The sequence below is a fragment of the Herbaspirillum rhizosphaerae genome (assembly GCF_001189965.1).
GTDB lineage: Bacteria > Pseudomonadota > Gammaproteobacteria > Burkholderiales > Burkholderiaceae_D > Herbaspirillum > Herbaspirillum rhizosphaerae.
Genome location: NZ_LFLU01000016.1, coordinates 56616 through 114286, shown reverse-complemented (window position 1 = coordinate 114286; position 57671 = coordinate 56616). Strand labels below are relative to the sequence as shown.

Genomic DNA, 57671 nt, shown 5'->3' with positions numbered 1-57671 from the left:
CCTGCTCTATTCTGCGCTCTGGTGGATAGGCCTGCCGTTCGTGCTGCTGCGACTGTGGCGCCGCGGCCGCAAGGAACCCGGCTATCGGCAGCATATCGGCGAGCGTCTCGGCTTCTATCGTCAGTTCAGTCAGCGCGCCTTGCCGCCGCTCCTGTGGGTGCATGCGGTTTCCGTCGGCGAGACGCGGGCTGCGCAACCGCTGATCGATGCCTTGCTGGCGGCTTATCCTGAACACACGATACTGCTCACGCACATGACTGCAACCGGACGCGCGACCGGCCAGCAATTGTTTGCGCATCACGGCGAACGCGTCGTGCAGAGCTTCTTTCCATATGACACCGCCTGGATGTGCGCGCGCTTCCTGCGCCATTTCAAACCGAAGATCAGCATCCTGATGGAAACCGAAGTCTGGCCGAACATGGTGCGGCAGTGCAGGCGCCATGGCGTGCCCGTGGTGCTAGCCAACGCGCGCCTGTCGGAGCGCTCGCTGCGGCGCGGACAGCGTTTCGGCTCCATCCTGCTGGAAGCCGCCGCTGCTATCGACTGCGTGGCAGCCCAGTCCGAAGCGGATGCAGCGCGGCTGCGTTTGTTCGGCGCGCGCAACGTGCATGTGACAGGCAGTATCAAGTTCGATGTTGAAGCGCCGGCGGCAATGATTGCGATGGGACGGCAGTGGCGTACTTTCTTTGGCGAACGCCCGGTGCTGTTATGCGCCAGTACCCGCGAAGGTGAAGAGCAGTTGATTCTGGATGCGCTAGCTCAAGTCGGGCCGCGGGCATTTCTGACCGTCATCGTGCCGCGTCATCCTCAGCGATTCGACGAAGTGGCTGAATGGGTCATGGCGCGCGGATTTTCCTTGCAGCGTCGTTCGGCGCTGAACGACGCCAATAGATTGCATGGTTCTACGGACGTGCTGTTGGGCGATTCGATGGGAGAAATGTTTGCCTACTATGCTGCGTGTGATCTTGCGTTTATCGGCGGCAGTTTGCTACCCCTCGGTGGGCAGAATCTGATTGAAGCATGTCTGTTGGCCAAGCCGGTACTGATCGGATCGCATACCTTCAATTTTCAGCTGATCAGCGACGAGGCCGTGAAGGCAGACGCTGCGTTGCGGGTCAACGATGCTGCTACCATGCTGAACACGGCAAGATCGTTGTTCGACAATCGCAGTCGCATGGCAACGCTGTCCGAAAACGCGTTGCGTTTCGCTCAGCAGCATCAGGGAGCGACCCGGCGAACGATGGCCCTGGTTTCCGGACTCATCAATTGAAACTGCTGGAATCGGTTTCTGAACCATGGCGCGGCTGGATATAATGCATCAAAAACAGGGGATAAGCATGCTCAGAAAGATCAAGAAAGCCATCAGATACGTGATGAATGCGTTGTTGTTGCTTGTCGCATTCGTCTGGTACGGCGTGTCCAAAAAGATGCCCTCCTGGACCGGTCGCGCACATATCATGACTTTTTGCCTGACAGCCGGACGCAGCAACGACTGGATGAGCAAGATGCTCTCTTTCGTTTTCCCTCCCCGGAAAATCGATATCGAGACCCAGGTATTTTCCCCGTTGTCGGATGAGCAGTTGCGTCAGGTCACGGATGATCTGGATCAGAACGGTTACGTCATCTTGAACCAGCGCTTGCCTGAACAGCTGTGCGAGCGGCTGATGCAGTTCGCGCTGACGCAGGAAGCAGTATTGCGCCAGACCGACGGGCAGTCGTCCCATCGCCAGACTGGCGTGTACGACGCCGATAATCCACGTGCCGTTATCTATGATTTTGAAAAGGCATCCATCCTCGCCAATCCGGAGGTTCAGGCTTTGCTGATGGATCCGACCTTGTTGTCGATCGCGCAGTCGTATTTCAGAAGCGAGCCGGTCGCCGATCTGTTGTCGATGTGGTGGAGCACGGCGTATAAGGGGACCGCCGACGGCGAGGCCGCGCAGCTTTATCACTTCGACATGGACAGAGTCAAATGGCTGAAGGTTTTTGTATACCTGACGGATGTCGGCAAAGACAACGGCCCGCATTATTTTGTTTCAGGATCTCATCGCAGCGGCGGCATTCCCCGGGAATTGCTTGCTCGCGGCTATGCGCGTCTTGAAGACGAAGATATCAGTCGTCACTATGCGCCGCATAAGGTCGTTGAGTTTGCCGCCCCGAAAGGCACGATTATCATTGAAGATACACGTGGCCTCCACAAGGGACAGCACATCAAAGAGGGGCATCGCCTGATATTGCAATTCCAGATCAGCAATAGCCGTTTCGGTGCAGAGATTCCGCCGGCGCCTATTGCCACCAGCGAGGATTCGGTATTGGCGCGAGCAGTGCGCCGTCATCCGCGCATGTTTTCCGGATACACGCTGAACACCTGATCCGGGATCCTCTCATCCGGACTGTCGACAACAATACAGGCAGCGGTCCCGACGGGCGGCTGCATGACCTCATCGGGAAGTGCTGCAACCGTGCTGTTTAATTCCTACGAATTCGTACTTCTTTTTCTTCCGATTACTTTTTTTGGATTTTTCCTGCTGGCTAAAATCGGCCGCAATATTGCGGCAAGCTGGCTGGTGTTGGCGTCGTTGTTTTTTTACGGATGGTGGAATCCAAAATTTACACTGTTGCTGCTGGCATCGATCAGTTTCAACTATCTCCTGGGCTATGCCCTGTCTCGCCAGCGTCCGCGAGGCCGAGCGCTGCTGACGTTTGCAATCGCGGCGAATCTGCTGTTGCTTGCCGTATTCAAATACAGCAATTTTTTTATCGCGACTGCAAGTGCCTTGACGGGGCAGCCGATGGCGTTGACCGACATCGTCCTGCCACTCGGGATTTCTTTTTACACCTTCACTCAGATCGCTTTTCTGGTCGACACGTGGCGCGGCGTCGCACGTGAATACAATCCTCTTCATTATTTGTTGTTCGTCACGTATTTCCCTCATCTGATCGCCGGCCCGGTATTGCATCACAAGCAGATGATGCCGCAGTTTGCTTCATCCGCGATTTACAAGATCAATGTCGACGATGTCGCTGCCGGGCTATCCATCTTCACCATCGGGCTCGCAAAAAAAGTCCTTTTGGCGGATAGTTTTTCCCAATTTTCCACGCCTGTTTTTGCCGCTGCGGACCACGGGATTCATCTGCATTTCTTTGCAGCCTGGATGGGAGCCGTGGCCTATACGATGCAGTTATATTTTGATTTTTCGGGCTATTCCGACATGGCTATCGGGCTGTCGCTGTTATTCGGCGTGCGTTTGCCAATCAACTTCAACTCTCCTTATAAATCGGCCAGCATTATCGATTTCTGGCGGCGCTGGCATATGACGCTGTCGCAATTCCTGAAAGACTATTTGTATATTCCGTTGGGCGGCAGCCGGCATGGAAAATTCCGCACTTATCTGAACCTGATGGCGACGATGGTGCTGGGTGGATTGTGGCATGGCGCAAACTGGACTTTTGTTTGCTGGGGAGCATTGCATGGTATTTATCTGCTGATCAATCATGCATGGAGAGCCATTGGGGGAAAAATGGGTTTCTCCTCCTCGCCGCGCTTTCGTCCATTCGGCGTCTTCTTGACATTTCTTGCTGTCGTCGTCGCATGGGTAGTGTTTCGGTCGACGACGATACATTCTGCCGTTCTCATGTTGGGCGACATGTTGCATTGGCCTGGCGGATATTTCTTTGATTTGGCAGAAATCAAGAAAAACGCAATTGGGTCCAAGGAGTTTTTTGCAGACAGGGATCTTGGGATGAAGCATTTCCTGGCATTGACGGCATCTGCCGCTTGCCTGCTCTGGCTATTGCCGAATACTCAGGAATACATGAATGGATCGCATCGCTTGAGATGGCGTCCTACCAAGCTTAATGCGCTGTTTTGGGGAATGGTCTTTGCACTCTGTCTTACCAAGATGGCGAGTGTGTCAGAGTTTTTGTATTTTCAATTTTAAGGCGCATCGTGGTTGTCTCGTATCTGCGAATTTTTCTTCTTATCGGGTTGTTGCCGGTCGCATTGCTGTCCGTGCTTAATCTCGTCGTCGACCCCTATGACGTGTTTCAGACAAACTTCTTTGCAGAGAAGGGCGCCACGCAAGAACGTTATCTTAAAATTGAGATGATGAAAAAGAACAAGAGTTTCGATACTTTCTTGTTTGGCGGGTCTCGCATGGGGACAACCGTTCCGGAAGATATTGAGACCATTCTTCCTGGAACGCACATTTACAACTTCTATGTGTCCTCAGGCAATCAGACGGACAATCTGGTCCATGGACGATGGTTGTTGAAAACCCAGCCGCAGTTAAAAACCTTTTATATTCAAGTCGATTGGCCGGAAAGTATCGGCCTCACGAAAGCCAACTATCAATATTGGACTCATCCGGAAGTAAAGGGAGAGAACGCCGCGGGATTTCTCGCGCAATATCTTTTCCTGTTTTCGTACAATACGCTGGAGTTCAAGATCCTCAACAACGGCAGCAGGAAAGGTGAAATAGTACGGTCAATGGAGCGTGGCTATTATGATTATCCAAAGCGGGATCAACAGCTTGCTTCGGATTGCAAGGCATACGTAGCCAAAGAGCCTTCATTCACGGCGCCGATAACAGCGGATGCGCCAACGTCGGAACAGCGAAAGCTGATTGACATGAGCCTCTCTGATCTTCGGAAACTGGTGCACGAGGCCAATGACAAAGGAGTGCAGGTCCGGTTATATGTCACTCCGCATCATCATAAATTCCTCGATCGTCTGAACCTTGATGAGTACAGCTATTTCCTGACGAAACTGGCTCAGATTGCGCCGTTCTGGAATTTCGGCATTTATTCAGACGTCACATTGAATGATTGTAATTATTACGAACCGTCTCACTATATTCGCAGCATTGCTCCCTTGCTCTTCAAGGTCATGTCAGGCAAGGATAGCAATTCCGGTCTAGCACATTATGTTACTGCGGACACGGTTGCGTCGGAGGTATCCTTCGTCCGCTCGAATTTCGTGCAGCACCGCCACTAATCGCCATTGTCTTTTTTCTGAGATTTGCAAGTCGTCGACATGACAATGCTGAACGCCGGAATATGAATGTATTTCAGAGCGCAAAAAAAGCGGGCCGAGGCCCGCTTTTTTTACGATCGTCAAACTGGGTTACTTGCCGGCAGCCGGCGGTACCGCTACTGCCACCGTCGTCTCATTCAACCCGCCCCCCAACGCACGATACAAATCAATCGCATTGTTCAGACGCAACTGACGCGCCTGAATCAAGGATTGCTGTGCCGAGAACAGATCGCGTTGCGCATCCAGCTGATCCAGCGAAGAGGCGATGCCGTTCTTATAGCGCAGGTCGGTCAGGTTCAGACGTTCCTGCTGCGCCTTGAGGAAGGCTTCCTGGGCTTCGATCTGTTCGTCCAGCGTGCCGCGCGCCACCAGTGCGTCGGCGACTTCGCGGAAGGCCGTTTGTATGGTCTTCTCGTAGGTCACGATCGCCTGGTTCTTGCGTACTTCCGCCAGATCCAGGTTGGCGCTGTTGCGGCCGAAGTCGAAGATCGGCAGGCTCAGTTGCGGGCCGTAGGACCACGCGCCCGAACCGGAGTCGAACAAGCCTCCCAGCGAGCTGCTGGCGCTGCCGAAGGAACCGGTCAGGCTGATCTTCGGGAAGAAGGCAGCACGGGCGGCGCCGATGTTGGCGTTGGCGGCCAGCAGCTTCTGTTCCGCCGAGCGGATGTCCGGACGACGGGACAGCAGATCCGACGGCACGCCGGCAGGGATGTCGGTGACGATGTTTTGCAGCGACAGATCCTGTCCGGCCGGCAGATCCTTGACGTTGGCGCCGACCAGCAGCGTCAGGGCGTTTTCAGCCTGGGCGCGTTGGCGCAGCAGCGTCGCCACCGAAGTGCGGGCCGATTGCACCAGCGTGTCGGACAGGCGCAGGTCGAGCGCCGACGAGGCGCCGACGTCGAAACGTTTCTGCGCCAGGCTGAGGTTGGACTGACGGCTTTCCAGCGTTTGCTGCGCCAGCTTCAGTTGCTCGGCGTAGGAACGTTCGGTCAGGTAAGCCTGGGCCACTTGCGACACCAGGCTGATCTGCACCGATTGCTTGGCTTCTTCAGTCGACAGGTAAGTCGACAGTGCAGCGTCCTTCAGACTGCGGACGCGGCCGAAAAAGTCCAGTTCGTAGGCCGGAACGGCCAGGCCGACCTGATAGCTCTTGGTGATCATCGGCGCGCCGGTGGTCGACTGGCTGGCCGCCAAACGGGTGCGGGATTCGCTGCCGGTGGCGTTCAGCGTCGGCAGCAGATCGGCGCGGGTGATCTGGTACTGCGCGCGCGCTTCCTCAATGTTCAGGGCGGCAGTGCGCAGGTCGCGGTTGTTTTCCAGTGCCGCCGCGATCAGCGCCTGCAGGCGCTGGTCAGGGAAGAACTGGCGCCAGCCCAGGGTGGCGGCGTCGTACGCCGCCTGGCCCTTGGCGTCGGCCGGGTAGGTGCCCTCGACCGGCGCTTGCGGGCGCTGGTAGGTCGGCGCCAGCGTGCAGCCGGACAGGACGCCGACCACCAGCAATGCTGCGCTGAGGTGAGTCAGTTTGCCTGTCGAGCGCAGGGTTGAAAACTTAAACATTCTTATCCTCCACATCGATATTGTGATGGGCAGCGTCCGGCTTGGCCTTGCTGCCTTTGAAGATCTTGCGCACGACGACGAAGAAGACCGGAACCAGGAACACGGCCAGCACGGTCGCCGTGATCATCCCGCCCATCACGCCGGTACCGATGGCGCGTTGGCTGGCGGAACCTGCGCCGCTGGCGATGACCAGCGGCAGCACGCCGAGGATGAACGCCAGCGAGGTCATGATGATCGGACGGAAACGCAGGTGAACCGCTTCCAGCGTCGCTTCGATCAGGCCCATGCCTTGCGCCTGCAGGTCTTTGGCGAACTCGATGATCAGAATCGCGTTCTTCGCCGACAGACCCACCACCGCAATCATCCCGACCTTGAAGTACACGTCGTTAGGCATGCCGCGAATGGTCACGCCCAGCAGCGCGCCGAGAATACCCAGCGGCACCACCAGCATCACCGCCAGCGGGATCGAGGTGCTTTCGTACAGCGCAGCCAGCACCAGGAACACGGCGATCAGCGACAGCGCATACAGTGCAGGTGCTTGCGAGCCGGAGGTCTTTTCTTCCAGCGACTGGCCGGTCCATTCGAAACCGAAGCCGGGCGGCAGCTTGGCGACGAAGCCTTCCATTTCCGACATCGCTTCACCGGTACTGCGGCCAGGTGCGGCGCCGCCGGCGATCTTCATTGCCGGGTAGCCGTTGTAGCGAATCAGCTGCACCGGGCCGTTGATCCACTTCGAGGTCGTGAAGGCCGAGAACGGCACCATGGTTCCGCCGCTGTTGCGGGCATACAGGCCGGCCAGATCTTCCGGTTGCAGACGACGCTTGGCGTCGGCCTGGACGATCACACGCTGTTGACGACCCTGATTCGGGAAGTCGTTGACGTAGGACGAACCCAATGCCGTCGACAGCACGCTGTTGATGGTCGAGAACGGTACGCCCAGCGCATTGGCCTTGTCGCGGTCGATGTCCAGTTGCAGCTGCGGCGCATCTTCCAGACCTTCAGGACGCACGCCTGCCAGCACCTTGCTTTGCGAAGCCATGCCGAGGATCTGATTACGCGCCTGCACCAGCGCAGCGTGTCCCAGACCGGCGCGGTCCTGCAGACGGAAGGTGAAGCCGGTGGCGTTACCCAGTTCAGGGATAGGCGGCGGGTTCAGCGGGAACACGATCGCATCCTTGATCTGCGAGAAGGCGCCGAACGCACGGCCGGCAACAGCATCAGCCGATTGCGTCTTGTCGCGTTCGCTCCAGTCCTTCAGCGGGGTGAACACCAGACCGGCATTCTGACCGTTACCCGAGAAGCTGAAACCGGCAATCGCCACGACGTGTTCGACCGCAGGCTGCTTGAGGTAATAGTTCTCGATGGTCTTGATCACTTCCAGCGTACGGCCGGTGCTGGCGCCTGGCGGCAACTGCACGTTGGTGATGATGTAGCCCTGATCTTCGTTCGGCAGGAACGAAGCCGGCAGGCGTACATACAGCAAGCCCACGCAGCCGAGGATGAGGGCGTACACGATCATGTAACGCCCGGCCTTGGTCAGCATCTTGCCGATGAAACCCTGGTAACCGGAGGCAGTCTTGTTGAAGCGGCGATTGAACCAGCCGAAGAAGCCGCTCTTTTCGTGATGATGGCCCTTTTCAACCGGCAGCAGGATGGTTGCGCACAATGCCGGCGTCAGCGTGAACGCCATCAGCACCGAGAACACCATCGAGGCCACCATCGCCAGCGAGAACTGGCGATAAATCGCGCCAACCGCGCCGCCGAAGAATGCCATCGGGATGAACACCGCGATCAGCACCAGCGTGATACCGATCAGCGCGCCGGTGATCTGGCCCATCGCCTTGCGGGTTGCTTCCTTGGGCGACAAACCTTCTTCGCTCATGATGCGTTCGACGTTTTCCACCACCACGATCGCATCATCGACCAGGATACCGATCGCCAGCACCATGCCGAACATGGTCAGCACGTTGATCGAGAATCCAAAGACGAACAAGGTTGCAAAGGTGCCCATCAGCGCCACCGGCACGACGATGGTCGGGATGATGGTGTAGCGGATGTTTTGCAGGAACAGGAACATCACCAGGAACACCAGCACGATCGCTTCGATCAGGGTCTTGACCACTTCTTCGATTGAGATCTTGACGAACTTGGAGGTGTCGTAAGGGATGGTGTACTTCACGCCGGCCGGGAAATACTTGGACAGCTCTTCCATCTTCTTGTGCACGGCGGTTGCGGTGCCCAGCGCGTTCGCGGTCGGCGACAACTGCACGCCGATGAACGAGCTTGGCTTGCCGTCGAGGCGGCCGGAAGTGTCATACGACTGTCCGCCCACTTCGATGCGGGCGACGTCGCGCATGCGCACCGACGAACCATCCGCATTGGCGCGCAGGATGATGTTGCCGAACTGTTCCGGGCTGGTCAGCTGGCCGTTCACCACCACGGTCGCAGAAATCTGCTGCGAGGTCGGGCTCGGCAAGGCGCCCAGCGTACCGCCGGCGACCAGCGCATTTTGTGCGGTGATGGCTGCGGTGACGTCGGCTGGCGTCAGGCTCAGGCCGATCAGCTTGTTCGGATCGATCCAGATGCGCATCGCGCGTTCGGTGCCGAACAACTGCGCCTGGCCGACGCCGGGAACGCGTTTGACTTCGTTGAGCACGTTACGCGACAGATAGTCGCCCAGCGCCACCGGATCGAGTTTGCCGTCGGTCGACGACAAGCCGATGAACAGCAGGAAGTTGCTGCGCGACTTGGTGACTTGCACACCTTGTTGCGTCACGGCCGCCGGCAGACGCGCTTCCACGCGCTTGAGGCGGTTCTGCACGTCCACCGCAGCCAGGTCGGCGTTGGTGTCCGGCGAGAAGGTCACCGTGATTTGCACCTGGCCGTTGGCCTGGCTTTGCGACTCCATGTATTGCAAGCCGTCGGCGCCGTTCATTTCCTGTTCGATCAGGCTGGTCACCGAATCGTCGAGGGTTTGCGCGGTCGCGCCAGGATACGTCGCCGTGACCACGATGGTCGGCGGCGCAATGCTCGGATACTGGGAGACGGGCAGGCCGGTAATGGCCAGCGCGCCCGCCAGTATGATGAAGATTGCTAACACCCACGCAAAAACGGGGCGATCAATAAAGAACTTTCCCATCTGACAGCCTCTTAGTTAGCTTTGGTTGCGGCATCCTGCTTGGCTGGCGCCGGAGCGGCAGCACCTGCGGCCGGCGCTGCTGTTGCTGCATCGCTGACCGGACCCTTCCATGGGACCGGCTTCACCGGTGCGCCCGGCTTGGTCTTCTGGACGCCTTCGACGATCACGCGGTCGCCGCTTTTCAGGCCCTCGGTCACAACCCAGTTGTTACCCTGTGCCGCGCCGGTCTTGACCGGACGCACGGCGACCTTGTTGTCGTCGCCGACCACAAACACGGTCGAACCGTTCAGGTCGCGCATGACGGCCTGTTGCGGCACGATGATGGCTTGCTCGTCGATCGCCTGTTCCAGCTTGGCGCGCACGTACATGCCCGGCAGCAGGGTGCGGTTCGGGTTAGGGAATTCCGCACGGATGGTGACGGCGCCGGTTGTCGCATCGACGCTGACGTCAGAGAACAGCAGCTTGCCCGATTGCGGGTAAGTGCGGCCGTCTTCGGTCACCAGCGTCACCTTGGCCTTGTCCTTGCCGACGGTCTTCAATTGGCCGGCGGACATGGCTTGCTGCAACTTGAGCAGGTCGGTGCTCGATTGCGTCAGGTTGACGTAGATCGGATCGAGTTGCTGCACGACGGCCAGTTGCGTGGCGTCGCTCTGGCCGACCAGTGCGCCTTCGGTCACCAGCGCGCGGCCGATGCGGCCCGAGATCGGCGACGTCACGGTCGCGTAACCCAGGCTCAGGCCGGCGGTCTGGACCGCTGCCTTGCCGGCGGCGACGTCGGCTTCCGCTTGTTTCTGTGCGGCGACGGCGTCGTCATATTCCTGCTTGCTGACGGCGTTGACTTCGACCAGCGGCTTGTAGCGTTGCGCCTTCAGCGAGGCCTGGGTCAGCGAAGCCTGGCTCTTTGCCAGCGTGGCTTGCGCGCTGTCGTAGTTGGCTTTGAAGGTGGCCGGATCGATGCGGTAGAGCACTTCGCCTGCTTTGACTTCGCTGCCTTCGCGGAAGGTGCGCTTGAGAATGATGCCGGCGACGCGGGCGCGCACTTCAGCGATACGGGTCGCTTCCAGACGGCCGGGCAGCTCATTGCTGATGGTGATTTGTTCAGGCGCGATGGTGACCACGGAGACTTCGCCAGGCGGCATGCCTGCTCCAGGCTGGGCATTCGGTTTTTGACCACAGCCTGCAAAGGCGGCCATCACGGCAACGGTCAGGGTAAGGCGCGTGAAACGACTAACTGAGCTCATAAATATCTCGCACGGTAAGTAAAGTTGAAGCTGCTACAGCAGCGGGTGATTCGAATACGGTCACGAATATTGTCGATACAGCTGGCAATACAGCGGATAACACCGCAGGCAATACAGGGGTACAACAGGGTAAAGCAGAAAGAAAATCGAAAGACAGCGACAGAAAGACAGAAACAAGAAGATAACGCAAAAATTGTTGCAGTGCAGAAAAGACAGCGGGTAGGGTAAAACCAACAGCGGCTATTGAAATCCGGTGCTATTATACATACATTCTTGTATGTATGTATTGCGGTGATGTATCGTAATATTTCTAACTACATACAAAACAATGCAGAAACATGCAGACTTTCGTGAAACAGACTCCTTGTCAAAGGAATTTGCGATAGTTTGTCTTTATTGCACAACGACGGTGCACGGAGATTGTAATGACGCCAACTATTCGTCCGGCCGCCTGACCATGGCGCGCTCGACCAAGGAAGAAGCCCTCGAAACCCGCTCGCGCATCCTCGATGCTGCAGAGCAGGTATTTTACGAACGCGGCGTTTCGCACACCTCGCTGGCCGATGTCGCCAAGGCGGCGGATGTTACGCGCGGCGCTATTTACTGGCACTTCAAAAACAAAAGTGATCTGTTCGACGCCATGTGCGACCGCGTGCGTCTGCCGATGGAAGCGATGATGGAAGAAAACGCCGATGAGCGCGTTGCCGACCCGCTCGGTGAATTCATCAAAGGCGGGGTATATGTGCTCAAACAAGCTGCCACCGATCCGCGCTGCCGCAAAGTATTCGACATCATCTTCAATAAATGCGAATTTGTCGATAACAACGATCCGATTCTCATGCGTCAGCGCGAATGCCACATGCAAGGTATGTTGCGCATGGAGCAGATTCTCAAGAATGCCATTGCGCGCGGCCAGCTGGATCCTGATCTGAACATCCGCCGCGCCTGCCTGATGACGCACGCCATGTTCAGCGGCTTGCTGGCGGACTGGTTCTTTGCACCCGACAGCTTCAACCTTGAACAAGAGGCGGAGAGTCTGCTTACCGCCTGCATCCACGCCGTCAAGACGGCGCCGACGCTGAGAAATTAATAGCGGCGCGACTGCGGATGCTGGCGTCGCGTCTGCGTTTCCTTACGGCGCCGGCGGGCCGAGCAACTGGTTGATCTGCGCCAGGTCTTCTTCCTTCAGGCTGCCGGCGGCCGACTTCAGTTTCAATCCGTTCATCAGCGTATCGTAGCGCGCCTTGGCCAGATCGCGGCGCGTCGAAAACAACTGCTGCTGCGCGTTCAGCACGTCGATGTTGATGCGCACGCCGACCTGATAGCCGAGCCGGTTCGATTCCAGCGCCGACAGGCTGGATACCTCGGCTGCTTCATAAGCCTTCACCTGCGACAAACCGTTGCTCACGCCCAGATACGCCTGGCGCGCATTGAGCACAGCGGTGCGGCGTGCATTCTCCAGGTCTGCGCGCGATTTGTCGGCCAATGCAATCGATTCGTCGACCTTGCTGCTGACGCTGAAGCCCGAATAGAGCGGGATATTCCATTGCACGCCGATCGAGTTGGCGTAGCCGCGGCCGTTGGTGTAGGGCGTCAGTTGGCTGTTCTGATTGGTGTAATTGCGGCCGGCCGTCAGATCGACGGTCGGATAGTGGCCGGCGCGGTTGCGCTTGATCTCGCTTTGCGCAATTTCCAGTGAAACCTGCTGGGCCACGACGTTGTAATTCTGCTGTTCGGCGCTGCTGATCCACGGATCGATCAGCGCCGGCTGCGGCATGCTCAGTTGCACATGCGGGCGCAGCGTCGACAAGGGCGCCGGCGGCTGGCCGATGATCTGTTGCAGCTTGCTGAGCGCGACTTCGAGATCGTTCTGCGCGGCGATTTCCTGGGCGTTGGCGAGGTCGTAGCGCGCCTGTGCTTCGTTGGTGTCGGTGATGGTGGCCGTGCCGACGTCGAAGTTGCGTTTGGCCGACGCCAGCTGTTCGGAAATCGCGATCTTTTGCGCGCGCAGGAAGCTCAATGCATCCTGCGCGCTTAATACGTCGAAGTAAGCCTGGCCGACGCGCAGGATCAGGTCTTGCTGCGCCTGGGCGAACTGCGCTTCGCTGACGGCAACCGACAGCTTGCCCTGCCGGTAAGTCTCCCAGTTCGCCATGCGCAGCAGCGGCTGCGTCAGTTGCAGCGTCCAGGTGTTGGCCGAATTCTGCATGGTGTCGCCGGAACGCGTGTAGCTGCCGTTGACCCCCACCGTCGGCAGAATGGCGGCGCGGCCCTGCGTGATTTTTTCTTCTCCCGCGCGCAGCGAATAACGCGCACTTTGGTAGACCGGATCGTTCGCCAGCGCCTGCTGATAAACCTGCATCAGATCGACGGCCTGAGCCGGCGCGTGCAGCGCGCAGCAAACGATTCCTGCTGTGAGCGGAACGAGAAAAACGTGACGCATACGGCGGATTCTCCGAGAGAGCAAAAGTCGTTGGACCGATGAGTCGCCCCGTGGTGCCGGGGCTATCTGACCGGAGCTGCCGATGCTGCTCCGGATGCCGTCTTGTCGCGGCGGAGGTGGTGGGGAAGGCCGGATTAGTAAGTCGGCATCGTGGTGTCCACCTGCTTGGCCCAGGCGTGGATGCCGCCGGTCAGGTTGGTCACCTTGGAAAAGCCCTGGCGCTCGAGGAAAGAAGCGACCTGCATGCTGCGTGCGCCGTGGTGGCAGATGCACACCACGGGCTGTTCTTCATCCAGTTCGGAAAAACGGCTGGGAATCGTGTTCATCGGAATCAGTTGCGCTGCTTCGATGCTGCAGGTTTCGAATTCCCACGGCTCGCGCACATCAAGCAGCAATGGTGTCGGACGATCCGGGTCGGCGATCCAGGCGGCCAGTTCCGGTGCGGTGATGTGCTCCATACAGAATCCTAGAATGTGAAGTGGGAATGTGTGCTGGCTGCGTGCAGCGGTTTTGCCATCAGTTCAAATACATCAACCGTGTCGTACACCTGGTCCGACGTGCGGGTGATGACTTGCAGCGACATCACCGGCGCTTCGCCGACGATCGCCAGGATGCGGCCGCCGACCTTGACCTGCTTCAGGAAAGCGTCCGGCAGGAAAGGCAGGCCGCCCGAGATGACGATCACGTCGTATTCGCCTTGCCAGCCTTGCGCGCCGTTGCCCAGCTCGACGCTGACGTTGACGACGCCGTTGGCGGACAGATTCTTTTCGGCCAGCGCCTTCAGGTCCGGATCGATTTCGACGGTGGTCACGTGGCGCGCCTTGTAGGCCAGCAGCGCCGCCATGTAGCCCGAACCGGCGCCGATTTCCAGCACTTGCTCATGTTTCTTGACGTTGGCTTCCTGCAGGATGCGAGCTTCCACCTTCGGCGCCAGCATGGTTTCGCCGCCGGGCAGCGGGATTTCGGTATCGAAAAACGCCAGGCTGCGGTAAGCGGCGGGAACGAATTCCTCGCGCTTGACCACGGTCAGCAGGTCCAGCACATCTTGCGCCAGCACATTCCAGGGGCGGATTTGCTGTTCGATCATATTGAAACGGGCTTGTTCGATATTCATGGCTTAGGCTCGATAACGACGTAAAAACAGCATTTTATCAAACACGGCAGCAGGGAGACAGCGCCACACGCTCGCTTTCCGTTGCTTTCCGGGGCGAGGGGCAAGTTTTTTTGCGAGCCGGGAGCGGATTAAGGCTTGCAAAACGGAAATATTCAGGGCGCATGGCGATCTTCCCCGCCTGCGTCGGTCGCATGTTCCTGCCCGTCGTGGCCGAACCACTTGCGTTTGACCCAGGCGCCGACGTCGTCCAGATAGGTATACACCACCGGCACCACCACCAGCGTCAGCAGCGACGACGTGATGATGCCGCCGATCACGGCCTGGCCCATCGGCGCGCGCTGCTCCGACCCTTCGGCGATGCCGAAGGCCAGCGGCACCATGCCGAACACCATCGCCAGCGTGGTCATCAGGATAGGGCGCAGACGCACGTGGGCCGCTTCCAGCAGGGCGGCGCTGCGTTCCATGCCTTCCTTGCGCGCCTGGTTGGCGAAGTCCACCAGCAGGATGGCGTTCTTGGTCACCAGCCCCATCAGCATGATGAAGCCGATGATGGAAAACATGTTCAGCGTCGAGCGGAAAAACATCAGCGCCAGGAACACGCCGATCAGCGTCAGCGGCAGCGAGGACATGATGGCGATCGGCTGCAGGAAGCTGGCGAACTGCGAGGCCAGGATCATGTAAATGAACACGATCGCCAGCGCCAGCGCGCCCACGGCATAGCCGAAGGATTCGTTCATGCTCTTGGTCGAGCCGCCGATCTGGTAGCGATAGCCGGGCGGCCAGTTCATCTTGTCCAGCATGACCTTGATCTCGGCGTTGACCTGCCCGGCCGAGCGGCCGGCGGCGTTGGCCGACAATTCCACTTCGCGGTTCAGGTCGCGCCGGTTGATCTGGTTGGCGCCGACGGTGTTCCTGATCTCCGCCACCTGGCGCAGCGGCACCATGCGCGGCGTGCCGTCCGAATTGGCCTGGGTGCTGGCCAGCATCAGGCGCGACAGGTCGTCGACGGTGTTGCGGTCGGTCGGCGACAGGCGCACGTTGACGTCGTAGTTTTCGTCGTCGGGTGCGCGCCAGCTGCTGGCGGCTTCACCGGCCAGAAGAGGACGCAGCGCATTGCCGATTTCCGCCACGCCGATGCCGAGGTCCGAGCCGATGTCGCGCTTGGGTTCGACGGAGATGGTCGGCTTCTGCGCCTTCAGGCTGGAATCCAGGTCCACCACGCCGGGGATGGAGAGCAGCTTTTTCTGCACTTCATCCGACAGGCGCGCCAGTTGATCCAGATCCGGCCCCAGCAGGCTGAAGCGCACTTGCTTGTTGTCGCCGCCGACGCCGTCCAGCGTGCCGATGTGCGTCACCGCAATGCCGGCGATCTGCGTCAGGCGCTCGCGCAATTGCGGCGCCAGTTGCGCGGTGCTGAACTGGCGCTGGTTGCGCGGCTTGAGACGGATGAACACGGTCGCGTAATTCTTGCCCTGCGAATTGCCGGTGTTGACGGTGCTGTAGGTGTCGACCACTTCCGGAAACTGGCGCAGCACGGCTTCCACCTGATGTACCTTGCTTTCGGTCAGTTCCAGCGAGGAGCCGACCGGGGTGTAGAAGGTGACACCGGATTCCGAATAATCGGCCTGCGGCACGAACTCGGAACCGATCAAGCCGGTCGCCGGCAAGGCGAAGCCGGCGATGAAGGTCGCCAGCGCCAGCAGCAGCGTCAGCACGCGATGCCGCAGCGACCATTTCAGCAGCCGCTGATAAGATGCCGACAACCATTGCACCAGACGATCGAACTGGTTCAGCACGCGGCCGATGGTGCGGCGGTACAAGTTCTGTCCCCATCCGCGTTTGTATTGTTCGCTATGCACGTCGGGGTCCGGCCAGATCGACGACAGCATCGGGTCCAGCGTGAACGACACGAACATCGAGATCAAGACGGCGGCCGTCACCGTCACGCCGAACTGGTGGAAGAAACGCCCGATGATGCCGCCCATGAAGCCCACCGGCAAAAACACCGCAACGATGGAGAAGGTCGTCGCCAGCACCGCCAGACCGATTTCCGCCGTGCCTTCCAGCGCCGCCATCTTGTGCGTCTTGAACTTGCCGTGCACCTTCATGCCGGCATGGCGCACGATGTTTTCGCGCACCACGATGGCGTCGTCGATTAGCAGGCCGACGCACAGCGACAGCGCCATCAGCGTGATCATGTTGATCGTGAAGCCGAACATGTACATGAACAGGAAGGTGCCGATCAGCGCCACCGGCAAGGTCAGCCCGGTGATCACCGTCGAGCGCCACGAATTGAGGAACAGGAACACGATCAGCACCGTCAGCAGTGCGCCCTCGATCAGCGTGCGGCGCACGTTTTCGACGCCGGTGCGGATCTGGCGCGAGCTGTCCTTGATGATCTGCAGGCGTACGCCGGGGTAGAGCTTCTGCAGGTTCGGCTCCATGTCCTTGATGGCCTGCTTGAGGCCGTCGGCGACGTCGATGGTGTTCTGGCCTTGCGCCTTGAGGATGTCCAGCGCGAGCGTGCGCTGGCCGTTGTAGAGCGCCAGCGTTTCCTGTTCTTCCTGGCCGTCGACCACGGTGGCGATCTGGTTCAGCGTTACCGGCTGGCCGCCGCGGCGCGCTACGATGATGCGTTTGAAGTCTTCCGGATTCTTGACGCGGCCTTGCACCTGCACCACTTTTTCAGCGTCCGCCATGCGGATGGCGCCGGTCGGCAGTTCCTGGTTTTCGTTCTTGACGGCGTTGATGACCTGGTCGACGCCGATGCCCAGCGCCTCCATTTCATTGGGTTTGACGTAGATGTTGATCTGCCGTTTGACGCCGCCCACCAGCGTCACCGAACCGACGCCGCGCACGTTCTCCAGGCGCTTCTTGATGATCTGGTCGGAGATCGTGGTCAGCTCGCGCAGGTTGCGCGGCCTGGCGTTGGCCGCCTTGGGATCGTTGGTGACCGAGATCGAAAAGATAGGCTGGTCGGCCGGGTCGAAGCGCGTGATGCGCGGCTGGTCGACTTCCTTGCGGAAGGCCGCCTGCACCAGCGCCACTTTTTCGCGTACGTCCTGTGCGCCTTGCGCCGGGTCCACGGTAAGGTCGAACTCGACGATCACCACCGACAAGCCCTCATACGAGTGCGAGGTCAGGCTGTTGATGCCGTTGATGGTGTTGACCGATTCTTCGATCTTGCGCGTGACGTCGGATTCGACGTTCTCGGGCGAGGCGCCGGGATAGGTGGTCTGCACCACCACCACCGGGAAGGTAATGTCCGGGAACTGATCGACGCGCAGGCGCTGGTAAGAGAACAAGCCGAGCACCACGAAGGCCATCATCATCATGGTGGCGAACACCGGGTTGCCGATACTGATACGGGTGAACCACATGCGCTTATTCCTTCGCCTTGACGGCAGGCGTCGATGCCGGAGCGCCGCCGGTGGCCGGGAAGCGCACCGGCGTCCCGGTATTCAGGTTGCCGAGATTGGCCTTGACGATGCGCGCGCCGCTCTGCAGGCCGCTGCTCACTTCGACCGCATTGCCGCGGCTGTCGACGCCGCGCATGCCGAGCACGACATCGCGCCGGACCAGCTTGCCGTCTTCAATGGCGTACACGTAGGTCTTGTCTCCGTCGGTCTGGATCGCCGTTTGCGGGATCGTCATCACGGCGTCGCGCTTGTCCAGCGTCAGGCTGGCGTCGGCGAACATGCCGGCGCGCAGCAGCCCTTGCGGATTCTCGATGCGCACGTACATCATGATCGAACGCGAACCGGATTGCGTGGCCGGGTTGATGCGCACCACCTTGCCGACCACCGCCTGCGGCAGGCCTTCCACCGTCACCAGCACTTCCTGGCCCAGTTTGACTTTGAGGATGTCGGCGGTCGGCACCGGCGCTTCCAGCTCCATCTGGCTGAGGTCGACGACCTCGAGCAGCTTGTTGTCGATCGATACCTTCTCTCCCGGCTCGACCGTGCGGCTGCTGATCATGCCGGCGATCGGCGCCTTGACCACGGTGTCGTTCAGGGCTTTCTGCGCCACGTCCAGCGCGCCGCGCGCGGTGTCGACATTGGCCTTGGCGATGTCGAACTGGCTGGCGGCGTTGTCGAAGGCATTGCGCGAGATGAAACCTTTGTCGAGCAGCGCCAGGTTGTTGTCGCGCGTCTTGGTGGCGATGTCGAGCTGGCCGCGCGAGGCGACCAGCGAGCCCCGGGCCTGTTCCAGCTTGGCCTGGTATTCGCTGGTGTCGATGCGGATCAGCACTTGCCCGGCCTTGACCGCTTCACCGGCGCGCACCAGGACTTCCTTGACCTCGCCGGCGACCTTGGCCTTGACCGATACCTGGTTCAGCGCACGCAGCGCGCCGGACAGCGGCAAGACCTGGCGCAGCGGTTCGACGCCGACCTCGATCATGTCGCCCGGCAGGAACTCCAGCACCTGTGCCGGCTTGGCGACTACCGTCGCCGGCGGACGTTTTCTGGTTGCCATGAAAGCGACGGCAATGATCAGGATCAACAGTCCAATCAGGACCGGGCGGCGTTTCAGGAAAGAAAGAGTCATCAGGTTGTTGTCGGTAAGCCGTTCAGGCGCAAATCGGTGAAATTGTCGAGGCAGGCCGCAGTCCTAGTCGCAGCACCGGCGCGTGCGCTATCGTGGTGTAGACGCCGGCAGCCGGTTCGGTCTGTTTGAGATATTGTGGAACCGGGCACGGTCGGCAATCAGTCCCGGGCGGCAAGGCGACATACGCTTCGCCAGCTTAGCCGCGATTGCCCGCGAGTCAGCAATGTAAGTGGCAATAGTCATGTCGTCAAGAAACCTCAGGAAAGATCCGGCGTAAAGCAGGGTAAATGCTGCGCCCCCGCAGCGACAGGTTTTTGCGACAAACCGACAAACGGCAGGATTGAAGGGGGGAAATGGCTCAGCTTCTTGTGTAGAAACGGCGAAAGCCTTTTACAATGGGGGCGTCCGCCATTTGTCTTTGTTGTTTATCTGGCAATTATTCGCGCAAGTTGAACCACCGGACCTGGTAATCGCAGGAGCGCCGCAATGCAAAACATCAGCAACCAATTTTTCGTCAACAACACCGCGGCGCCGACTGCGGCGAAGGCGTACGCCAACAATAACGATATCGGTTTCGCCCAGATGATGATTGCCCGCAATACGGGCGTCGACGGACTGGTCAATCCGATGCGTCCTGACGTCAGCCCCGCGCTGACCATGGCGCTGGGCGGTCTGGTGGGGGCCTACGGCATCAACGTGCCGCCCAAGCTGCGTATTTTTTCGACCAAGAAGGGCTTCAAGCTGGAAGAGGGCGATGAGCGCAACAGCAAGTTCGAGATGCTGCTCAACGACCATACCGGCGTTTCCGATCTGCTGGCGCAGGCACAGACGCAGGCGCTGGCTTCACGCGATGCAGCGATGCAGTCGGCGATCGAGACCTTCGTACAAGGCAATTCTTCCGGCTACGACATGAAGGGTTTCCTGACGGAGTTCAAGGAGCAGGAAAAGCCGCGCGCCATCAGCATTGTGTATGACGGCAACAGCACGCAGGTGGAAGAGCTGGACGGCAAGAACTGGCGTCCGATCAAGAATGAGGCGGATTTCATGGCCGATCTGATCAAGGCTTACACCCGCTATTCGCTGACCCAGGCGGCGACGGAAGCGCATGAAGCCAAGGGCAAGACCAAGACGAAAAACTCGCTGACCTCGCTTCCTGTCGATAAGTGAGCGGTGTCGGCCATGCGTGATCGAACGGGATCGCGCGGCTTCACGCAGATAAAAAGCCAGGCAATGCCTGGCTTTTTTGTTGCTGCCAAAAACATCCCCGCTCAACTGCCGAAACTGCTGCTGCCCATCAGCTTGGACAGGCGTGCAGAAATTTCCTGCACGATGTTCTGTACCTCATCGAGACTGGGATTGACCTTCTTGTCGATGCGCTCGATGTAGGGAATATTCAGCGCCGCCAGCATGCGGTCGTTGGCGCCCAGCACCGGGTAAGACAAATTCACCACGCCGCGGATCTGGCGGCTCTCCATGCGCGAATAGCCGCGCTCCTGGGTTTCTGCAATCTGGCGCAGCAACTGCGCGTGATCGACTTCCTGCTCGCCGTCCATGCGCACGTGCGCCGCCAGCATGCGTCCACGCTCGGCTTCATCGCGGAACGACAGCAGCACGTGGCCGGAAGCGGTGTCGGTCAGGCTCACCAGCGCGCCGACCTTGAGGCCGAACGCCCAGCGCTCCGGGCTGTCGACCTGCGCCACCACGATCACGCGACCGGCTTCGTAGACGGTAAGATGAGTCGACTGCATGGTGCGGTTCGCCAGTTCGCGCATGTGCGGCAGCGCGGTGCTCACCAGCGAGCGGATAGGCTGGTGATAATGCGCCAGCTCGAACAGCTTGAGCGACAAGCGGTACTGGTCGTTATCGGCAATCAGGTAGCCGCGCTGTTCCAGCGTCACCACCATGCGGAAGATCTCGTTGACGCTGCGTCCCAGTTGCTTGGAAATCTGATTCAGCGTCAGCATCTGCTCGGCCTTGCTGAGCAGCTCCAGAATATCCAGCCCCTTATCCAGCGCCGGCGCCGCATAGCGCACTTTGCCGGCATCGGCGGCGCTGTCGTTGGCGGGAACATCCTCTGCAATATCAGTATTCAGGTCCGCGTCGGGCACGATTTTCTTGGTTCTTGGCATGGCTGGCCTGATGGAAGATGACACTACGCACCCGCTTGGGTTTGCGCAAATTCGAAGTATTTCGCATTTTATCTCTGAAACCGATATTCATGAGTGATTGCCGGTTTCAAAGAATGCTTTGTCCGCCAATTCCAAACTTGTTTATGGGCCGTAGCGAGAGGCTGTCAGCTGGTAGCGGCCGGAGCGCAGGGACCGGAGTGTACTTGAGTACACGAGGATCCCGAGCACCGCACGCTGCCAGATCACAGCCTCGCAGTAGGCCCATAGACAAGTTTTAGAAGGAGTGGCTGATGCCGGCGTAGGCCCCGTTCTGGTTTTGTCCAGGCAACGGATTGTTATTAGTCGCTTCCACCGAGAAGTTGGCATTGCTGCTGTTGCGCACCGTACCCGCGCCCACATACAGCAGCGTGCGCTTCGACAGCGAATAGTTGGCGCCGGCCATGAACAGATTGGCGTTGCCGCCGCCCTTGTTGACGTTCACGCGGAACACCGAGCCGATCAGCGTCAGCGCCGGCGTCACCTGGTAGTTGGCGCCGATCCAGTAATGATTGGCCTTGTCCGATGCCGTCGCCGCTGCATCCGGTGCGCGCAGGTTTTCATAGCCGGCGAACAGCTTGAGCTTGTCGATGGTCAGCGTGCCGCCCAGGATTAGCTCCTTGGAGGTGTCGAAGACATCGACAAAACGGCCGTTGGCGTCGCGCACCACGTCATAGATCGCGCGCAGTTCGACGGTCTGGTTGGCATAGACCAGCGAGACGCCGTCCTTGCGTTTCTTGGTGAGCGAGCCGGCCTGTTCGCCGAGGCTGGTTTGCACCGTGGCGTTGAAACCGCCCCAGGTGGGGGTCTGGTATTCGATCACGTTGTCGGCGCCTTGCCAGTTGCGGCCGCGCACCAGCGTCGCCGTACCGATGAACTGCTGGCCGGTCGGATCCAGGAACCAGACGTCGTTGTCGATGAACAGGTTCTTGCCGAGCTTGAGCGAACCGGCGCTGCCGGCCAGGCCGACGTAGGAGCGGCGGTTGAACAACGCTGAGCCGTTGGTCGAGCCCTTGGTCGCATCGAAGCCGGATTCCAGCAGGAAGAAAGCGCTCAGCCCACCGCCCAGATCTTCCGTACCCTTGAAGCCGATCATGCTGGTGCCCCATTGATTTCCGGAGGCGCGCCACAGGCTGCCGCTGCCGCCGTTGCCGGTGGCGACGTTGGATTGGTAGTCGACGCCGGCGTCGACCCGGCCGTAAATGGTGACGCTGCTTTGCGCATGTGCGCTGCCGGCGGCAAGCCCGGCAAGTCCTGTGAAGGCGAGCAAGGCGCCGGCGACGGCGCGGGTCTTGTTCTGGTTGATGAATGTGTTGCGCCCATGCTTGTTGCAAGCAGTAAGTGTGTTTGTCTGCATCAGAATCTCCGTATTTATGGTTGTTGTGACTGCGTGTTTGTTTTAGTTATCGACACGGGCCCAGGAGTCGGGCGGCCCGCGGTGCGGCGATGAAAAGCGATATGTGTTATTTCCTCCTGTTAATATTGAATTTTCATTTGTAAAATGAATTTTTAATAGAGTCGAGTCGCGAAATCTTGCTTTTTAACCATCTGTATTTCGATATCTCATCGACATACATTGGTTATCGCTGTGAACTACATGAAAGCAATGTAGTCTTCAGCGACTGGATATTAGCAAAGTAAACTCAAATATAAAATTAAATTTTATTGATGAATTTAAAACTGCGTGTGATAATCGCCACACAGCAAAAGACACAGCCTTGCGCCGAACAATCGGCGCCGGGCGACGCACGACAACGACGGAGACGGGCGCGACAGCCTGAAGAGATGGCGGAAGCGACGGCAGGGCAAGTCCTCGCTGCTCGCCGCAGTACGATCTCGTTCCCCGATCTCGTTGATCCGTGCGGTGCTCCCTAGCCAGGCACTGAACCGATTTCACTCCATTACCTTTGACAGCGACGATGACCAAGATCACCTCCATGCGCGTACTGGACGTACGTTTCCCGACTTCCAAGACGCTCGACGGCTCGGACGCCATGAATCCGGATCCGGACTACTCGGCCGCCTACGTCATCCTCGAAACCGACAAGCCCGGCCTCGAAGGCCATGGCCTGACCTTCACCATCGGCCGCGGCAACGAGATCTGCTGCGCCGCCATCCAGGCCATGGAGCATCTGGTGGTCGGCCTCGACCTCGACTGGGTCAGCGCAGACATGGGCCGTTTCTGGCGTTACATCACATCCGACAGCCAGTTGCGCTGGATCGGTCCGGACAAGGGCGCGATCCATCTCGCCACCGGCGCGGTCGTCAATGCGGTCTGGGATCTGTGGGCCAAGGCCGAAGGCAAACCGCTGTGGAAACTGGTGGCCGACATGTCGCCGGAAGAACTCGTGCGCTGCATCGATTTCCGCTACCTCACCGACTGCATCACGCCGGAAGAAGCGCTGGCGCTGCTGCGCGCTCAGGCGCCCGGCAAGGCCGAGCGCATCCGCCTGCTGGAACAGAACGGCTATCCCTGCTACACCACCTCGGCCGGCTGGCTCGGCTACGACGACGCCAAGCTGCGCCGCCTGTGCCAGGAGGCCATCGACGGCGGTTTCAATCACATCAAGCTGAAGGTCGGCCGCGACCTCGCCGACGACAAGCGCCGCGTCAGCATCGCGCGTGAAGTCATCGGTCCGGAGCGTCATCTGATGATCGACGCCAACCAGGTGTGGGAAGTCGACCAGGCCATCGCCTGGGTCAACGAACTGGCCTTCGCCAAGCCATGGTTCATCGAAGAGCCGACCAGCCCGGACGACGTTGAAGGCCATCGCAAGATCCGCGCAGGCATCGGCGCGGTCAAGGTCGCCACCGGCGAGATGTGCCAGAACCGCGTGCTGTTCAAGCAATTCATCATGCGCGGCGCGATCGATGTAGTGCAGATCGACTCCTGCCGTCTCGGCGGCGTCAATGAAATCCTCGCGGTCATGCTGATGGCCGCCAAGTACAAGCTGCCGGTCTGCCCGCACGCCGGCGGCGTCGGCCTGTGTGAGTACGTGCAGCATCTGTCGATGATCGACTACGTCTGCATCGCCGGCACCACCGAGGGACGCGTGACCGAATACGTCGATCACCTGCATGAGCACTTTATCGATGCCTGCGTGGTCAAAGGAGCGGCCTACATGCCGCCGACCGCGCCGGGCTTTTCGATTACGATGAAACCCGAATCGCTGGAGCAATATCGCTTCCGCGGCTGAGCAAGAAACAAGATAAAAAATAAAGACGGAGACAAGACGTGGATTTACATTTGAAAGACAAAGTCGTGATCGTGACCGGCGGCGCCTCCGGCATCGGTGGCGCGATTTCGCTGCAATTGGCGGGCGAGGGCGCGATTCCGGTCGTGTTCGGCAAGAGCCCGCCGGGCGACGCGTTCAAGGAACAACTGCTGAAGTTGCAACCGAAGGCGCGCTTTTTCTTGCTCGATCTCACTGATGAAGGCAAGTGCGAGCAGGCGGTCGCGCAGACCGTGCGTGAGTTCGGCCGTCTCGACGGCCTGGTCAACAACGCCGGCATCAACGACAACGTCGGCCTCGATGCCGGCCGCGCCGCCTTCATGCAGTCGCTGGAAAAAAACCTGATCCACTACTACGTCATGGCGCACTACTGCGTGCCGCACCTCAAGGCCACACGCGGCGCCATCGTCAATGTCTCGTCCAAGACCGCCGTCACCGGCCAGGGCAACACCAGCGGTTATTGCGCATCGAAAGGCGCGCAACTCTCGCTCACGCGCGAATGGGCTGCCGCGCTGGCCAACGACGGCGTGCGCGTCAATGCGCTGATCCCGGCGGAAGTCATGACGCCGCTGTACGAAAAATGGATTTCCAGCTTCGACAATCCGCAAGAGAAGCTCGCCGACATCACCAGCAAGATCCCGCTCGGCAAGCGTTTCACGACCTCGGAAGAAATGGCCGATACGGCTGTCTTCCTGTTGTCGGATCGCGCCGCGCACACCACCGGGCAATGGGTGTTCGTCGACGGCGGTTACACGCATCTCGACCGCGCGTTGACCTGAGGGGCGAGCGATGCGTTACTGCCTGGCACTCGACCTGAAAGACGACGCGGCCCTGATCGCGCGTTACGAAGAGCATCACCGCAAGATCTGGCCGGAGATTGCTGCACATCTGCGCGCCAACGGCGTGACGGGAATGGAGATCTACCGTCTCGGCACGCGCATGACGATGATCATGGAAACCGACGACGCCATCTATGACGCCGCAGCCATGGCCCAGGCCATGCAGGACGATCCCAAAGTGCAGGAATGGGAAGCCTTGATGTGGCAATTCCAGGCGCCGACGCCGTGGACGCCGCAAGGAGAGAAATGGATGCCGATGACGAGGATCTTCGATCTCGATAATCAGTGAGCAATGCGCAGTCAGCAGTGAGGCAAGTGAACGTAACATAGTAGCGAAATACACAACACAGCCGATCAAGATAACAAGGCTGGTTTGCATCAATGAGGCAGGTATGCAATCAGAACAAACAGAGACCGCAAACGAATCGGGATACCTGATCCGCTTGCGCAACGTGACCAAGCGCTTCCCCGGCGTGCTGGCGCTGGACAATTGCCAGCTGGATTTGCTGCCCGGAGAAGTCCACGCGCTCATGGGCGAAAACGGCGCCGGCAAATCGACGCTGATGAAGATTTTGTCGGGCGTATATCAGAAGGATGAAGGCCAGATCTTCGTCGACGGCAAGGAAGTCGCCATCGACGGTCCGCGTGCGGCGCAAGAGCTCGGCATCGGCATCATCCATCAGGAACTCAACCTGATGAATCATCTCAGCGCCGCGCAAAACATCTTCATCGGACGCGAGCCGCGCGGCCGCTTCGGCGTGTTCCTCGACGAAGAGACGCTGAATCGCCAGACTGCCAAGATCTTCGAGCGCATGCGCCTCAAGCTCGACCCGCGCACCAAGGTTGGCGAACTGACCGTCGCCAGGCAGCAGATGGTGGAAATCGCCAAGGCGCTGTCGTTCAACTCGCGCGTGCTGATCATGGACGAACCGACCGCCGCGCTCAACAACGCCGAGATCGACGAACTGTTCCGCATCATCCGCGACCTGCAGGCGCAGGGCGTCGGCATCGTCTACATCTCGCACAAGATGGACGAGCTGCGCCGCATTTCCAACCGCGTCACCGTGATGCGCGACGGCAAATACATCGCCACCGTCCCCACCGAAGAAACACCGATCGACACCATCATCGGCATGATGGTCGGCCGCCAGCTCGACAGCGCCGGCCCGGTGGTGGCCAACGCCGGCGACAACAAGGTCGTGCTGGAAGTCAAAGGCCTGTCGCGCGGCCATGCCATTCGCGACGTCAGCTTCCAGCTGCGCAAGGGCGAGATCCTCGGTTTCGCCGGGCTGATGGGCGCAGGCCGCACCGAGGTCGCGCGCGCCATCTTCGGCGCCGATCCGCTGGAAGCCGGCGAGATTTTCATCCACGGCGGCAAGGCCGTGATCAGGTCGCCGTCCGATGCCGTCGCGCACGGCATCGGCTACCTGTCGGAAGATCGCAAGCATTTCGGCCTGGCCACCGGCCTCGATGTGAAGGCCAATGTTGTCATGTCGAGCATGAACCGTTTCCTGAAGAAAGGCTTGTTCCTCGACCAGGCGGCGATTCGCAGCACCGCGCAAAGCTATGTGCGCCAGCTCGCGATCAAGACGCCGTCCATCGACCAGCCTGCGCGGCTGCTCTCCGGCGGCAACCAGCAAAAGATCGTGATCGCCAAATGGCTGCTGCGCGACTGCGACATCCTGTTTTTCGACGAGCCGACGCGCGGTATCGACATCGGCGCCAAGAGCGAAATCTACAAACTGATCAACGCCCTGGCGGAACAAGGCAAGGCCATCGTCATGATTTCGTCCGAGCTGCCGGAAGTGCTGCGCATGAGCCATCGCGTGCTGGTGATGTGCGAAGGCCGCATCACCGGCGAGCTCAGCGCGGCCGAAGCCTCGCAGGAAAAAATCATGCAACTGGCGACACAGCGACCTTCCGCCGTCGCTGCTACTGCTGCTACTGCTGCGACCGCTGCTACCACCACACATTGAAGAAGACGACCATGGCAACCAATCCCCATCCTCAAGCGAACCTGACCATGACATCCACACCGGTTTCAGAAACCGGCGCCGGCAGCCTGCGCGCGCGCCTGTTCCATCCCTCCACGCGGCAAAAGCTGCTGGCCTTTGCCAGCCTGCTGGCGCTGGTGGTGTTCTTCAGCTTCGCCAACGAGAACTTCTTGCAGGTCGACAATCTGGTCAGCATCCTGCAATCGACCGCTGTCAACGGCGTGCTGGCAATCGCGTGTACCTTCGTCATCATCACCGCCGGCATCGACCTGTCGGTCGGCACCATGATGACCTTTTGCGCGGTGATGGCCGGCGTGTTCCTGACCTACTGGGGTTTGCCGATTTACTTCGGCATCTTCGCCGCGATCTTCTTCGGTGCATTGTGCGGCTGGTCGTCCGGCATGCTGATCGCCAAGCTCAAGGTGCCGCCCTTCATCGCCACGCTGGGCATGATGATGTTGCTGAAGGGCCTGTCGCTGGTGATCTCCGGCACCAAGCCGATCTACTTCAACGACACGCCGTCGTTTTCGCAGATCTCGCAGGAGTCGCTGATCGGCGACCTGATTCCGGCGCTCCCTATTCCCAACGCCGTGCTGATCCTGTTCCTGGTCGCCATCGGCGCCGGCATCATCCTCAACAAGACCGTGTTCGGCCGCTACACCTTTGCGCTCGGCAGCAATGAAGAGGCGCTGCGCCTGTCCGGCGTCAAGGTCGATTTCTGGAAAGTCGTGGTCTATACCGTCAGCGGCGCCATCTGCGGCATCGCCGGCCTGTTGATCGCTTCGCGCCTGAACTCGGCGCAGCCGGCGCTGGGCCAGGGCTACGAACTGGATGCGATCGCCGCCGTGGTGATCGGCGGCACTTCGCTCTCGGGCGGCACCGGCACCATCCTCGGCACCATCATCGGCGCCTTCATCATGAGCGTGCTGATCAACGGTCTGCGCATCATGTCGGTGGCGCAGGAATGGCAGACCGTGGTTACCGGCGTGATCATCATTCTGGCCGTGTACATGGATATCTTGCGTCGCCGCCGGCAATAAAAGAAAGTTGGAAACATTTCTTACCCCGTAATGCATTTCAGTTAAGTCTATTTTCCTCGCCGTCGTCCCAGCGGACGCTGGGACCCAGTGTCGTGAAGACGGTCAGTACGACGCTGGGTCCTGACTTTCGTCAGGACGACAGTCAAAGTGGACAATGATATTCACGCTCAGCTGAACGGCATTAGCCTTACCCCCGCTGTTTTTACACTCACCAAGGAGACTTAAAAATGATAAAGAGAAGAGCACACAACATTGCCATCGGTTTGACTTTCGCCATGGGCCTGGGCAGCGTTGCACACGCTGAAGACGTCTACATTCCGCTGATTTCCAAGGGCTTCCAGCATCAGTTCTGGCAAGCCGTGAAGGCCGGCGCCAACCAGGCTGCGGCCGACTACAAGGTCAAGGTGACCTTCGAAGGTCCGGAAACCGAAGCCATGGTCGACAAGCAGATCGACATGTTGTCCGCTGCGCTGGCGAAGAAGCCGCAAGCGATCGGCTTCGCCGCGCTCGACAGCAAGGCAGCGCTGCCGCTGCTGAAGAAGGCGCAAGCCGCCAAGATTCCGGTGGTCGCATTTGACTCCGGCGTCGACAGCGATATTCCCGTGACGACTGCCACCACCGACAACAAGGCCGCCGCCGCATTGGCCGCCGACAAGATGGCGGAACTGATTGGCAAGGAAGGCGAAGTCGCCGTGGTGGCCCACGACCAGACCAGCCGCACCGGCATCGACCGTCGCGATGGCTTTGTCGATCGCATCAAGTCGGCTTATCCGAAGATCAAGATCGTCAGCATTCAATACGGCGCAGGCGATCAGTTGAAGTCGACCGAAGTCACCAAGTCCATCCTGCAGGCTTATCCGAAACTCAAGGGCGCTTTCGGCACCAATGAAGGTTCGGCCATCGGCGTGCTGAACGGCGCCAAGGAAATGAAGCGCAAGGTCGTCATTGTCGGCTTCGACTCCGGCAAGCAGCAGAAGGATGCGATCCGCGACGGCCAGATGGCCGGCGCGATCACGCAAAATCCGGTCGGCATCGGCTACAAGACCGTCGAGGCGGCAGTGAAGGCGCTCAAGGGCGAGAAGCTGCCGAAGATCATCGACACCGGCTTTTACTGGTACGACAAGGGCAACATCGCCGATCCGAAGATCGCGGCCGTGTTGTACGACTGATCTGCAGTTAGTCACTCAGATAGTCGCGTGATCAATTGAGGATCCGATGCCGGCTTGTATTCGTGGATCTGCGAGTACCAGCCGGCATTTTCATTTCTACGTTCTGAATTAACGAAAATCATGACACTGCGCATCGACGCACATCAGCATTTTTGGCGCTATCGCGCTGAAGATTACCCCTGGATAGGCGCCGGCATGGACGTGCTGGCGCAAGACAAACTGCCTGCCGACCTGCAGCCGATTCTGCGCGAGCATGACATTGCCGCCACCATCGCCGTGCAGGCGCGCTCGGGCCGCGAAGAAACGCGCTTCCTGCTCAGCCTGGCAAAAGACACCGACTGGATCGCCGGCGTCGTCGGCTGGGAAAACCTCACCGTCGCCGACCTGGAAGAGCGTCTGTCCGAATGGCATGCCGGCGACAAGCTGGTCGGTTTCCGCCATCAGGTGCAGGACGAGGCCGACGCGCGCGCCTTCCTTGAGCATGCCGGTTTCAATCGCGGCGTCAGTTTGTTGCAAGCGAAGAATTACGTCTACGACGTGCTGGTGTTCGAGCGTCAGTTGGCCGACACGCAAGCCTTCTGCGCCCGTCATGACAAGCACTGGCTGGTGCTGGATCATCTCGGCAAACCGGCGCTGCGCGAATTTGCGCAGAGCGATGCCGCATTGGCGCGCTGGAAAAAAGAATTGCTGGCGCTGGGAAAACTGCCGCACGTCGCCTGCAAACTGTCCGGCCTCGTTACCGAAGCCGACTGGCAGGCGGGTCTGCAGCAAAGCGACTATGAACATATCCGTATCTGTCTCGACACCGCGCTGGAAGCATTCGGTCCGCAACGCCTGATGTTCGGTTCGGATTGGCCGGTGTGTCTGCTGGCGGCGTCGTATGAACAAGTGGCGCAGCTGGTGGCCGACTGGTCCGCCGCCAATCTGAGCGAGGACGAGCAGGCGCAGCTATGGGGCGGCGCGGCGGCGCGCTGCTATGGCATCGCCGGCTGATGGCCGGATCGGAAGATGCTGTTAAGGCAGGGGGCCGGCTTCAGTTGTCAGGTATTAATCTCCCTCCGTCAGTTGCAACGGCGCCCCTTGCAATCCACGCTGTTCGTGCGGACGCCCCGGTTGCTGGGCGACGAAGGTCAGCAGCCACTCCTGCAAATAGGTCGGCCCCGGCGTGGTCTTGCTGCCCGACAGACGCTGCCAGCCGCGCACGATCATGCCGTCGGCATGCATGCTCAGCAATTGCGGTTCATACAGCGGCGGCAGCAGCAATACCGTTGTTCCTTCGTCGCTCTTGTGCGCGGACAGCGTCATCTGACGCGTCGTCCCGGCGAGACTCATGCCGACGATGCCGGCGAACCCGGCGTCGGCAGCGATCTCCGCTTCGGTGCGGCGAACCCCTTCACTCCTGAATTGTCGAATTATACTGTACATAAAAACAGTATATTCTAAACTTGCTCGTCGATGCAATACGGGATGACATGCGAGACATCCGGAGCAAACCTTCCCGGCATACGCGGCCGGCCAAGGGCGTCCATCGCGGCTCGCTTCATATATGAATATGCAGATATATTCGTGGCGGCCGGCGGTCCGGCGCAAGAGAATCAGCAGATTCATTGTCACTTTGGAGCATTGCGCCATGAGCCGAGATTTGCTGCTGTTGCTGGAACCGGGATTCACCGATCCGAAATACCCGGGGGAACGCTTCATCTGTCCCGACGGCGCGCCGATAGAAGGCTTGCTCGCCGGCGACCCGGGCAAAGTGGATGCCTTGGACATCCGCCGCCTGCCTTTCGCCCGGCCGCGCCAGGTCGTGGTGGATGCGCTCGATGCCGATCATCAAAGCCTGCCGGTGCTGATTCTGGGCGACGAGCGGTCGCTTCCTGCCGATACACGGCATGTGCAGCAACTGGGCGACAAGCACTTCGTCACCGACACCCGCCGCATCCTCGATCTGCTGGCCGAGCGCCACGGATTTTTCAAGACGCATTGAACGACATTCCCGCGTATTTCCGCGTCGCCATCCCCATCAAGGAGACTGCTTCATGAGCGAGACCGCCAGCAATGCTGCCGCACCGCCACGCCAGCTGCATCTGAACATCAACGTCCTGCATTCGGGCTTCGTGCCTTCCGCCTGGCGTTTGCCCGATGCCGATCCGCAGGCCTTTATCGATGTCGGCCATTACGTGCGCATTGCGCAGATTGCGGAGGCGGCAAAATTCGATGCGGTGTTCCTGGCCGACAACGCGTCCATCGTCGAGCAGATCGACTTCCGTCCGATCACCGCGCTGGAGCCGACCGTGCTGCTGGCGTGCGTGGCGGCGGCGACCACGCATATCGGCGTCATCGGCACCGCATCGACCAGTTATAACGAGCCGTACAACATTGCCCGGCGCTTTGCTACGCTGGACCATGTCAGCAAAGGCCGGGCAGGGTGGAATGTGGTCACCACCGCCGATCTGGGCTCGGCGCGCAACTTCGGTCGCGATGCCGTTCCCGACCATGCCGGACGCTATGCACGCGCGGCGGAATTCACCGACGTCGTCAAAGCGCTATGGGATAGCTGGGAAGACGACGCGCTCATCGGCGACAAAACCAGCGGCCGTTTTATCGATACCGGCAAAGTGCAGCCGATCGCTCATCGCGGCGCACATTTTTCCGTGCAAGGTCCGCTCAATCTTCCGCGTACGCCGCAAGGCCATCCGGTGCTGGTGCAGGCCGGCGGCTCGGCGGACGGCCGCGATCTCGCTGCGCGCCATGCGGAAGCTGTGTTCTCTGCCTCGCAGTCGTTTGAAGAATCGCTGGCCTACGGACGTGAACTCAATGCGCGCGCAGCGGCGTACGGACGCGGCCCGCAGGCGGTCAAGATTCTCGCCGGGCTGACCACCATCATCGGTGCGACGGAAGCGGAGGCAATTCGCCGTCGCAACGAGCTGATCGACATGATTCCGTGGAGCTACAACATCAATCGTCTCGCCGGCATCCTCGGCGTCGCTTCCGACCGCATCAAGCTGGACGAGCGCCTGCCTGACGACATCGGCTTGCCCAACAAGGGCAACGGCAACCACACCTTCTTCAATGCGACGCTGGCGCAGGCGCGCCTGCACGGCTATACCGCGCGGCAACTGGTGTACGCACTGGCGGGCGGCGGCGGCCACCGGGTCGTGGTCGGCACACCGGAACAGATTGCCGACGATATCGAACACTGGTTCAAGGGCGGCGCTGCCGATGGTTTCAACCTGATGCCGGACGCGTTGCCGAGCGGCTTGCAGGATTTCACCGACGGCGTGGTGCCCATCCTGCAGCAGCGCGGCATCTTCCGCCGCGAGTATGAAGGAACGACCTTGCGCGAGCATCTGGGATTGGCGCGCCCGGCCGGACGCAAAGGGATTGCCGCGGCAGCCTGAGCGAGGGAACAGCGCGGAAATCAGGCAAGGGAGTTACCCGAACGAAGCGGGTAACTCCCTTTGACTGTCGGACCTCAATGCTTGTGATCCAGCCAGCGCGACAGTTTCTCGCCGAACAACTGGATGATCGACACCAGTGCAATCAGAATCACGATCACTTCAAACATCACCCGCGTTTCATAGCGTTCATAACCGTAGCGAATCGCCAGATCACCCAGCCCGCCGGCGCCCACTGCACCGGCCATGGCGGAAGCATTGATCATCGCAATCACGCTGACGGTCATGCCGCCGACGATACCCGGCAGCGCTTCCGGCAACAGCACATGCCGCACGATATGCCAGCGGCGGCACCCCATCGCGCGCGCCGCTTCCACCAGGCCGGGATCGACTTCATTGAGACTGACCTGGGCAATGCGGGCGTAAAACGGAATCAGATTCACCGTCAGCGGCACGACCGCGGCCCACGTGCCCAGCGTGGTGCCGACCAGGAAGCGTGTGACCGGCAGCAGCGCCACCAGCATGATGATGAACGGCACCGCGCGAAACACATTCACCGTCGCCGACAGGCCGCGATGAAAACGCGGTTTCGGATACAGGCTGTTTCTGGCCGTGACCGTCAGCACGATCGCCAGCAGCAGACCCAGGCTGATGGCGATCAGCGCCGAGGTGCCGACCATCAGCAGCGTTTCGAAGAAAGCCTGGACGTATTTGTTAAGTGCGGGCAGGGACATAGCCGAGAACCTCAATAAAGTCTGCGCCGTGAAAGCGATCACCGGTGTTGCCGAAGCCCTTGCGCGCCTTGACCGATTCCCACGAGGCGACCGGCAGCGAGACCAGCAGGCTGCCTTGCGCATGGCCTCGGATGCGGTCGAGGCCACCATGAATCAGCGTCGCATCAGGACCGAGCAGCGCCAGCTGTTGCAGGCTGACGCCTTGCGGATGCGCGGCGCCGTTGAAGCGCAAACTGAGCAGCACATCGCCGGCTGTGTTGTGGAGATCGTCAGTCAGTTGCGCGGCCAGATCGGCAGGCAAGCCATGTTGCAGCGGCCGCAGCAACGCGCGCGTGGCCTCTGCCTGCGGATCGCCGAAGACGCGCCATACGTCGCCCTGTTCGACCACCTGTCCCTGATTGAGCACCAGCACGCGATCGCAGATTTCACGGATGACGGCCATGTCGTGCGTGATCAGCACGACGGTCAGGCCCATCTTGCTGCTGATGTCGCGCAGCAGCGTCAGGATGGATTGCGTCGATTCCGGATCGAGCGCCGAAGTTGCCTCGTCGCAGAGCAGGATTTCCGGTTCATGCACCAGCGCCCGGGCGATACCGACGCGCTGCTTCTGGCCGCCTGAGAGTTTGGAGGGATAGACATCTGCCTTGTCGCGCAGGCCGACCAGATCGAGCAGGGCATCGACACGTACACGGATCTGTTCCGGCGCGACGCCTGCCACGCGCAAGGGCAGGCCGACGTTGTCGCGCACGGTCTTGGCCGACAGCAGGTTGAAATGCTGGAAGATCATGCCCACCCGGCGGCGCAGCCTGACCAGGGCATCTTCGTCGAGACTGCCGACGTTGACGCCGTTGATCGCAACCGTGCCGCTGTCCGGCGTCTCAAGCGCATTGATCGTGCGCAGCAGGGTCGACTTGCCGGCGCCGCTGCGGCCGATGATGCCGAAGATTTCGCCGCGTCTGACGCTGAAAGACACCTCGCGCAGCGCATGGACGGGTCCTGCCGGCGAGGGATATTGCCGGGAGATGTTGTCGAACACCAGATGCGGCCGGCCGGCCGCTGCCGGCGCAGTATGGATCCTGGCGGCGGATTTGTCGGTCGTCGGCGCGGGCAGGCTCGCCTGCGCGCCGATCAGTGCAGAAATGTTCAACGCGGTGTTCAAAGCGATGCTCAAAATACCGGCAGCACCGAGCCGCCGAACTGTTTCTGGATGAACTGGCGTACTTCTTCCGACTGGTAGGACTTCACCAGCGGCGCCACCCACGCCGCGTTCTTGTCCTGATCGCGCACCACAATGACGTTGACGTAAGGATTGTGTTCGCGTTTTTCCACGGCGATGCCGTCGCGCGTTGCGATCAGTCCGACCTGATAGGCGAAGGTGTTGATGATGGCGGCGGCGTCAACATCTTCCAGCGCGCGAGCCAGCACGACTGAGGCGCTTTCGATGAGGTTAATTTTCTTCTTGTACGAGGTGATGTCGGCCAGCGATGCCGTGCCGGTAAACGGATCGAAACCCTCACGCAAGGTGATGAAGCCGGCGTCGCGCAGGATCACCAGCGCGCGCGTCTGGTTGCTTGGATCGTTGGGGATGGCGATCCTGGCGCCGTCCGGCAAGTCTTTCAGCGCCTTGTATTTCTTGGAGTAGAAAGCAATCGGCGAAATGATGGTGTTGCCGACGATGCTCAGCTTGTAACCGCGTTGCTTGATCTGATCGCGCAGGAAAGGAATGTGCTGGAACGAGTTGGCTTCCAGGTCGCCGTTGTTGAGCGCCTCGTTCGGGCTGGCCGCGCCGGAGATGACGACCGGCTCGACGTTCAGGCCGTTCTTTTTCGCTACCTTGGTGACTACTTCCCAGATCTGTTCGTCGACGCCGCCGCGCACGCCGACGCGCAAGACCTTGTCGGCGCTATGGGCAAGGCCGAAGGTGGAGATCAGGACTGCCGCCACCGCGGCTTGCAGGCGAAGTCGATAACGTTGATTCATGCTCGTTCCTTTGATGTTTGTTCTGGAGGGAGGGGAGTTTATTTTTTGAAATAGTCGGGCAGGCGGAAGCCGTCATAGAAGCGGTCGGCGCGGATCGCGTTCTGGAACGTGTCGGAGCGATAGGCTTCGACGATGTCGCGCGCATATTGGTCCGACTGGCGCGTCTTCTTGACCGCCAGCACATTGATGTAGGCCGGCGTCATGTCTTCCAGGAGAAAGGCCTCCGACAGCTTGAGCTTGGCGAAGATGGCGAAGTTGCCCTGGATCGCTGCGAAATCGGCATCATCCAGCGCGCGCGGACCTTGTGCGTTTTCCAGAAGCACCAGCTTGAGGCCGACCTTGTTCTCGACGACATCGAGTTCGGTGACGTCGACCGGATTGGCGTTTTCCTTGATCCTGATCCAGCCGAGGCGTTGCAGGATCCACAGCGCGCGTTGCAGATTGACCGGGTCGTTCGGCACGGCGACGGTGAAGCCTTTTTTCAGGCCGTCCAGGCTGCGATGCTTTTTCGAGTACAAGCCCATGGGCGGCGTCGGCACCTGTACGATGCCGACCAGGTCGGTCTTGTTGCGGTCGTTATACGATTTCAGGAACACCGAATGCTGCATCACGTTGGCGTCGATATCGCCTTTGAACACGGCGCTATTGGCTTCCAGGCCGGTGCTGAATTCGTAGTACCTGATCTTGTAGCCCTTCTTCTCCAGCTCGGGTTGCACGCCGATCTTGAATTCATCGATGTACGGTCCCGGGACGAAGCCGACGCGCAGTTCAGGTTTTTGCGGCGCAGAGACCGCATGAAGAGATGTGAAAGCGAGCAGGCTCAACGCCAACATCGCCAAGGATTTTCGCAGCCCGGCTTGTATGGTCAGGTTCATTTTTTTATCAGTCAGTGAGGACGTGGAAGTTCTCTTCCGGCAGCGTCTCAATGGCGCTGCCGGAAAGCTTGAAGATCAAGTGTAGAGAGGACGGAGGGCAAGACAAACGAATGAATTCGTCTGTCCTTATGCGGATTTTTTCAGCAGAACACCGGGGCAGATTGCTCAGGCATACGAGAAACCAAAGCGCTCGTTCGGCGGATTATCGTTGAGATGATAGTCGCCGATGGCTGCCTCGCGCTGGGTTGCCGGATTGTGCGACGCCAGCGTGCGCGCGTTGCGCCAGTGACGGTCGAGGCGGCGCTTGTCGCTGGTGGCCGAGGCGCCGCCGACTTCGAACAGCAGTGTGCTGGCTTCCAGCACCTGGCCGATGATGACTTGCTGCGCCTGGAAAGTCTGCACGTCGAGCGCGATGTAGTCCTCCGGTTTGGCGGTTCCCGCTTTGCGCGCCTGATGCACGTTTTCGATGGCAGTGGCGATGGCATTGACCAGCTGCTCCGCCGACCACGCGAGGCTGGCCAGTCGTCCTACTACGCGATGCACCAGCGGATTTTCACGCGGACTGGATTGCCCCGGTACGCCGAAAGTGCGCGTGCGCGCCTGGGTGAACGCGACGGCGTCGCGTTGCACCGCACGCGCGATCCCGGCCAGCGTCGCCAAATGCACAGTCTGATAGAAGGCGGTGATGATGGTGTTGCGGCGCGGCTGCGACACATGATAGCGATCGAGGATCTGCTGTTGCGTGATCAGCACCTTGTCAAAACGCGTGGTGCCGCTGCCGGTCAGGCGTTGGCCGAAACCGTCCCAGTCATCGACGCGCGTGACGCCCGGCGTGTCGCTCTTGATCAGCACGTTGAGATCCGAATCGTGGTCGTGCGCACGCACCAGGATCCAGTCCGCATACAGCGTGCCGGTTGAATAGTATTTCTCGCCGTTGAGCAAGAAGTGGCCGGGACGCTTGTCGGGATCGGGCGTGACCGTGACCGAATTGCTGGTCGAGCCGGTGCGTTCGGATGCCGCCGCACCGAAGGTTTCACCTTTGCCGATCACGCTCAGCCAATGGCGTGTGTCTGCGTCGTCTTTGCGTTCCAGCAGCAGTTCGGTATAGCCCGCATTGACGCGCAGGATTTGCGGCAGGTTCGATTCGGCTTCCGCCAGGCGGATCAGCAGGCCGAAGAATTGCGGCAAGGTAACGCCGCTGCCGCCTTGTTCGACCGGCACGCGCAAGGACGTGAAGCCGCTCTCCTTGAGCCATTGCACCGCTTCATACGGCAGCTCGCGACCGTTCTCGCGATCGATGCTGCCTTGCGCGATGCGCGTAAAAATATCCTGGAAGCGTGCGAACAATGTGTCGGAGGTGGCCGGGCCGGATGCTTGAGTCATGGTTGCCTTTTTGCGGGTGTGGATGGTCGTCGTCGATGGCGCAGTGCGCCGGCGTCCGCTTCGTCAGCCAGACCTCGGATTGCACCGCGATGCGACCGATTATCTGGCAGCAAAACACGCTTGATAACGAAGATAAACAGATATCGATATGACCGGCGGAGGGAGCCGGTAGGCCGAGGGAGGGGGAGCGCTGGGGATGCAACGGGGGGATTCAAGCGTCCTTGTCGTTCCATAAATAGAACAATCCATCCGAATTTTGCCTCCTAGTCGCAATCCGAATCAAAACCTACACTTCGTCTCAAGCAGTCGCACTTGCAAAACACAAAAGCGAACGCAACTGTTTTGTATCAGTCCCGTACCAGTTTCATATTACCGCCGGCTCTGCAGGCAACTTGCCGCAAGCCAATTTATTGTGAATAAATTAATTTTGGAGAATCATCATGCGCACCACTACCGCCCGCTTTGACCTGAACGTCAAACACCTTGCCGCCGCCGTTTTGCTGATCGCAGCAGCCGGCAGCACTTATGCCGCAAACACCGCAGCCGACGCCGGCAAGAGCGCTCAGGCCGACGCGCAGCAAGTCGTCAAGCACCAATCGAAGTCCGCCATCAAGCGTCAGGAAATTCAGCAAAAAGTCGCCAACCGCGAACCGCTGAGCTACGAAGAAACTCTGTACCTGCGTTAATCCGACGCCGGTACCCAGCAGTAAACCAGGTCTACCGACCTTTCATCATCGATACCATCGACTACCAAGGAATTATCATGAACATCAAGAAAATCGTCACAGGCTTGCTTTTCCTCTCCGTCATCGGCAGCGCAATGGCTGAAGAAGCCTACCCACCGGAAACACAAATCGCCTCGCACAAGACCCGTGCGCAAGTGATTGAAGAGCTGAAACAAGCACGCGCCAACGGCGAAATCATCAGCAACGATCTGTATCCGGTTGAAGTGCAACACAAGTCGACCGTGACACGCCAGGCCGTCAAGGATGAACTGAAGCAAGCCGACCGCAGCCAGTCGCTCGATACCGGCGCCTGAGACCGGCATGACGGACAGTTGTTCTTTCGACCGTTTCCGCCGCTTCCTCAGTTTTCTCCCGCCTCTTGCCAGGCGTCGTTTTACACCCTTGCGAGATCAGTCGTCCCCCGCCTTCTGATCTCGCAAGCGGATGTCCGCAGCACCCGTCATGTCTTTGTTGCACCTCTGTTGTTTCACTCTTGTGTTACTCCTGAAGCGCCTTCCTTCGTGAACAGACACGGGACGCAACAGCAGGAGGGCGAATCATGAAAAAAATTCTCGGCATCTACAGCGGCACCCGGCAACATCGCATCGGCGACGGCTTGCTGGCGCGCACGCTATTTTCGCAGCGCACGCTGGGACGGCATGTCAGTCCCTTCCTGTCGCTCGACCATGTTGCGCCGATACCGGTGCCCGCTTCGGCGCCGACTGCCGCGAACGCCATCGCCGTCAGGCCCCATGCCTATAGCAATTGCAAGATGCTGACCATGGTCTATCAAGGCCAGCTTGAATACACCGATGCCGCCGGCAAGACGGAAACCATCGGCGCCGGCGACGTGCAGTGGGTTACCGTCTCCGACGGCCAGGCGCCGGGACGCTACACGCCGGTCGGCACGCGGCGCGGCGACGTGATCGAGATGCTGCAGCTTTGGATCGATCTGCCGATGCCGCTGTCAACTTGCCCGCATCAGGCGCTTGCCGAAAAAATTGTCGCCGGCCACAGCATACCGACGCTGGCCTTGCCCGATGACGGCGGTCGCATTCGTGTCATCGCCGGCAATTGCGCAAACCATCGCGGCGCCATGCCGACCTCGTCGTCGTTCGACGTGTGGGAGCTGCAACTGAAATCGCGTTGCGCCAGCGAATTGAAAACCGTGGAAGGGCGCACGCTGCTGCTGGCCATCCTCAGCGGTTCAGTCACCATCAACGGCGATCAGGCTGCGCGCAGCGGTGAAGTGGTCATGCTGGATGCGCAAGGAGAAGGCCTGTTCCTGGAGACCCATGCCCATACGACGGCGCTGCTGCTGAGCGGCGAACCGATCAATTTTCCGGCGATGTCTGTGCCGGCGACCAACGTCGTCCCGGCCTGACGAAATACGTTCTAGTAATCTTCCAGATCTTCAAAACGCTTCGCCAGAAAATCGATCAGCTGCCGCACCGAGGGCAACAGAAAGCGGCGCGACGAATATACGGCATGGATGATGCCGGACTTCGGCGCCCATTCCGGCAAGACCTTGACCAGGGTGCCGTTTCTCAACTCATCGATCACCACCATCGTCGGCAGGAACACAATGCCGGCGCCGGCCACGGCTGCGCGTTTCAGGGCGGTTGTGTCGTCCGTCATCATGCGCGGGTTGTAACGGATGGACGCCGTTTCGCCGTCGGTGTTTTCCAGATACCAGACGTGATCTTCCGCTGGAATCGTCATGCTCAGGCTGGGGAAGCGGTGCAGGTCGGCCGGCACCTCCGGCACTCGGCATTTTTCCAGCAGCGCCGGACTCGCCGTCAGGCACCAGTGACGCACGCCGAACGTCTTCAGCACCAGGTCGCTGTCTTCCAGCGGCGGTAAACGCACGCGCAAGGCGATATCGACGCCTTCGTTGATGACGTCGACCCGGCGGTTGGTCGATTCCACCTGCAAGGTCACGCGCGGATGCTCCATCAAAAAATCCGCCAGCATCACACCCACGCGACCGTGCAGCAGCGCCACCGGACAGGTCAGGCGCACCGTGCCTTGCGGCTCCGCGCGATTGCGTTCAATGGCTTCTTGCGCCGCTTCGGCTTCCACCAGCATGGCCTTGCAATGTTCGTAATAGCTCTGACCGAGTTCGGTCACTGACAGGCTGCGCGTGGAGCGCTGGATCAGGCGCGTGCCCAGGCGTTCTTCCAGCTGTGCAATACGCCGGCTCAGTTTCGACTTCGGGATGCCCAATGCGCGGCCGGCGGCGGCAAAGCCGCGATGTTCCACCACCACGGCGAAGTAGTACAGATCATTGAGGTCCTGCGTCATGTGCCTTCCCTTTGGTCTTGTTGTCGTTTCTCTGAGGATTATGCCGCAGCCGCAGGAAAGCGCGTGCCGGCAGGCGGAAACACGCCGGCAAGAGCCTGCCTTGTCATTTCAAAAACACATATTGCAACAGTGTTGCATCTACTGCATAATGCAACACTGTTGCAAATAATGCGCGCGTGCATCCGGCAGATGTCTCTCCGGATTGCCGCGATCGCGCCTTCCTCCACCGCGTTTCCACCTCGTCTGAAAAATGAAAACACTCTTGTCTGCCGTTGCAGTCCTGTCCCTGTTCGCGTCCATGCCGGCGCAAGCGCACTATCTCTGGTCCGAAAATACGGCCAAAGGCAATCTGATCTATTTCGGCGGCGTCGATGAAAATGTGCGGGAGACGTCGCCAGGCCGACTCGACGAATTCGCCAACCTCACCGGGAAAATACAACACCAGAATGGTGTGATCGTCGAACGCAGCCTGAAGAAAACGCACGACGGGTTCGCATCCGTTCTGGCGATTTCTGCAACCGAGAGCCTGATCGGCCAGGATCTGCAGATCCCGGTCAAAGACCTGAGCGCCTACAAGCTGGGCGTTCTCAAATTGAATTTCTACGTGCGTCACGTACAGATCGATCGCGCATTTCCGGCGGCGCTGGATCTGGACGGCGTGCCCACAGGGACGCCGAATCAACTGAAATTCACCTTCAAAGGCGCGCCGCTGGCGCAGTTCAAGGCCAAGCTAATCGCCCCCAACGGCTGGATCAGCGAGATCAGAACCGATGACGCCGGGCTGCTGACGATCGCCACCCCTTGGCGAGGAAACTATGTAGTCGAAGCGACCTATTTCGAAGACATCAGCGGCGATTTCCAGGGGCTGCACTATCAGCGCATCCGTCATCGCCTGGGCCTGACCGTCGTGCAGCCGAAAGGGAGCAAGACGTTCACGCCGGACTACGCGTCGCATGAGCATGCCGACTGACAAAGAGCAGAGAAAGCAGAAAAAGAAAGAACAACGAAGAACAATATCGGGGAACCACATGAAAACTACCATCAAGAACGCGGTAAAGAACGGCCGCCGCTATTCACTCGGCGTACTCGCCGCGGGCGTAACGATGACCGCAGCGGCGCAACAAACCGAAGCAGGCGGCAACAACAGCCTGCCTGAAATCTCGGTCAGCGCCGGCAAGAACGACGCAAAAAATATCAGCAAGTCCGTCGTCAGCAACGATGCCGCCAGCCTGCCGACCGGCGTGACCGTGATCGATCGCGCGGAAATCGACCGCACCAATGTCGGCCGCGACATCTCCGACCTGCTGCGCCGCGTGCCGGGCATCATGGCGCACACGCTCGACCAGGGCGATATCGGCAACTCGATAAAGATGCGCGGATTTTTCAGTTCGTCGCATGGCGCGGATACGGCCGTGTACATCGACGGCGTACCGCAGAATGTGCCGTCCTCCGCGATCAACCACGGCATGAACGACATGTCCTGGCTCACGCCGGAAATGATCGACAGCATCGAGGTGATCAAGGGACCGTTCTCTGCACTGTACGGCGACCAGAACCGCGCCGGCGCGGTCAACATCACGACGCGCAATGCGGCGGAAAACAGTATCGGCATCACCGTTGGCAGCCAGGGCACGAAGCGGCTCAATGCCGTGCTGTCGGGTAAATCGGGGCCGATCCAGTCGCTGATCGTCGCCGATCTGTACCAGACCGACGGCTTTCGCGACAACAGCGACGGCCGCCGCGGCAGCATCTTCATCAAAGAGTCGATGCTCTACGGCGACAGCCTGTGGGCCCTGCGCGCCGCCTATCAAAAGGCCGACTGGAACGCCGCCGGTTTCCTCAACGTCAACGATCTGCGCAGCGGCAAAATCAGCGATACGCAACGCGATCCGACTGCACCGCCCTTGTGGGGCGATTCGCGCCGCAGCAGCCTGGTGCTGTCGCGCGCGCCGGCCAGCGGTGCCGAGGGGCTGCGTGTCTCGGCCTATGTCGAAGACTATCAGCGTCGCCGCGCCACCGGCGCCGGCACGACGGCGCTCAACGTTGCCGCAGACGATCGCCGCATCATGGGCGCGCGCAGCGTCTACGACATGCTGTTCGGCGACAAGGCGGCCTTGTCGATCGGCGCCGACATCCGCCGCGACGTCGGCAGCGCGCTCAACCAGAATTGGCCGAATAGCCTTCCCGGCGCCAACTACACTTTCGATCAGGACCTCGATCTGGTGACTTACGGCGTGTTCGCGCAGGGGCAGTACAAACCGGTCGACAGCATCAAGCTGCTGGCGGGCTTGCGGCTGGATTCCTTCGACTACGACATCACCAACCGCAAATTGCCGGCGGCGTCGCTGAGTTACAAGCAATCCGTCGCTACGCCGAAATTCGGCGTGGTGTGGACGCCGGTCAGCAATCTGGATTTGTTTGCAAACAGCGGCAGCGGCTTCCGTTCGCCGGCGCAGAGCGAACTCAGCCCGAGCGGATCGCTGGGCCCGCTGGGCGCGAGCGGCGGCACATCGTTCCCTGATCTGAAACCGTCGAAAGTCACCTCCTACGACTTCGGCTTCAATTTGCGCCCGACCTCCCGCTGGCGCATGTCGGCAGCCAGCTACCATACCGTCAACGATAGCGAAATCGCGCAGATCGCCCCCAACGTGTTCGGACCGGTCGGCAATACCACGCGCGACGGCTGGGAAGTCGACAGCAGCTACGACATCACTGACGACTTCAGCGTGTACGGCAGCTTAGGCCGCATCATCCGCGCCCACATCAACAGCGCGGCGCCGGGCACCGCCAGCGACCTGTCGGTCCCGCGCGACACCTACAAAGCCGGCGCCGCCTACAGCACGCCGTTCGCGGCGGGCAAGCTGTTGTTAAACGCAGACGCCTACTTCATTTCCGGGGTGCCGTATTTTTCCGGAACGCCGCTGGTGAAGAGTTATTCGCGTCCGTATTCCCGCTACGATCTGCGCAGCACATACAGCATCGGCAAGTTCGACTGGACTGCTGCCTTCGTCCTGCAACCGCACCAGTACAGCAGCGAAGTCGCGGTGGGCAGCACGGCCGGCTTGCTGATCGATCCGGTGGCGAAGACGCAGGTGAATCTGTCGATGCGTTACCGCTTCTGAGGCGAATTTGAATTCTCGGGTTATCATCACGGCCTGTTGCTGCAATAACCCGAGAAGACCAACATGCATCGCGCCGCCTGGCCCCCACTGACAATTTCCTGATCGCGCCTCGCTGAAGCGGCACCTTGCCGCTCGCGTGTCGCCTGATTGGCCGGATCAATTCCGGCCTTCCTTGCTTCGCTCATTTTTTTGACGCCGTCAACGGCGTCGGACGAAGCACGTCGTCATTGTCATGGAGTTAAAGATGCAATTCATCAATCGCTGGATGGCGCACGCCATTCCTAGGGCCTGTTAACAATTAATTTGCGAGATGCGTTGTTCCCTGAAAGCGTGCTGGCAAGGCGCGTGGCGCAGCAGGTGGTGGGCCCACCTGCAAGCCATGCAACGCCGCCAGCGCGCTTTCAGGGAACAACCCTTCGGGAACGGCCGCCGGCGTCGCCTGCCGTTGTTGCAGCTCCAAGGAGTTGTAACTTCGGTAGCACCGCTACGACGCGTCGCTGCGCCTAGGCAGTCAACGCCGGCCGCACGTTCGCACTCGTAAATTAATTGTTAACAGGCCCTAGTATTCCGCGCACCCTGGTGCAAAAGATTTCCCAACGCTATATTGTCGGCGCGACGCTGGAGCAAGCCGTGCAACGCATGCGCAGCTTGAACCGCCAAGGGTTTGGCGTCACCGTTGATGTACTCGGCGAGTCCATCGCCAACCTGACGCAGGCGGAAGCCGGCGTCGGCGCCTACCTGGAAACATTGGACGCCATCGGCGCCCACGGCCTCGACGCCACCGTCTCGGTCAAGCCGAGCGCGCTGGGTTTGTTGCTTGACCCGCAGTATTGCGAACAGGCAGTCGGGCGCATCGTGCAGGCTGCTGAAGATTGCGGCACCGCCGTCTGTATCGACATGGAAGACGTCAGCTGCACCGATATGGAAATTTCGCTATTCAACGGCCTGCATGCAGCCGGCCGTCAGGTCAGTATCGCGTTGCAAGCGTATCTGCGCCGTACGGGCGTTGATCTGGAACGCTTGCTGGCGCACGGCAGCAGGCTGCGCATCTGCAAAGGCATCTATCTCGAGCAACCGCAGCATCTGGTGCCGGGAGCGCAGAGCGATCGTGCCGCCATCAATCCGTATTTCTTGCAGCATGTGGAACGCTGCTTCGAGAGCGGAACATTTGTCAGCGTCGCAACGCATGATGCGGCATTGATTCGCCAGGTTACTGCCCTGGCGGAACGACGCGGCGTGGCCAGGTCGCAGTTTGAATTCCAGATGCTGCTCGGCGTGTGCGAGCCTTTGCGCGACCGGCTTAAGGAACAGGGCTACTTGGTGCGTATTTATTTACCTTACGGCAATGACTGGTACGGTTACAGCACGCGGCGCATGAAGGAAAATCCCGCGATTGCCGCACATGTCGTCAAGGCCATGTTCTTGCGACGTTAGCAATGAAGGCCGGCGTTGGCGCATTCGTCGTACAATGCCGTCCTTCTCCCGGATCTCACCGACATGAACTGCCGTCCTCACTGCGGCGCCTGCTGCACGGCGCCTTCCATCTCCAGCCCGATTCCCGGCATGCCCAACGGCAAGCCGGCGGGTGTGCCGTGCGTGCAGCTGATGGAAGATTTGCGCTGTGCGATTTTCGGCAAGCCGGAGCGGCCTGCGTGTTGCTCCGGCTTGCAGGCGTCTGCGGAGATGTGCGGCGACAGCCGCGAGGCGGGAATGTTCTATCTGACCAGGCTGGAGCAGCTTACTGCGCCGTGATGTTTCCTGCGATCTGCATATTTTATTTTTCCAGTATCGTCACCACGCACGCCGCTTCTTCCAGTCCGTAAAATCCCCCGCCGTTTTCCGCCAGTCCCATTCGCGCGCCTGCCACTTGCCGCGGGCCGGCTTCGCCGCGCAGCTGCGTGACCAGTTCATGGATCTGGATCGCGCCGGTCGCGCCGATCGGATGGCCTTTGGAGAGCAGGCCGCCGGAGACGTTGATCGGCAAGCGTCCGCCCAGCCTGGTGTCGCCGCTCTCGGCCAGCGGACCACCGTCGCCGTAGGCGCAGAAGCCGACGTTTTCGGCATGCAGGATTTCGGCGATGGCGGAGGCGTCGTGCAACTCGGCGACGGAAATATCCTGCGGACCGACGCCGGCCATGTCGTAGGCCTTGAGCGCCGTGAGGCGGGTCAGGTGGCGGTCGTATTGCTCGGGCGCGCGCTCGGTGCCGCTGCCGACGGCGATGCCGCGGATTTTGATCGCGCGCGACGCATCGCCAAGTTTTTTCACCGCCCAGTCCGACATCACCACCAATGCACAGGAGCCGTCGCTCATCGGCGCGCACATGGCGCGCGTGATCGGCCATGCAATCATCTTGTCGGCCAGCACTTCCTCTATGCTCATCGGCGTGCGGTATTGCGCCAGCGGATTGAATTGCGAGTGCCAGTGGTTTTTCGCCGCGACGGCGGCGATCTGGCGCTGCGTGGTGCCGAAGGTCTTCATGTGGAAATGCGCCTGCGCTGCATAGATGTCCATGAACACGCTGCGCTCGGCGGCGTTGTTGGCTTCGGTCGCTTCCGGCGGCAAGGCGAGGCCGGCGCCCATGGCCAGCAGTTGCTGCATGTGACGGTCGGCGAGGTCGCGATCCCAGCTGCCTTTGAAGGCTTCGAACATCTCCTGGCGCTTGTGCGGGTAGTTCATCTTTTCCGTACCGACCACCAACGCGACTTCATACAAACCGGCGCGCACCGCGGCATAGGCTTGCATCAATCCCGAGCTGGAACTGGCGCAGGCATTATCGGTGTTGAAGATGGGAATACCTTCGAACCCCATCGCCCGCAGCGAGGCCTGGCCGCGCACGCCATGCTGTCCCTCCAGCGCTCCCTGGCGCGTGTTGCAGAACCACGCCGCTTCGATGGCGTCCTTGTCGATGCCGGCATCCCGCAAGGCCAGCCCGACGGCGGCGGCGCTCAGTTGTTTGACGGATTTGTCGAGATGCTTGCCCAGCGGCGTCATACCAATGCCGGCGACATAGACGGGTTTTGTCATGAGGCGACCTGCAGGTAAAGAGGGAAGAAGCGCTGCCGGTCGCGCTTGAAAGCGACCGGCAGCGTGCAGCGAAAGGCGAGTGTGGCTTAGTCTGCTGAAAGTGCGCTAAGTGTGGCCTATTGCGGCAGCGCTTTGGCCGCCGCCACGACCTTGGCCGTGTCGAAGTTGTTGATGCCGGCGATGAACTGGTTGGTGTACAGGTCTTCCAGTTTGGGGCTGGTCTGGATGACGTTGTTGGCCTTCATGAACGCAACCATGTTGGCCACGGCGCTGATCGGGATTTCGCCCCATTTGACGCCCGGCTCCAGCTTGAGGAATTCGCCGCGCGTCTGGATCAGGTGCAGGCCTTGTTTGATCGCAGTGGCGTCGTCCACGCTCGACGGTTTGGTCAGCGGGAAGATTTTCCAGTGCGCCTTCAGCGCGCCCTGCGGATTGGCCAGTACGCTGACCGAACCCATGGCGACACAGCGCAACACCTTTTCGATGGTCTTGGGGCGCTTGGTGATCATGTCGTCGCGCACGAAATACGATCCGCCGAAATTGAGCTTGTCGGCAAACGGCGACGAGAAGCGGCGCAGTTTCAGGCCCATGTTTTCCGCCGTGGCGATCTGCGAATCCCAGGTTCCCCAGATGTCGACGCGGCCGCGCGACAAGGCGGTGACGGCTTGCGCGCCCGAGCCGGTTTCGACGAAGGTGACGTCCTTGTCGGGATTGACGCCGGCTTCACTCAACATGCCCTTGAAGATCTGCACCATCTGCGCGCCGTAGGAGATTACGCCTATCGTCTTGCCCTTGAAGTCGCTCAGGCTTTTGATCGGGGAGGATTCGAGCACGACCGGGAACTGGAAGTTGTGGCGCATGTTCAGGTACACCGCTTTCAGCGGCGCGCCCTTGGTGCGCGCGATGATCGCCGCCGCCGGTCCCATGTTGACCATGTCGGCCTGGCCGGTCAGCACCGCCTGCATGGCCGTGGTGGAATTGGTCGGCTGCAGCGTGACGTCGAGGCCGGCGTTTTCCCAGCACTTGGTGTAGATCGGCATCGAGGTGTTGTTGGCCTGGGAGGCGTCAAGCACATCGGTGCCGATGGCGATGGTGACCTTTTCTCTTTCTTGCGCCTGGGTTGGTGCGATCATCAAAGTACCGGCAATTACGCCGGCGAGTGCAGTGAATATTTTTTTCATGACATGTCCTCGATGTTGTGACGAGCGGAATCCTAACTGATGTCGGTACATACCCGCAGGTACGAATCTGCGGAGAAAGCGAGCAATCCGGTTTGCAGATTAGTCTGCAACTTATTCGTAATTTGGTCTTCACTTCGGCCGTGCATCAGCGGCCCTGAAAATGCGGCCGTCTTTTTTCCAGAAAGGCATAACGCCCTTCCGTAAAATCAGCACTGGAAAACAATTGCGACTGGCCGTCGAGCTCCAGTCCCATGACATTCTGCAGCGGCGCCGGCATGCGCGTGAGCGCGGCCTTGGTCAGCGCGACCGACAAGGGCGGCGCACCGGAAAATTGCGCGGCGAGGTCGAGCGCACTCTGATGCAATTCTTCCGCCGTGACCAGCTGATCGGCCAGGCCCAGCCGCAGCGCCTCATCGCCGTCGACCACCGCGCTGGTGAACAGCAGGCGGCGCACCTGGCCTGCGCTTACGCGTTGCGGCAGGGACCACAGCAGGCCCATGTCCGCCATCAGGCCGACGTTGGAGAAGGCCGTGCAAAAGCGCGCACGTTCGCTGCACAGCACGTAGTCACAGGCCAGCGCCAGCGACATGCCGGCGCCGAAAGCAGTGCCGTCGACGGCGGCGATGACGGGTTTGGAGAGTTCGGTGATCAGGCGCAGCAGGCGATGGGCCTGCGCCATGCGTTTGCGGCTGGCGAGCGTATCGCCCGCTGGCAGGCTGGACAGATCGCCGCCGGCGCAAAAGCTGCGGTCGCTGCCGCCGAGGATGACGGCGCGGCAGTCGGCGTCTTCAGCGAGGCGTTCGAAGACCTCGATCAGGGCGTCGCGCATTTCCGGCGTCAGGGCATTGCGCCGCTCAGGCTGGTTCATGCCGACCCAGGCGACGGCGCCGGTACGCTCGACGGTGACGATGGTTTCCATGTCCGCTCCTCCCAGATACTGCTTTGGTGCTGCGCTGATGCCGCTGGTGGAAAGTGAGCCTTTTTTGATTGCTTGCGGCTTCTTCTGTCCCGATGTGCTTACGTTCTGCTGCCGGTCAGTCTTCTTTGACTACGCGTTTTGCCTTGTGGGTGCTGCGCGCGAGCGTGCCGAAAGGCAGTACTTCCACGACCGCGCCGACCTGCAACTGCTGTTTGATGTCGTGCACCAGCTGCGCGGCGAGGCGATCGGCGTCGGCCGAGGCGTCGCTCTGTTCCACGCGCACATGGAGGGATTTCATGAAGCCGCCGGCGTCGTATACGGAGGCATTGATCACCAGCTGATATTCGTCGCCGAGGCCGGGCGACTTGCGCACCAGTTCTTCCACGGCCGAAGGGAAGACGTTGACGCCGCGTATCACCAGCATGTCGTCGGCGCGTCCTCGCACGCCGCCGAGCAGGCGTGCATGCGTGCGGCCGCAGGTACAGGGCGTGGAGTCGCGCACCACGATGTCGCCGGTCCACCAGCGCACCAGCGGTCCGGCCTGTTTGTCGAGATGGGTCACGACCAGCACGCCGGGGGTGCCGTCGGGGACGGCCTGACGCGTTTCGGCGTCGACCACTTCTGCGTAGAGGAAATCTTCCGCCAGATGCAGGCCGGCCTGCGCGGCGCACTCGCCGGCGATGGGCTGGAATTCCAGGCAGCCGTAGGCGTCGTAGGCGCGCGCGCCCCACAGTTCTTCAATGCGCTGGCGAGTGGCGGGAATGCTGGCGCCCGGTTCGCCGCCCATCATGACGATGCGCACCGTCGACGAAGCCGGATCGCGGCCGCGCTTGCGGACTTCTTCCGCCAGATGGGTGATGAACGACGGCGTACCGCACAGCACGGTGCTGCCGTAGGTGAACAGGGTGTTGATCTGGCGTTCGGTGTCCTGGCTGCCGGCCGGGATCACCATCGCGCCGAGGCGTTGGTAACCGGCCGTGGCGCCCAGGCCGCCGACGAACCAGGTGTAGCTGTACATGCATTGCACGATGTCGTCCGGGCCGATGCCTTGCGCGTGCGAGTGGCGCGCATACATCCAGCCCCAGCGGTCGAGATCTTGCTGGGTCCAGAACTGTGGCGTCGGCGCCGAGGTGGTGCCGGACGAAAAATGCATGCGCAGCACTTCGCTCTGCGGCACCGTCATGAACTGGCCGAAGGGCGCATCGGGACCGATGGAACGGACGTAGTCGGATTTGGTCGTGAACGGCAGCTTGCTCAGGTCGGCCAGCGAACCGAGTTCGCCGGCGTTCCAGCCCAGCCGTCTGAACAGCGGCGCATAGTAGGCGCTGTCCTGTGCGAGCCGCGCCAGTTGGGTACGCAGCTTCGCCAGCTGGAATGATTCCAGCGTGGCGCGATCCCAGCTTTCGGCGGGATCGAGATGCAGGGGCGCGGCGGCGAGGCGCACACCGGAGGGCATTACTCCGCTCCGAGCCCGCGAATGGCGAAGGTGGCGATGGTGTCGGCGACGCTCAGCTTTTCGGCTTCGGTCTGATCGGCGCGCGGACGGAACCAGATGGTGGTCCAGTTGAGGGCGCCGAAGAATGCCTTCACCACGATCTGCAGGTCCTGTTGCGGCGCGTGGCCTTCTTCCATGACCAGGCGGATGGTGTCGCGGAACAGGTTTTCGTACTGATCGCGCAGCACCAGGATTTCGGACAGGACTTCGCGCTGGGCGGCAGTGGTTTCACCGGCCAGGTGCATTTCCAGGCCTTGCACGGCAACGCGCTGGTAGGGCAGGTGATCCATGATCACGGTGATGTGCGCCAGCGTCATCGCGCGCAGCTTGTCGATCGACTTTTGATGCGACAGCGAAGCGGCGGCCTGCACGGCGGCCAGGTCCATTTCCATGCCGCGCTTGTGCACGTCGAAGAACAGATCCGCTTTCTTGCGGTAATGATGGTAGATCTTGCCCTTGGTGGCGCTGAGAATATCGGCGACATCGTCGATGCTGGTAGCGGCATAACCTTTTGTCATGAATGCCAGAGCCGCTGCATCGAGAATCTCGCTGCGTGGATCCGTATCGTCTCCGGCAAATTCATTTGTTGTCGATGTGGGACGTGCTGTGTCGACCTTCATTATGCTTGCTCCTCATTATTAAACTCGGCATGTATCGCTCGTGCGAGCACCAGTCTTTGGATCTCCGAAGTACCTTCATAAATTTCGGTGGCGCGCTGATCACGATAAAGACGCTCGACAAGCGAAGGCTTGACGAAACCTTCCCCCCCAAATACCTGTACGCCGATATCGACTGCGTCATGGGCAGCCTCGCTGCAGAACAACTTTGCTTGGGCGCCGATGAGCGCGACATCCTGACCGGTATCGAAACTACGGGCGGTCTCGTATGCAAGCATTCTACCTGCGGATAGCCGAGTTGCGACATCAGAAAGTTTGAAACCTATGCCTTGATGGTCGACCAGATGCTGTCCGAAGGTGGTGCGAACCGCCGCGCGGCGCGCCGAAGCGGTGAATGCCGCCAGCGCAATGCCGTTCGATTGCGCCGCCACCACGATGCGGCCGACGTTCAAGGCTTCCAGCGCCAGCTTGAGCGCTTTGCCGGGCGCGGCGATCATGCTCTCGGCCGGCACCCAGGTGTTGAGCGCGACGGTGGTGTTGACGGTGCCGCGCATGCCCATCTTGTCTTCGCGCGCATCGTCGCGCACGCCGTCGGCGTCGGCCGGGACGATGAAGGCCGCGATGCCTGCGCGTCCTTTGCCGGGCTCGGTTTGCGCGAACACGACGTAGTAGGCGCACTCGCCGCCGCCGCCGATCCAGCGCTTCTCGCCGCGCAGCCGCCAGCCGTCGTTTTCCGGGACGGCCAGCGTCTGCATGTTGGAAGGATCCGAACCGGCCTCGCGTTCGCTCAGGGCGAAGGAAATCGATTCGCGCCTGGCGACGATGGAGCGGATGTAGGTTTCTTTCTGCGCGTCGGTGCCGGCGCGCAGCAGCGGCAATGCGCCCAGCTGCAGGGTGGCGACGATGCCGCTGGTGGAGGCGCAGGCGCGCGCGAGTTCTTCGATGACGGCGCAGAACGCCACCAGCGAGGCGCCGCCGCCGCCGTATTCCCTGGGGATGAACATCGAGGCGATGCCGCTCTCGTGGAGTGCCTGAACGTTTTCGTGTGGGTAGCGCTGATCCCGATCGATCTCGGCCGCAAGCGGCGCCAACTGATCATGCGCAAGCCGGCGTGCAACATCTCGCCAGTTACGAGCCTCCTCTGTGAGCGGAGGGTCCCAAATAATCGCCATCTTCTCTCCATTGCCGTGTGTGTGGGGCGGCTGCAGGGTGTGTTGTGGAGCGGCTTTTTCTTATATTGACTTTGATCTAATATACTAAGTAGTATGAATAGAGTCAACCAACGTGCTTACATGTTGGTCAAGCAGAAACATTTGCTTTAGCCAACTAAAATATTTAGTACACGCGTTCGCAATACTTTACACGCCAGCTAAAAATCTTGCCGGCGGAGTCCCGAAAGGGGCGAGGAGACGGTCATGAGCGAAAAAGTTTATGTCGTTGGCGTGGGCATGATTCCCTTTGCCAAGCCGGGTACGAATACGTCGTATGTGGACATGGGCGCGACCGCAATCCGTGCAGCATTGCATGACGCCGGGTTACGTTACGAAGCCATCGAACAAGCCTATGCCGGCTACGTCTACGGCGACTCCACCTGCGGTCAGGCGATGCTTTACGAAGTCGGCCTCACCGGTATTCCCATCGTCAACGTCAACAATAATTGCGCTACCGGTTCCACTGCGCTGTTCCTCGCGCGCCAGGCGATCGCCTGCGGCGCTATCGATTGCGCGCTGGTCGTCGGCGTCGAGCAGATGTCGCCCGGTGCGCTCAAGACCGTCTACACCGACCGGCCGGCACCGCTGCAGCGCTTTGCCGACACGATGAAAAGCATCCAGGGCTTCGACGACAACGCGCCGCGCGCCGCGCAATTTTTCGGCGGCGCCGGCCAGGCCTATCTCGATCAGTACGGCATCGCGCCGGAAACTTTCGGACGCATCGCCGTGAAGGCGCGCCGTCACGCCGCGCATAATCCCTACGCCGTTTTTCGAACACCGCTGACACTGGAAGAAGTGATGGCGTCGCCGCAAGTGTTCGGCCTGATGACGCGCTTCCAGTGTTGTCCGCCGACCTGCGGTGCAGCGGCGGCGGTGCTGTGTTCCAAACGTTTTGCACGCTGGTTCAAGCTGGACTCCCGCGTCGCCATTGCGGCGCAGGCGATGACCACCGACCGGCCGGAATCTTTCGACAGCGGGGATATGCGCAAACTGGTCGGTTACGACATGACGGCGACCGCGGTGGAGAGCGTCTACGCCGAAGCCGGCGTCGGTCCCGAAGACCTGGATGTGGTCGAGCTGCACGACTGCTTCACCGCCAACGAATTGATCAGCTACGAAGCACTCAAACTGACGCCGCCCGGCACCGCAGAAAAATTCATCCTCGACGGCGACAACACCTATGGCGGCAAGATCGTCACCAACCCCTCCGGCGGTTTGCTGTCGAAAGGTCATCCTCTCGGCGCCACCGGCCTGGCGCAATGCGCCGAGCTGGTCTGGCAACTGCGCGGACAAGCCGAGCAGCGCCAGGTCGAAGGCGCGCGCTGGGGATTGCAGCACAACCTCGGCCTGGGCGGTGCCTGTGTCGTCACGCTCTATCAACAACAATAAGGCACGCCAACAGCAGAACGGCGCCGGCACGGCAAGCCGTCAGTTTTCATCCATTGTTCAACGCAGGTTTGAATAAACTGAAGGAGACAGTATGGGCAGCAAGCTGGAAGGAAAAGTCGCCATCGTCAGCGGTTCGGGACGCGGCATCGGACGCGAGATCGCGCTTAAGCTGGCGGCCGACGGCGCCGCCCTGGTCATCAACGATCTCGACGCCGCCGTCGCCGAGAGCGTCACGCAGGAAATCATCGCCGCCGGCGGACGCGCCACCGCCTGCGTCGGCAACGTCACCGCGCCCGAGTTTGCGGCGCGTTTCGTCGACACTGCGTTGTCCACCTTCGGCCGCCTCGACATCATCGTCAACAACGCCGGCTACACCTGGGACAACGTGATCCAGAAGATGTCCGACGAACAGTGGGACGCCATCATGGACGTGCACGTCACGGCGCCGTTCCGAATCCTGCGCGCGGCATCGGAGTATTTCCGCCGCGCGGCAAAGGAGGAGACCGAACAAGGCCAGGAAGTGTTCCGCAAGGTGGTGAATATTTCCTCGGTGTCAGGCGTGATGGGTAACGCCGGGCAAGCCAATTACTCCGCCGCCAAGTCGGCCATCAACGGCCTGACCAAGGCGCTGGCGAAAGAGTGGGGGCGCTACAGGATCAACGTCAACAGCGTCGCCTTCGGCCTGATCAAGACGCGGCTGACGGAAGCGACCGCGGGCGACGACGCCACCATCAACATCTCGGGGCAGGAGATCAAGGTCGGCGTCAACCAGCAACTGATGAAGAACCTGGAAACGATGATCCCGATGGGGCGCGCCGGCACGCCGGCGGAAGCAGCGGGGGCGGTATATCTGTTCTGCATTCCGGAGTCGAATTACATCAGTGGGCAGATCGTCATCTGCGGCGGTGGTCGCCCGTAGCGGCTGTTGCAAAACGCATCTGGCGTTGTTGCTCCTCCTTGCCGTGCATTCGCACTGTCTGCGTCGTCGCGCCTAGCCAGCTGCGCTTTGCAACAGCCGCTAAAGCATAGAAGGACACCAAAGACGATTAGCGCTTCCCCGCATGCTCCTTGAGCATCTGCTTCGCAATCAGCAATTGCTGAATCTGCGAGGTCCCTTCGTAGATGCGCATCACGCGCACGTCGCGGTAGATGCGCTCGATCGGATACTCCGCCATGAAACCCGCGCCGCCGAAAATCTGCAGCACGCGGTCGGCGACCTTGCCGACCGTTTCGGTGGCGAACAGCTTGCAGCAGGACGCTTCCTTGATCACCGGCAGCCCCTGGTCGAAGCGGCGCGCGGTGTGTTCCACCATGCAGCGCGTAGCGAACAGTTCGGTTTCCGAATCGGCCAGCATCGCCTGCACCAGCTGGTGCTGCGCAATCGGCTCGCCGAAGCTGCGGCGTTGCGTGGCATAGTCGAGCGCTTCTTGCATCAGGCGCAGGCCGGCGCCGATGGCGGCGGCGGCGATGCCGAGACGGCCGCGATTGAGCGACGACATCGCCAGCGCAAAACCCAGCCCCGGTTCGCCGATGATGGCGTCGGCGGGAACGGTGCAATGTGCGAACGTCACATCGGCCGTATGCGAACCGTGCAAGCCCATCTTGCGATCGGTTTTTCCGATGCTGAGGCCGGGCGCATTGCGATCCACCAGGAAGGCCGTCAGGCCGCGATGATCGCGGCTCGCGGGATCGGTGCGCGCGATCACGGTGAAGACGTCGGCCGACGGCGCGTTGGTGATGTAGCGCTTGACGCCGTCCAGCACCCAATGATCGCCGTCGCGGCGCGCGCTGGTGCGCAGGGCAGCGGCGTCCGAGCCGCAGTCCGGTTCGGTGAGGCAGAACGAGGCGATCATTTCGCCGCTGGCCAGTCGCGGCAGATAGCGTTCGCGCTGGGCGTCGCTGCCGTAGGTCAGCAGGCCGTGCGAGCCGACCCCGTTGTTGATGCCGATGGCGGAGCGAAACGACAGGTTGGCGCGGCACAGCGCGATCAGCACGGCGACTTCATCTTCCATGCCGAGCCCGAGGCCGCCCCAGCGCTCGGGGATACTCAGGCCGAACAGGCCCAACGCCGCCATTTCGCCGAGGATGTCGTCCGGCACGCGGCCTTGCTCTTCGACCAGCGTCTCCGCCGGCAGCAGGCGCTCGGCGACGAAGCGTTCCACCGCCGTCACGAACTGGCTGCGTGTCTGCTCATCAAGCGGCATGGATTTTTTCCTTGTTGACCGTGTGCGTGTGCAAATCGGCGGCGTGCGGCGCAATGTCGGCCTGGCCGAAGTTGAGCACTACCACGTCGCGCTCCGGCACGCTACAGCGAAACGCAATGCGGCCGGCGTCGCGCCGCCAGATTTCGGTGCGCACGGTTTCGCCGGGAAATACCGGCGCCGAGAAACGCGCGCCGATGGATTTGATCTCCAGCTTATGCGACCAGCAGATGGTTTTCAAGATCGCATGGCCGGCCACGCCGAAGGTGCACAGCCCATGCAGGATGGGGCGATCGAAACCGGCGCGCAGCGCGACGTCGGGATCGACATGCAAGGGATTGGTGTCGCCGGAGAGGCGATAGATCAGCGCCGCCTGAGGCAGGATGGGCAGGTCGATGCAAAAGTCGGGCGCGGTTTCCGGCAGCGCGGCCGGGGCCGGATGCGGCGTGTGGGCAGTGGCGGCGGACGGCATGCCTTCTACGCCGCCGTCGCCGCGGCACATGGTGGTCATGCGCAGGGTGCAGATCGGCTCGCCGCTGGTTTCTTCGGTGACCACGCGTTCCTGATAGATCAGCGCGCCCTTGCCGGGCCCCTTGTCGACGATATCGACGATGCGGGTGTCGCCGATCAGGCGTGCGCATACCGGCAACGGGCGATGCAGGATGATTTGCTGTTCGGCGTGCACCACGCGGGTCCAGTCGATACCGGTTTCGGGCAGCTTCATCCAGAAGCCGGGATAGGCCAGCACCGCCGCCATGGTCGGCAGCACGCGCAGGCCTTCTTCGTAGACGTAGTGCAATTCGTCGCGATCCAGCGGATTGGCGCCCAGGCCGATACCCAGCGCATAGAGCATGCAATCGTGCGGCGTCACGTGCTGCCGCGCGATCGGGATCTTCCAGTGCATCAGCTTGCGATAGTCGATGGTCATGAGGCCTCGTCACATGTGGTGTTCGATTGCTTCGGGTGCACACGAGAGAACTGCGGATACATCAGGGCGATGCAGGAGGGATGCCGCAATGCGGCTAAGGAAAATGAAGAATCGTCCTTGACATAAACATACTACTAAGTATGATTAATCAAAGTCAATAAAAATAAATACAGCGAAGCAGACCGCCCTGTGTGTGCTGGCAAGCGCCGGCGAGCACCGAAAGAAACAGAACAAGCAGAAAACAAGAAGCAGAGACGCATCGGAAACAAAGCGGAAACAATTCGCGCATCAAAAAATTACGATTTATGGCGCAGTGCAGGTAAAGTACACGCGAGATTCACGTGCGTACGAAGGAGACCATACCGATGCATCATCCAGGAACGTTGATACGCGACATGCTGGCCCGCGGCGGCGCCGTACCGGTGCCTGGCTGCTATGACCCGCTCGGCGCATTGCTGATTGAACAGGCCGGTTTTCAGGCCGCCTACATGACCGGATTCTCGCTCGCATCCAGCTATGGCAAGCCGGACATCGGCCTGCTGACCATGACCGACATGGTGCAACAGGCGGCTCGCATTGCCGAGGCAGTGTCCATCCCGGTCATCGTCGACGCCGACACCGGTTACGGCGGCGCGGCCAACATCGCCGAGACCGTGCGCGCCTTTGAAAA

50 protein-coding genes (2 of these 50 cut by a window edge) are annotated in these 57671 nt (G+C 60.5%); 25 read left to right on the top strand and 25 right to left on the bottom strand.

Annotated elements, in window-relative coordinates; all coding sequences use genetic code 11:
* The 4 genes from waaA to AKL25_RS19085 form a co-directional block, all read left to right on the top strand.
* On the top strand, positions 1-1270 hold the 3' portion of the coding sequence (waaA, locus tag AKL25_RS19100) for a lipid IV(A) 3-deoxy-D-manno-octulosonic acid transferase (protein WP_050479295.1). The gene continues 5 nt to the left of window position 1, outside the view; the window shows 1270 of its 1275 coding nt (coding positions 6-1275); its start codon lies off the left edge, out of view; its stop codon occupies positions 1268-1270.
* A 67-nt stretch (positions 1271-1337) separates the two neighbouring features.
* Positions 1338-2372 (top strand): phytanoyl-CoA dioxygenase family protein, encoded by a 1035-nt coding sequence (locus tag AKL25_RS19095; RefSeq protein WP_050479294.1) that lies wholly within the window; start codon positions 1338-1340, stop codon positions 2370-2372.
* A 63-nt stretch (positions 2373-2435) separates the two neighbouring features.
* A complete protein-coding gene (locus AKL25_RS19090; protein WP_240475800.1) occupies positions 2436-3941 on the top strand; it encodes an MBOAT family O-acyltransferase in 1506 nt (501 codons plus the stop codon).
* 8 nt (positions 3942-3949) lie between these two features.
* Positions 3950-4996 carry a hypothetical protein gene (locus AKL25_RS19085; RefSeq protein WP_050479292.1) on the top strand — a complete coding sequence of 349 codons (1047 nt, stop codon included), beginning with the start codon at positions 3950-3952 and terminating at the stop codon, positions 4994-4996.
* Between the two features lie 129 nt (positions 4997-5125).
* Here AKL25_RS19085 and adeC read toward each other — a convergent pair whose 3' ends face one another.
* Genes adeC through AKL25_RS19070 form a run of 3 tightly spaced genes read right to left on the bottom strand, consistent with a single transcriptional unit; the run spans position 5126 to position 10972 of the window.
* On the bottom strand, positions 5126-6592 hold the full coding sequence (gene adeC / locus AKL25_RS19080) for an AdeC/AdeK/OprM family multidrug efflux complex outer membrane factor (RefSeq protein WP_050479291.1): 1467 nt from the start codon (positions 6590-6592) through the stop codon (positions 5126-5128).
* A complete protein-coding gene (locus AKL25_RS19075; RefSeq protein WP_050479290.1) occupies positions 6585-9731 on the bottom strand; it encodes an efflux RND transporter permease subunit in 3147 nt (1048 codons plus the stop codon). The genes adeC and AKL25_RS19075 overlap by 8 nt, the downstream gene beginning before the upstream one ends.
* A gap of 11 nt (positions 9732-9742) precedes the next feature.
* Positions 9743-10972, bottom strand: a complete 1230-nt coding sequence (locus AKL25_RS19070) for an efflux RND transporter periplasmic adaptor subunit (protein ID WP_050479289.1) — start codon at positions 10970-10972, stop codon at positions 9743-9745.
* 457 nt (positions 10973-11429) lie between these two features.
* Between AKL25_RS19070 and AKL25_RS19065 the strand changes: the two genes are divergently transcribed.
* Entirely contained in the window at positions 11430-12062 is a 633-nt protein-coding gene (locus tag AKL25_RS19065; RefSeq protein WP_050479315.1) for a TetR family transcriptional regulator, read from the top strand.
* 42 nt (positions 12063-12104) lie between these two features.
* Here the strand turns inward: AKL25_RS19065 and AKL25_RS19060 are convergent, their stop codons facing one another.
* The 5 genes from AKL25_RS19060 to AKL25_RS19040 all read right to left on the bottom strand — a co-directional run bounded on the left by AKL25_RS19060 (position 12105) and on the right by AKL25_RS19040 (position 19077).
* Positions 12105-13415: a TolC family outer membrane protein gene (locus tag AKL25_RS19060; RefSeq protein WP_050479288.1), complete on the bottom strand. Its 1311-nt coding sequence runs from the start codon at positions 13413-13415 to the stop codon at positions 12105-12107.
* A gap of 134 nt (positions 13416-13549) precedes the next feature.
* Positions 13550-13873 carry a rhodanese-like domain-containing protein gene (locus AKL25_RS19055; protein ID WP_050479287.1) on the bottom strand — a complete coding sequence of 108 codons (324 nt, stop codon included), beginning with the start codon at positions 13871-13873 and terminating at the stop codon, positions 13550-13552.
* Positions 13874-13881: 8 nt separating this feature from the next.
* A complete protein-coding gene (locus tag AKL25_RS19050) occupies positions 13882-14529 on the bottom strand; it encodes a protein-L-isoaspartate O-methyltransferase family protein (protein WP_050479286.1) in 648 nt (215 codons plus the stop codon).
* Between the two features lie 152 nt (positions 14530-14681).
* Positions 14682-17909 (bottom strand): efflux RND transporter permease subunit, encoded by a 3228-nt coding sequence (locus AKL25_RS19045; protein WP_050479285.1) that lies wholly within the window; start codon positions 17907-17909, stop codon positions 14682-14684.
* 4 nt (positions 17910-17913) lie between these two features.
* Positions 17914-19077 (bottom strand): efflux RND transporter periplasmic adaptor subunit, encoded by a 1164-nt coding sequence (locus tag AKL25_RS19040; RefSeq protein ID WP_083444793.1) that lies wholly within the window; start codon positions 19075-19077, stop codon positions 17914-17916.
* A gap of 486 nt (positions 19078-19563) precedes the next feature.
* On the opposite strand from AKL25_RS19040, the gene AKL25_RS19035 reads away from it, so the two are divergent.
* Complete coding sequence (locus tag AKL25_RS19035; protein ID WP_050479284.1) at positions 19564-20244, top strand: hypothetical protein; 681 nt, start codon at positions 19564-19566, stop codon at positions 20242-20244.
* Positions 20245-20345: 101 nt separating this feature from the next.
* Here AKL25_RS19035 and AKL25_RS19030 read toward each other — a convergent pair whose 3' ends face one another.
* Both AKL25_RS19030 and AKL25_RS19025 read right to left on the bottom strand, forming a co-directional pair.
* Positions 20346-21206, bottom strand: a complete 861-nt coding sequence (locus AKL25_RS19030; protein ID WP_050479283.1) for an IclR family transcriptional regulator — start codon at positions 21204-21206, stop codon at positions 20346-20348.
* Between the two features lie 274 nt (positions 21207-21480).
* Positions 21481-22599, bottom strand: coding sequence for a porin (locus tag AKL25_RS19025; protein WP_240475799.1), 1119 nt, complete (start codon positions 22597-22599; stop codon positions 21481-21483).
* Positions 22600-23161: 562 nt separating this feature from the next.
* Here AKL25_RS19025 and AKL25_RS19020 point away from each other — a divergent pair.
* The 7 genes from AKL25_RS19020 to AKL25_RS18990 all read left to right on the top strand — a co-directional run bounded on the left by AKL25_RS19020 (position 23162) and on the right by AKL25_RS18990 (position 30510).
* Positions 23162-24439: an L-fuconate dehydratase gene (locus AKL25_RS19020; RefSeq protein WP_050479282.1), complete on the top strand. Its 1278-nt coding sequence runs from the start codon at positions 23162-23164 to the stop codon at positions 24437-24439.
* Positions 24440-24477: 38 nt separating this feature from the next.
* Positions 24478-25254 carry an SDR family oxidoreductase gene (locus AKL25_RS19015; RefSeq protein ID WP_050479281.1) on the top strand — a complete coding sequence of 259 codons (777 nt, stop codon included), beginning with the start codon at positions 24478-24480 and terminating at the stop codon, positions 25252-25254.
* 10 nt (positions 25255-25264) lie between these two features.
* Entirely contained in the window at positions 25265-25603 is a 339-nt protein-coding gene (locus tag AKL25_RS19010) for an L-rhamnose mutarotase (RefSeq protein ID WP_050479280.1), read from the top strand.
* Positions 25604-25706: 103 nt separating this feature from the next.
* Positions 25707-27290 (top strand): sugar ABC transporter ATP-binding protein, encoded by a 1584-nt coding sequence (locus AKL25_RS19005; protein WP_050479279.1) that lies wholly within the window; start codon positions 25707-25709, stop codon positions 27288-27290.
* 11 nt (positions 27291-27301) lie between these two features.
* The gene (locus AKL25_RS19000; RefSeq protein ID WP_050479312.1) at positions 27302-28348 is read left to right on the top strand and encodes an ABC transporter permease; all 1047 of its coding nucleotides are present in this window, start codon (positions 27302-27304) and stop codon (positions 28346-28348) included.
* A gap of 227 nt (positions 28349-28575) precedes the next feature.
* On the top strand, positions 28576-29517 hold the full coding sequence (locus AKL25_RS18995; RefSeq protein WP_050479278.1) for an ABC transporter substrate-binding protein: 942 nt from the start codon (positions 28576-28578) through the stop codon (positions 29515-29517).
* A gap of 117 nt (positions 29518-29634) precedes the next feature.
* Positions 29635-30510: an L-fucono-1,5-lactonase gene (locus AKL25_RS18990; RefSeq protein ID WP_157050703.1), complete on the top strand. Its 876-nt coding sequence runs from the start codon at positions 29635-29637 to the stop codon at positions 30508-30510.
* A 54-nt stretch (positions 30511-30564) separates the two neighbouring features.
* Here the strand turns inward: AKL25_RS18990 and AKL25_RS18985 are convergent, their stop codons facing one another.
* Positions 30565-30942 (bottom strand): hypothetical protein, encoded by a 378-nt coding sequence (locus tag AKL25_RS18985; protein WP_083444792.1) that lies wholly within the window; start codon positions 30940-30942, stop codon positions 30565-30567.
* Positions 30943-31147: 205 nt separating this feature from the next.
* Here AKL25_RS18985 and AKL25_RS18980 point away from each other — a divergent pair, with 205 nt between their 5' ends.
* Both AKL25_RS18980 and AKL25_RS18975 read left to right on the top strand, forming a co-directional pair.
* Positions 31148-31501, top strand: a complete 354-nt coding sequence (locus AKL25_RS18980) for a DUF3088 domain-containing protein (protein WP_050479276.1) — start codon at positions 31148-31150, stop codon at positions 31499-31501.
* 52 nt (positions 31502-31553) lie between these two features.
* Complete coding sequence (locus tag AKL25_RS18975) at positions 31554-32915, top strand: LLM class flavin-dependent oxidoreductase (RefSeq protein WP_050479275.1); 1362 nt, start codon at positions 31554-31556, stop codon at positions 32913-32915.
* A gap of 74 nt (positions 32916-32989) precedes the next feature.
* Here the strand turns inward: AKL25_RS18975 and AKL25_RS18970 are convergent, their stop codons facing one another.
* The 5 genes from AKL25_RS18970 to AKL25_RS18950 all read right to left on the bottom strand — a co-directional run bounded on the left by AKL25_RS18970 (position 32990) and on the right by AKL25_RS18950 (position 37884).
* Positions 32990-33646 (bottom strand): methionine ABC transporter permease, encoded by a 657-nt coding sequence (locus tag AKL25_RS18970; RefSeq protein ID WP_050479274.1) that lies wholly within the window; start codon positions 33644-33646, stop codon positions 32990-32992.
* A complete protein-coding gene (locus tag AKL25_RS18965; RefSeq protein ID WP_420840723.1) occupies positions 33627-34811 on the bottom strand; it encodes a methionine ABC transporter ATP-binding protein in 1185 nt (394 codons plus the stop codon). The genes AKL25_RS18970 and AKL25_RS18965 overlap by 20 nt, the downstream gene beginning before the upstream one ends.
* A gap of 2 nt (positions 34812-34813) precedes the next feature.
* Positions 34814-35626, bottom strand: a complete 813-nt coding sequence (locus AKL25_RS18960) for a MetQ/NlpA family ABC transporter substrate-binding protein (RefSeq protein ID WP_050479273.1) — start codon at positions 35624-35626, stop codon at positions 34814-34816.
* Positions 35627-35664: 38 nt separating this feature from the next.
* Complete coding sequence (locus AKL25_RS18955) at positions 35665-36501, bottom strand: MetQ/NlpA family ABC transporter substrate-binding protein (RefSeq protein WP_050479272.1); 837 nt, start codon at positions 36499-36501, stop codon at positions 35665-35667.
* A 165-nt stretch (positions 36502-36666) separates the two neighbouring features.
* Complete coding sequence (locus AKL25_RS18950) at positions 36667-37884, bottom strand: acyl-CoA dehydrogenase family protein (protein WP_050479271.1); 1218 nt, start codon at positions 37882-37884, stop codon at positions 36667-36669.
* Between the two features lie 440 nt (positions 37885-38324).
* Between AKL25_RS18950 and AKL25_RS18945 the strand changes: the two genes are divergently transcribed.
* The 3 genes from AKL25_RS18945 to AKL25_RS18935 all read left to right on the top strand — a co-directional run bounded on the left by AKL25_RS18945 (position 38325) and on the right by AKL25_RS18935 (position 39993).
* On the top strand, positions 38325-38570 hold the full coding sequence (locus AKL25_RS18945; protein WP_050479270.1) for a hypothetical protein: 246 nt from the start codon (positions 38325-38327) through the stop codon (positions 38568-38570).
* A gap of 77 nt (positions 38571-38647) precedes the next feature.
* A complete protein-coding gene (locus AKL25_RS18940) occupies positions 38648-38923 on the top strand; it encodes a DUF4148 domain-containing protein (protein ID WP_050479269.1) in 276 nt (91 codons plus the stop codon).
* A 245-nt stretch (positions 38924-39168) separates the two neighbouring features.
* Positions 39169-39993, top strand: a complete 825-nt coding sequence (locus AKL25_RS18935; protein WP_050479268.1) for a pirin family protein — start codon at positions 39169-39171, stop codon at positions 39991-39993.
* A gap of 11 nt (positions 39994-40004) precedes the next feature.
* Here the strand turns inward: AKL25_RS18935 and AKL25_RS18930 are convergent, their stop codons facing one another.
* On the bottom strand, positions 40005-40913 hold the full coding sequence (locus tag AKL25_RS18930; RefSeq protein ID WP_050479267.1) for a LysR family transcriptional regulator: 909 nt from the start codon (positions 40911-40913) through the stop codon (positions 40005-40007).
* 262 nt (positions 40914-41175) lie between these two features.
* On the opposite strand from AKL25_RS18930, the gene AKL25_RS18925 reads away from it, so the two are divergent.
* From AKL25_RS18925 to AKL25_RS23885, 4 genes are all read left to right on the top strand, one after another.
* Positions 41176-41883: a hypothetical protein gene (locus AKL25_RS18925; protein WP_050479266.1), complete on the top strand. Its 708-nt coding sequence runs from the start codon at positions 41176-41178 to the stop codon at positions 41881-41883.
* Positions 41884-41941: 58 nt separating this feature from the next.
* Positions 41942-44035 carry a TonB-dependent receptor gene (locus AKL25_RS18920; protein WP_050479265.1) on the top strand — a complete coding sequence of 698 codons (2094 nt, stop codon included), beginning with the start codon at positions 41942-41944 and terminating at the stop codon, positions 44033-44035.
* Between the two features lie 579 nt (positions 44036-44614).
* The gene (locus tag AKL25_RS18915) at positions 44615-45469 is read left to right on the top strand and encodes a proline dehydrogenase family protein (protein ID WP_240475798.1); all 855 of its coding nucleotides are present in this window, start codon (positions 44615-44617) and stop codon (positions 45467-45469) included.
* 63 nt (positions 45470-45532) lie between these two features.
* Positions 45533-45787 carry a YkgJ family cysteine cluster protein gene (locus tag AKL25_RS23885; RefSeq protein ID WP_083444797.1) on the top strand — a complete coding sequence of 85 codons (255 nt, stop codon included), beginning with the start codon at positions 45533-45535 and terminating at the stop codon, positions 45785-45787.
* Between the two features lie 22 nt (positions 45788-45809).
* Here AKL25_RS23885 and AKL25_RS18910 read toward each other — a convergent pair whose 3' ends face one another.
* The 6 genes from AKL25_RS18910 to AKL25_RS18885 form a co-directional block, all read right to left on the bottom strand.
* Complete coding sequence (locus AKL25_RS18910) at positions 45810-47060, bottom strand: thiolase family protein (protein ID WP_050479263.1); 1251 nt, start codon at positions 47058-47060, stop codon at positions 45810-45812.
* A gap of 116 nt (positions 47061-47176) precedes the next feature.
* On the bottom strand, positions 47177-48241 hold the full coding sequence (locus AKL25_RS18905; protein ID WP_050479262.1) for an ABC transporter substrate-binding protein: 1065 nt from the start codon (positions 48239-48241) through the stop codon (positions 47177-47179).
* Between the two features lie 145 nt (positions 48242-48386).
* Positions 48387-49160: an enoyl-CoA hydratase/isomerase family protein gene (locus AKL25_RS18900; RefSeq protein ID WP_050479261.1), complete on the bottom strand. Its 774-nt coding sequence runs from the start codon at positions 49158-49160 to the stop codon at positions 48387-48389.
* 115 nt (positions 49161-49275) lie between these two features.
* Positions 49276-50616: a phenylacetate--CoA ligase family protein gene (locus tag AKL25_RS18895; protein WP_050479260.1), complete on the bottom strand. Its 1341-nt coding sequence runs from the start codon at positions 50614-50616 to the stop codon at positions 49276-49278.
* Positions 50616-51275: a TetR/AcrR family transcriptional regulator gene (locus AKL25_RS18890; protein ID WP_050479259.1), complete on the bottom strand. Its 660-nt coding sequence runs from the start codon at positions 51273-51275 to the stop codon at positions 50616-50618. Before AKL25_RS18890 ends, AKL25_RS18895 begins: the two co-directional genes overlap by 1 nt.
* Positions 51275-52444: an acyl-CoA dehydrogenase family protein gene (locus AKL25_RS18885; protein WP_050479258.1), complete on the bottom strand. Its 1170-nt coding sequence runs from the start codon at positions 52442-52444 to the stop codon at positions 51275-51277. Before AKL25_RS18885 ends, AKL25_RS18890 begins: the two co-directional genes overlap by 1 nt.
* 243 nt (positions 52445-52687) lie before the next feature.
* Here AKL25_RS18885 and AKL25_RS18880 point away from each other — a divergent pair, with 243 nt between their 5' ends.
* Positions 52688-53872, top strand: coding sequence for a lipid-transfer protein (locus AKL25_RS18880; protein WP_050479257.1), 1185 nt, complete (start codon positions 52688-52690; stop codon positions 53870-53872).
* 91 nt (positions 53873-53963) lie between these two features.
* A complete protein-coding gene (locus AKL25_RS18875; protein WP_050479256.1) occupies positions 53964-54791 on the top strand; it encodes an SDR family NAD(P)-dependent oxidoreductase in 828 nt (275 codons plus the stop codon).
* Positions 54792-54918: 127 nt separating this feature from the next.
* Here AKL25_RS18875 and AKL25_RS18870 read toward each other — a convergent pair whose 3' ends face one another.
* Both AKL25_RS18870 and AKL25_RS18865 read right to left on the bottom strand, forming a co-directional pair.
* Entirely contained in the window at positions 54919-56076 is a 1158-nt protein-coding gene (locus AKL25_RS18870; RefSeq protein WP_050479255.1) for an acyl-CoA dehydrogenase family protein, read from the bottom strand.
* Positions 56066-57001 carry a MaoC/PaaZ C-terminal domain-containing protein gene (locus AKL25_RS18865; protein ID WP_050479254.1) on the bottom strand — a complete coding sequence of 312 codons (936 nt, stop codon included), beginning with the start codon at positions 56999-57001 and terminating at the stop codon, positions 56066-56068. Before AKL25_RS18865 ends, AKL25_RS18870 begins: the two co-directional genes overlap by 11 nt.
* Positions 57002-57366: 365 nt before the next feature.
* Between AKL25_RS18865 and AKL25_RS18860 the strand changes: the two genes are divergently transcribed.
* A protein-coding gene (locus AKL25_RS18860; RefSeq protein ID WP_083444790.1) for an isocitrate lyase/PEP mutase family protein crosses the window boundary here: on the top strand, positions 57367-57671 show its beginning. 586 nt of this gene lie beyond the right edge of the window; 305 of the gene's 891 nt are visible here — the first part of the coding sequence; the start codon lies at positions 57367-57369; the stop codon falls past the right edge of the window.

Excerpts from the sequence above, each read along its gene's own strand:
- AKL25_RS19095 (WP_050479294.1), top strand. The coding sequence starts at position 1,338 with ATGCTCAGAAAGATCAAGAAAGCCATCAGATACGTGATGAATGCGTTG.
- AKL25_RS19090 (WP_240475800.1), top strand. The coding sequence starts at position 2,436 with ATGACCTCATCGGGAAGTGCTGCAACCGTGCTGTTTAATTCCTACGAA.
- adeC (WP_050479291.1), bottom strand. The coding sequence starts at position 6,592 with ATGTTTAAGTTTTCAACCCTGCGCTCGACAGGCAAACTGACTCACCTC.
- AKL25_RS19075 (WP_050479290.1), bottom strand. The coding sequence starts at position 9,731 with ATGGGAAAGTTCTTTATTGATCGCCCCGTTTTTGCGTGGGTGTTAGCA.
- AKL25_RS19070 (WP_050479289.1), bottom strand. The coding sequence starts at position 10,972 with ATGAGCTCAGTTAGTCGTTTCACGCGCCTTACCCTGACCGTTGCCGTG.
- AKL25_RS19065 (WP_050479315.1), top strand. The coding sequence starts at position 11,430 with ATGGCGCGCTCGACCAAGGAAGAAGCCCTCGAAACCCGCTCGCGCATC.
- AKL25_RS19060 (WP_050479288.1), bottom strand. The coding sequence starts at position 13,415 with ATGCGTCACGTTTTTCTCGTTCCGCTCACAGCAGGAATCGTTTGCTGC.
- AKL25_RS19055 (WP_050479287.1), bottom strand. The coding sequence starts at position 13,873 with ATGGAGCACATCACCGCACCGGAACTGGCCGCCTGGATCGCCGACCCG.
- AKL25_RS19050 (WP_050479286.1), bottom strand. The coding sequence starts at position 14,529 with ATGAATATCGAACAAGCCCGTTTCAATATGATCGAACAGCAAATCCGC.
- AKL25_RS19045 (WP_050479285.1), bottom strand. The coding sequence starts at position 17,909 with ATGTGGTTCACCCGTATCAGTATCGGCAACCCGGTGTTCGCCACCATG.
- AKL25_RS19040 (WP_083444793.1), bottom strand. The coding sequence starts at position 19,077 with ATGACTCTTTCTTTCCTGAAACGCCGCCCGGTCCTGATTGGACTGTTG.
- AKL25_RS19035 (WP_050479284.1), top strand. The coding sequence starts at position 19,564 with ATGCAAAACATCAGCAACCAATTTTTCGTCAACAACACCGCGGCGCCG.
- AKL25_RS19030 (WP_050479283.1), bottom strand. The coding sequence starts at position 21,206 with ATGCCAAGAACCAAGAAAATCGTGCCCGACGCGGACCTGAATACTGAT.
- AKL25_RS19025 (WP_240475799.1), bottom strand. The coding sequence starts at position 22,599 with ATGCAGACAAACACACTTACTGCTTGCAACAAGCATGGGCGCAACACA.
- AKL25_RS19020 (WP_050479282.1), top strand. The coding sequence starts at position 23,162 with ATGACCAAGATCACCTCCATGCGCGTACTGGACGTACGTTTCCCGACT.
- AKL25_RS19010 (WP_050479280.1), top strand. The coding sequence starts at position 25,265 with ATGCGTTACTGCCTGGCACTCGACCTGAAAGACGACGCGGCCCTGATC.
- AKL25_RS19005 (WP_050479279.1), top strand. The coding sequence starts at position 25,707 with ATGCAATCAGAACAAACAGAGACCGCAAACGAATCGGGATACCTGATC.
- AKL25_RS19000 (WP_050479312.1), top strand. The coding sequence starts at position 27,302 with ATGGCAACCAATCCCCATCCTCAAGCGAACCTGACCATGACATCCACA.
- AKL25_RS18995 (WP_050479278.1), top strand. The coding sequence starts at position 28,576 with ATGATAAAGAGAAGAGCACACAACATTGCCATCGGTTTGACTTTCGCC.
- AKL25_RS18985 (WP_083444792.1), bottom strand. The coding sequence starts at position 30,942 with ATGTACAGTATAATTCGACAATTCAGGAGTGAAGGGGTTCGCCGCACC.
- AKL25_RS18980 (WP_050479276.1), top strand. The coding sequence starts at position 31,148 with ATGAGCCGAGATTTGCTGCTGTTGCTGGAACCGGGATTCACCGATCCG.
- AKL25_RS18975 (WP_050479275.1), top strand. The coding sequence starts at position 31,554 with ATGAGCGAGACCGCCAGCAATGCTGCCGCACCGCCACGCCAGCTGCAT.
- AKL25_RS18970 (WP_050479274.1), bottom strand. The coding sequence starts at position 33,646 with ATGTCCCTGCCCGCACTTAACAAATACGTCCAGGCTTTCTTCGAAACG.
- AKL25_RS18960 (WP_050479273.1), bottom strand. The coding sequence starts at position 35,626 with ATGAATCAACGTTATCGACTTCGCCTGCAAGCCGCGGTGGCGGCAGTC.
- AKL25_RS18955 (WP_050479272.1), bottom strand. The coding sequence starts at position 36,501 with ATGAACCTGACCATACAAGCCGGGCTGCGAAAATCCTTGGCGATGTTG.
- AKL25_RS18950 (WP_050479271.1), bottom strand. The coding sequence starts at position 37,884 with ATGACTCAAGCATCCGGCCCGGCCACCTCCGACACATTGTTCGCACGC.
- AKL25_RS18945 (WP_050479270.1), top strand. The coding sequence starts at position 38,325 with ATGCGCACCACTACCGCCCGCTTTGACCTGAACGTCAAACACCTTGCC.
- AKL25_RS18940 (WP_050479269.1), top strand. The coding sequence starts at position 38,648 with ATGAACATCAAGAAAATCGTCACAGGCTTGCTTTTCCTCTCCGTCATC.
- AKL25_RS18935 (WP_050479268.1), top strand. The coding sequence starts at position 39,169 with ATGAAAAAAATTCTCGGCATCTACAGCGGCACCCGGCAACATCGCATC.
- AKL25_RS18930 (WP_050479267.1), bottom strand. The coding sequence starts at position 40,913 with ATGACGCAGGACCTCAATGATCTGTACTACTTCGCCGTGGTGGTGGAA.
- AKL25_RS18920 (WP_050479265.1), top strand. The coding sequence starts at position 41,942 with ATGAAAACTACCATCAAGAACGCGGTAAAGAACGGCCGCCGCTATTCA.
- AKL25_RS23885 (WP_083444797.1), top strand. The coding sequence starts at position 45,533 with ATGAACTGCCGTCCTCACTGCGGCGCCTGCTGCACGGCGCCTTCCATC.
- AKL25_RS18910 (WP_050479263.1), bottom strand. The coding sequence starts at position 47,060 with ATGACAAAACCCGTCTATGTCGCCGGCATTGGTATGACGCCGCTGGGC.
- AKL25_RS18905 (WP_050479262.1), bottom strand. The coding sequence starts at position 48,241 with ATGAAAAAAATATTCACTGCACTCGCCGGCGTAATTGCCGGTACTTTG.
- AKL25_RS18900 (WP_050479261.1), bottom strand. The coding sequence starts at position 49,160 with ATGGAAACCATCGTCACCGTCGAGCGTACCGGCGCCGTCGCCTGGGTC.
- AKL25_RS18895 (WP_050479260.1), bottom strand. The coding sequence starts at position 50,616 with ATGCCCTCCGGTGTGCGCCTCGCCGCCGCGCCCCTGCATCTCGATCCC.
- AKL25_RS18890 (WP_050479259.1), bottom strand. The coding sequence starts at position 51,275 with ATGAAGGTCGACACAGCACGTCCCACATCGACAACAAATGAATTTGCC.
- AKL25_RS18885 (WP_050479258.1), bottom strand. The coding sequence starts at position 52,444 with ATGGCGATTATTTGGGACCCTCCGCTCACAGAGGAGGCTCGTAACTGG.
- AKL25_RS18880 (WP_050479257.1), top strand. The coding sequence starts at position 52,688 with ATGAGCGAAAAAGTTTATGTCGTTGGCGTGGGCATGATTCCCTTTGCC.
- AKL25_RS18875 (WP_050479256.1), top strand. The coding sequence starts at position 53,964 with ATGGGCAGCAAGCTGGAAGGAAAAGTCGCCATCGTCAGCGGTTCGGGA.
- AKL25_RS18870 (WP_050479255.1), bottom strand. The coding sequence starts at position 56,076 with ATGCCGCTTGATGAGCAGACACGCAGCCAGTTCGTGACGGCGGTGGAA.
- AKL25_RS18865 (WP_050479254.1), bottom strand. The coding sequence starts at position 57,001 with ATGACCATCGACTATCGCAAGCTGATGCACTGGAAGATCCCGATCGCG.